Annotated in this window: 53 protein-coding genes and 4 pseudogenes (1 of these 57 running past the window's edge); 10 read left to right on the top strand and 47 right to left on the bottom strand. The window is 35.9% G+C overall.

Annotation, left to right across the window (positions count from 1 at the left end):
- A protein-coding gene (locus AVJ19_RS07950) for an EamA family transporter (RefSeq protein ID WP_111859218.1) crosses the window boundary here: on the top strand, positions 1 to 538 show its 3' portion. 332 nt of this gene lie to the left of the window's left edge; the window shows 538 of its 870 coding nt (coding positions 333-870); the start codon falls outside the window, past its left edge; its stop codon occupies positions 536 to 538.
- 64 nt (positions 539 to 602) lie between these two features.
- Here the strand turns inward: AVJ19_RS07950 and AVJ19_RS07945 are convergent, their stop codons facing one another.
- Together AVJ19_RS07945 and truB are read right to left on the bottom strand one after the other, a co-directional pair.
- Positions 603 to 1,370, bottom strand: coding sequence for a sulfite exporter TauE/SafE family protein (locus tag AVJ19_RS07945; protein ID WP_111859217.1), 768 nt, complete (start codon positions 1,368 to 1,370; stop codon positions 603 to 605).
- A gap of 24 nt (positions 1,371 to 1,394) precedes the next feature.
- A complete protein-coding gene (truB, locus tag AVJ19_RS07940) occupies positions 1,395 to 2,300 on the bottom strand; it encodes a tRNA pseudouridine(55) synthase TruB (protein WP_111859216.1) in 906 nt (301 codons plus the stop codon).
- Positions 2,301 to 2,572: 272 nt separating this feature from the next.
- Here truB and AVJ19_RS07935 point away from each other — a divergent pair, with 272 nt between their 5' ends.
- Positions 2,573 to 3,238, top strand: coding sequence for a hypothetical protein (locus tag AVJ19_RS07935; RefSeq protein ID WP_213067212.1), 666 nt, complete (start codon positions 2,573 to 2,575; stop codon positions 3,236 to 3,238).
- A 78-nt stretch (positions 3,239 to 3,316) separates the two neighbouring features.
- Here AVJ19_RS07935 and rplS read toward each other — a convergent pair whose 3' ends face one another.
- From rplS to ispH, 19 genes and pseudogenes are all read right to left on the bottom strand, one after another.
- On the bottom strand, positions 3,317 to 3,688 hold the full coding sequence (rplS, locus tag AVJ19_RS07930; RefSeq protein WP_111859215.1) for a 50S ribosomal protein L19: 372 nt from the start codon (positions 3,686 to 3,688) through the stop codon (positions 3,317 to 3,319).
- Positions 3,689 to 3,828: 140 nt separating this feature from the next.
- A pseudogene (trmD, locus tag AVJ19_RS07925) lies at positions 3,829 to 4,574 on the bottom strand (tRNA (guanosine(37)-N1)-methyltransferase TrmD).
- A 53-nt stretch (positions 4,575 to 4,627) separates the two neighbouring features.
- Positions 4,628 to 5,176 carry a ribosome maturation factor RimM gene (gene rimM, locus AVJ19_RS07920; RefSeq protein ID WP_111859214.1) on the bottom strand — a complete coding sequence of 183 codons (549 nt, stop codon included), beginning with the start codon at positions 5,174 to 5,176 and terminating at the stop codon, positions 4,628 to 4,630.
- Positions 5,177 to 5,203: 27 nt separating this feature from the next.
- Positions 5,204 to 5,461: a 30S ribosomal protein S16 gene (gene rpsP, locus AVJ19_RS07915; protein ID WP_004826436.1), complete on the bottom strand. Its 258-nt coding sequence runs from the start codon at positions 5,459 to 5,461 to the stop codon at positions 5,204 to 5,206.
- A gap of 145 nt (positions 5,462 to 5,606) precedes the next feature.
- Positions 5,607 to 6,068, bottom strand: a complete 462-nt coding sequence (locus AVJ19_RS07910; protein WP_111859213.1) for a type IV pilin protein — start codon at positions 6,066 to 6,068, stop codon at positions 5,607 to 5,609.
- On the bottom strand, positions 6,062 to 6,517 hold the full coding sequence (locus AVJ19_RS07905) for a type IV pilin protein (RefSeq protein WP_111859212.1): 456 nt from the start codon (positions 6,515 to 6,517) through the stop codon (positions 6,062 to 6,064). Before AVJ19_RS07905 ends, AVJ19_RS07910 begins: the two co-directional genes overlap by 7 nt.
- A gap of 10 nt (positions 6,518 to 6,527) precedes the next feature.
- On the bottom strand, positions 6,528 to 10,046 hold the full coding sequence (locus tag AVJ19_RS07900) for a PilC/PilY family type IV pilus protein (RefSeq protein WP_111859211.1): 3,519 nt from the start codon (positions 10,044 to 10,046) through the stop codon (positions 6,528 to 6,530).
- A gap of 15 nt (positions 10,047 to 10,061) precedes the next feature.
- A complete protein-coding gene (locus AVJ19_RS07895) occupies positions 10,062 to 10,826 on the bottom strand; it encodes a pilus assembly PilX family protein (RefSeq protein WP_171334181.1) in 765 nt (254 codons plus the stop codon).
- Complete coding sequence (locus tag AVJ19_RS07890; protein ID WP_111859210.1) at positions 10,823 to 11,845, bottom strand: PilW family protein; 1,023 nt, start codon at positions 11,843 to 11,845, stop codon at positions 10,823 to 10,825. Before AVJ19_RS07890 ends, AVJ19_RS07895 begins: the two co-directional genes overlap by 4 nt.
- Positions 11,846 to 12,352, bottom strand: coding sequence for a type IV pilus modification protein PilV (gene pilV / locus AVJ19_RS07885; RefSeq protein WP_111859209.1), 507 nt, complete (start codon positions 12,350 to 12,352; stop codon positions 11,846 to 11,848). It abuts the gene before it with no gap.
- A pseudogene (locus AVJ19_RS22505) lies at positions 12,346 to 12,793 on the bottom strand (GspH/FimT family pseudopilin). Before AVJ19_RS22505 ends, pilV (AVJ19_RS07885) begins: the two are co-directional and overlap by 7 nt.
- Positions 12,794 to 13,570: 777 nt before the next feature.
- Complete coding sequence (locus AVJ19_RS07875; protein ID WP_111859208.1) at positions 13,571 to 14,080, bottom strand: type IV pilin protein; 510 nt, start codon at positions 14,078 to 14,080, stop codon at positions 13,571 to 13,573.
- Positions 14,061 to 14,495 carry a type IV pilin protein gene (locus AVJ19_RS07870; protein ID WP_111859207.1) on the bottom strand — a complete coding sequence of 145 codons (435 nt, stop codon included), beginning with the start codon at positions 14,493 to 14,495 and terminating at the stop codon, positions 14,061 to 14,063. The genes AVJ19_RS07875 and AVJ19_RS07870 overlap by 20 nt, the downstream gene beginning before the upstream one ends.
- A gap of 7 nt (positions 14,496 to 14,502) precedes the next feature.
- Positions 14,503 to 18,171 carry a PilC/PilY family type IV pilus protein gene (locus tag AVJ19_RS07865; protein WP_213067210.1) on the bottom strand — a complete coding sequence of 1,223 codons (3,669 nt, stop codon included), beginning with the start codon at positions 18,169 to 18,171 and terminating at the stop codon, positions 14,503 to 14,505.
- A 53-nt stretch (positions 18,172 to 18,224) separates the two neighbouring features.
- Positions 18,225 to 19,034, bottom strand: a complete 810-nt coding sequence (locus AVJ19_RS07860; RefSeq protein ID WP_111859206.1) for a PilX N-terminal domain-containing pilus assembly protein — start codon at positions 19,032 to 19,034, stop codon at positions 18,225 to 18,227.
- Positions 19,031 to 19,996 (bottom strand): PilW family protein, encoded by a 966-nt coding sequence (locus tag AVJ19_RS07855; protein WP_111859205.1) that lies wholly within the window; start codon positions 19,994 to 19,996, stop codon positions 19,031 to 19,033. Before AVJ19_RS07855 ends, AVJ19_RS07860 begins: the two co-directional genes overlap by 4 nt.
- A 1-nt stretch (position 19,997) precedes the next feature.
- Complete coding sequence (gene pilV, locus AVJ19_RS07850; RefSeq protein WP_162626565.1) at positions 19,998 to 20,537, bottom strand: type IV pilus modification protein PilV; 540 nt, start codon at positions 20,535 to 20,537, stop codon at positions 19,998 to 20,000.
- A complete protein-coding gene (locus AVJ19_RS07845; protein ID WP_228203317.1) occupies positions 20,537 to 20,974 on the bottom strand; it encodes a GspH/FimT family pseudopilin in 438 nt (145 codons plus the stop codon). Before AVJ19_RS07845 ends, pilV (AVJ19_RS07850) begins: the two co-directional genes overlap by 1 nt.
- A 136-nt stretch (positions 20,975 to 21,110) precedes the next feature.
- Complete coding sequence (gene ispH / locus AVJ19_RS07840; RefSeq protein WP_111859202.1) at positions 21,111 to 22,061, bottom strand: 4-hydroxy-3-methylbut-2-enyl diphosphate reductase; 951 nt, start codon at positions 22,059 to 22,061, stop codon at positions 21,111 to 21,113.
- Positions 22,062 to 22,194: 133 nt separating this feature from the next.
- On the opposite strand from ispH, the gene gmk reads away from it, so the two are divergent.
- The 6 genes from gmk to bfr all read left to right on the top strand — a co-directional run bounded on the left by gmk (position 22,195) and on the right by bfr (position 27,090).
- Positions 22,195 to 22,818, top strand: coding sequence for a guanylate kinase (gmk, locus tag AVJ19_RS07835; RefSeq protein WP_111859201.1), 624 nt, complete (start codon positions 22,195 to 22,197; stop codon positions 22,816 to 22,818).
- Between the two features lie 84 nt (positions 22,819 to 22,902).
- Entirely contained in the window at positions 22,903 to 23,184 is a 282-nt protein-coding gene (gene rpoZ, locus AVJ19_RS07830; RefSeq protein WP_065993767.1) for a DNA-directed RNA polymerase subunit omega, read from the top strand.
- Between the two features lie 202 nt (positions 23,185 to 23,386).
- A complete protein-coding gene (locus AVJ19_RS07825) occupies positions 23,387 to 25,489 on the top strand; it encodes a RelA/SpoT family protein (protein ID WP_111859200.1) in 2,103 nt (700 codons plus the stop codon).
- 76 nt (positions 25,490 to 25,565) lie between these two features.
- The gene (locus tag AVJ19_RS07820; protein WP_111859199.1) at positions 25,566 to 25,949 is read left to right on the top strand and encodes a RidA family protein; all 384 of its coding nucleotides are present in this window, start codon (positions 25,566 to 25,568) and stop codon (positions 25,947 to 25,949) included.
- A gap of 172 nt (positions 25,950 to 26,121) precedes the next feature.
- Positions 26,122 to 26,316 carry a bacterioferritin-associated ferredoxin gene (locus AVJ19_RS07815; protein ID WP_042088554.1) on the top strand — a complete coding sequence of 65 codons (195 nt, stop codon included), beginning with the start codon at positions 26,122 to 26,124 and terminating at the stop codon, positions 26,314 to 26,316.
- A gap of 309 nt (positions 26,317 to 26,625) precedes the next feature.
- On the top strand, positions 26,626 to 27,090 hold the full coding sequence (bfr, locus tag AVJ19_RS07810) for a heteropolymeric bacterioferritin subunit Bfr (protein WP_111859198.1): 465 nt from the start codon (positions 26,626 to 26,628) through the stop codon (positions 27,088 to 27,090).
- A gap of 62 nt (positions 27,091 to 27,152) precedes the next feature.
- Here the strand turns inward: bfr and AVJ19_RS07805 are convergent, their stop codons facing one another.
- Positions 27,153 to 28,793 carry a PglL family O-oligosaccharyltransferase gene (locus AVJ19_RS07805; protein WP_111859197.1) on the bottom strand — a complete coding sequence of 547 codons (1,641 nt, stop codon included), beginning with the start codon at positions 28,791 to 28,793 and terminating at the stop codon, positions 27,153 to 27,155.
- A gap of 101 nt (positions 28,794 to 28,894) precedes the next feature.
- Here AVJ19_RS07805 and AVJ19_RS07800 point away from each other — a divergent pair, with 101 nt between their 5' ends.
- Together AVJ19_RS07800 and AVJ19_RS07795 are read left to right on the top strand one after the other, a co-directional pair.
- Positions 28,895 to 30,037, top strand: coding sequence for a glycosyltransferase family 4 protein (locus AVJ19_RS07800; protein ID WP_228203316.1), 1,143 nt, complete (start codon positions 28,895 to 28,897; stop codon positions 30,035 to 30,037).
- Between the two features lie 3 nt (positions 30,038 to 30,040).
- A complete protein-coding gene (locus tag AVJ19_RS07795) occupies positions 30,041 to 31,120 on the top strand; it encodes a glycosyltransferase (protein WP_111859195.1) in 1,080 nt (359 codons plus the stop codon).
- A gap of 166 nt (positions 31,121 to 31,286) precedes the next feature.
- Here the strand turns inward: AVJ19_RS07795 and AVJ19_RS07790 are convergent, their stop codons facing one another.
- From AVJ19_RS07790 to rimP, 25 genes and pseudogenes are all read right to left on the bottom strand, one after another.
- Positions 31,287 to 32,009 carry a glycosyltransferase family 2 protein gene (locus AVJ19_RS07790; protein WP_111859194.1) on the bottom strand — a complete coding sequence of 241 codons (723 nt, stop codon included), beginning with the start codon at positions 32,007 to 32,009 and terminating at the stop codon, positions 31,287 to 31,289.
- Positions 32,010 to 32,011: 2 nt separating this feature from the next.
- Positions 32,012 to 33,433, bottom strand: a complete 1,422-nt coding sequence (locus tag AVJ19_RS07785; RefSeq protein ID WP_111859193.1) for a mannose-1-phosphate guanylyltransferase/mannose-6-phosphate isomerase — start codon at positions 33,431 to 33,433, stop codon at positions 32,012 to 32,014.
- Between the two features lie 13 nt (positions 33,434 to 33,446).
- On the bottom strand, positions 33,447 to 34,415 hold the full coding sequence (gene fcl, locus AVJ19_RS07780; RefSeq protein ID WP_111859192.1) for a GDP-L-fucose synthase: 969 nt from the start codon (positions 34,413 to 34,415) through the stop codon (positions 33,447 to 33,449).
- Positions 34,416 to 34,418: 3 nt separating this feature from the next.
- Positions 34,419 to 35,537: a GDP-mannose 4,6-dehydratase gene (gene gmd / locus AVJ19_RS07775; protein ID WP_111859191.1), complete on the bottom strand. Its 1,119-nt coding sequence runs from the start codon at positions 35,535 to 35,537 to the stop codon at positions 34,419 to 34,421.
- Positions 35,534 to 36,724: a glycosyltransferase family 4 protein gene (locus tag AVJ19_RS07770; protein WP_111859190.1), complete on the bottom strand. Its 1,191-nt coding sequence runs from the start codon at positions 36,722 to 36,724 to the stop codon at positions 35,534 to 35,536. The genes gmd and AVJ19_RS07770 overlap by 4 nt, the downstream gene beginning before the upstream one ends.
- Complete coding sequence (locus AVJ19_RS07765; protein WP_111859189.1) at positions 36,700 to 37,464, bottom strand: class I SAM-dependent DNA methyltransferase; 765 nt, start codon at positions 37,462 to 37,464, stop codon at positions 36,700 to 36,702. The genes AVJ19_RS07770 and AVJ19_RS07765 overlap by 25 nt, the downstream gene beginning before the upstream one ends.
- Complete coding sequence (locus tag AVJ19_RS07760) at positions 37,461 to 38,252, bottom strand: methyltransferase, TIGR04325 family (protein WP_111859188.1); 792 nt, start codon at positions 38,250 to 38,252, stop codon at positions 37,461 to 37,463. The genes AVJ19_RS07765 and AVJ19_RS07760 overlap by 4 nt, the downstream gene beginning before the upstream one ends.
- A pseudogene (locus AVJ19_RS07755) lies at positions 38,249 to 39,310 on the bottom strand (DegT/DnrJ/EryC1/StrS family aminotransferase); the annotation flags it as partial. The pseudogene AVJ19_RS07755 and the gene AVJ19_RS07760, both read right to left, overlap by 4 nt.
- 53 nt (positions 39,311 to 39,363) lie before the next feature.
- Complete coding sequence (locus AVJ19_RS07750) at positions 39,364 to 39,792, bottom strand: hypothetical protein (RefSeq protein ID WP_111859187.1); 429 nt, start codon at positions 39,790 to 39,792, stop codon at positions 39,364 to 39,366.
- A 1-nt stretch (position 39,793) separates the two neighbouring features.
- Positions 39,794 to 41,116, bottom strand: coding sequence for a class I SAM-dependent methyltransferase (locus AVJ19_RS07745; RefSeq protein ID WP_111859186.1), 1,323 nt, complete (start codon positions 41,114 to 41,116; stop codon positions 39,794 to 39,796).
- Positions 41,117 to 41,159: 43 nt separating this feature from the next.
- On the bottom strand, positions 41,160 to 42,161 hold the full coding sequence (locus AVJ19_RS07740) for a hypothetical protein (protein WP_162626563.1): 1,002 nt from the start codon (positions 42,159 to 42,161) through the stop codon (positions 41,160 to 41,162).
- A gap of 14 nt (positions 42,162 to 42,175) precedes the next feature.
- A complete protein-coding gene (locus AVJ19_RS07735) occupies positions 42,176 to 43,483 on the bottom strand; it encodes a CDP-glycerol glycerophosphotransferase family protein (protein ID WP_111859184.1) in 1,308 nt (435 codons plus the stop codon).
- Positions 43,484 to 43,513: 30 nt separating this feature from the next.
- Positions 43,514 to 45,238 (bottom strand): ABC transporter ATP-binding protein, encoded by a 1,725-nt coding sequence (locus AVJ19_RS07730; RefSeq protein WP_228203315.1) that lies wholly within the window; start codon positions 45,236 to 45,238, stop codon positions 43,514 to 43,516.
- Positions 45,231 to 46,094, bottom strand: coding sequence for a glycosyltransferase family 2 protein (locus AVJ19_RS07725; RefSeq protein ID WP_111859183.1), 864 nt, complete (start codon positions 46,092 to 46,094; stop codon positions 45,231 to 45,233). The genes AVJ19_RS07730 and AVJ19_RS07725 overlap by 8 nt, the downstream gene beginning before the upstream one ends.
- Positions 46,091 to 46,438 (bottom strand): prepilin-type N-terminal cleavage/methylation domain-containing protein, encoded by a 348-nt coding sequence (locus tag AVJ19_RS22775; RefSeq protein ID WP_416240576.1) that lies wholly within the window; start codon positions 46,436 to 46,438, stop codon positions 46,091 to 46,093. Before AVJ19_RS22775 ends, AVJ19_RS07725 begins: the two co-directional genes overlap by 4 nt.
- A 50-nt stretch (positions 46,439 to 46,488) precedes the next feature.
- Complete coding sequence (locus tag AVJ19_RS07715) at positions 46,489 to 48,327, bottom strand: hypothetical protein (RefSeq protein ID WP_111859181.1); 1,839 nt, start codon at positions 48,325 to 48,327, stop codon at positions 46,489 to 46,491.
- 91 nt (positions 48,328 to 48,418) lie between these two features.
- Positions 48,419 to 48,781, bottom strand: coding sequence for a pilin (locus AVJ19_RS22770; protein WP_111859180.1), 363 nt, complete (start codon positions 48,779 to 48,781; stop codon positions 48,419 to 48,421).
- Between the two features lie 194 nt (positions 48,782 to 48,975).
- On the bottom strand, positions 48,976 to 49,536 hold the full coding sequence (locus tag AVJ19_RS07705) for a TPM domain-containing protein (protein ID WP_111859179.1): 561 nt from the start codon (positions 49,534 to 49,536) through the stop codon (positions 48,976 to 48,978).
- Positions 49,530 to 50,612 carry a TPM domain-containing protein gene (locus AVJ19_RS07700; RefSeq protein WP_416240575.1) on the bottom strand — a complete coding sequence of 361 codons (1,083 nt, stop codon included), beginning with the start codon at positions 50,610 to 50,612 and terminating at the stop codon, positions 49,530 to 49,532. The genes AVJ19_RS07705 and AVJ19_RS07700 overlap by 7 nt, the downstream gene beginning before the upstream one ends.
- Positions 50,613 to 50,644: 32 nt before the next feature.
- Positions 50,645 to 51,232: a LemA family protein gene (locus AVJ19_RS07695; RefSeq protein WP_111859178.1), complete on the bottom strand. Its 588-nt coding sequence runs from the start codon at positions 51,230 to 51,232 to the stop codon at positions 50,645 to 50,647.
- A 121-nt stretch (positions 51,233 to 51,353) separates the two neighbouring features.
- The gene (locus AVJ19_RS07690; RefSeq protein ID WP_228203314.1) at positions 51,354 to 52,091 is read right to left on the bottom strand and encodes a tetratricopeptide repeat protein; all 738 of its coding nucleotides are present in this window, start codon (positions 52,089 to 52,091) and stop codon (positions 51,354 to 51,356) included.
- Between the two features lie 186 nt (positions 52,092 to 52,277).
- Positions 52,278 to 52,682: a ribosome-binding factor A gene (locus AVJ19_RS07685; protein ID WP_111859176.1), complete on the bottom strand. Its 405-nt coding sequence runs from the start codon at positions 52,680 to 52,682 to the stop codon at positions 52,278 to 52,280.
- Positions 52,682 to 55,389: pseudogene (gene infB / locus AVJ19_RS07680) on the bottom strand (translation initiation factor IF-2). Before infB ends, AVJ19_RS07685 begins: the two are co-directional and overlap by 1 nt.
- A 10-nt stretch (positions 55,390 to 55,399) precedes the next feature.
- Positions 55,400 to 56,884 (bottom strand): transcription termination factor NusA, encoded by a 1,485-nt coding sequence (gene nusA / locus AVJ19_RS07675; RefSeq protein WP_111859175.1) that lies wholly within the window; start codon positions 56,882 to 56,884, stop codon positions 55,400 to 55,402.
- Positions 56,885 to 56,924: 40 nt separating this feature from the next.
- Positions 56,925 to 57,449: a ribosome maturation factor RimP gene (gene rimP, locus AVJ19_RS07670; RefSeq protein WP_111859174.1), complete on the bottom strand. Its 525-nt coding sequence runs from the start codon at positions 57,447 to 57,449 to the stop codon at positions 56,925 to 56,927.
- Positions 57,450 to 57,671: the final 222 nt, after the last annotated feature.

Raw genomic sequence — 57,671 nt, 5'->3', positions numbered from 1 at the left:
TTCAATTCAGCGCAAAGTCGATTATATCTGGGTATGTCTTGCTATAGTCGGGATAGCCTTAATGGTGCCTTGGCAAGATGCTAATCAACATAATTTTTCATATTTAGGTGCTGCATGTGCAATTGGTGCAGGCATTTTTTGGGCATCTTATATCTATTTTGGGCAACGAGTTGTTCGCCAAAATATTGGTATGCATGCACTAACCATTGCCATTGCATTATCTGCATTGGTGATGTTACCAATCAGCGCTGTACATAATCCAACTGCATTGATGCAAACACAATATTGGGGACATGCATTGATGATTGCATTATTAGCAACTGCAATCCCCTATGCTTTAGACTTAATGGCACTCAAAACATTAAGCAAACTTAGTTACGGAACTTTATCGAGTTTATCTCCTGCTTTAGCTGCGATCGCAGGTATGGTATTACTCAAAGAACATATTAGCCTTTGGCAAAGCCTTGCTTTGGTATGCATCATGGTTGCATCAATTGGTGTAACTTTTAAACCTAAAAGCCAAGCAATTGAACACTAAGAAAAAAGCGCTGAAATGATCAGCGCTTTTTTTTATTTTGAAATATTGTGGAATAAAAAATGACTCAAACCCAAAACATTTGATACGCCAAACGACAAATCAAGATACTGACCAAAATCAAAAATAAAATTCGAATAAAACCACTGCCATATTTTAATGCCATTTTTACACCAACCAATGAGCCGCAAACATTGGCAACCGCCATCATCAAGCCCAACTGAAACAACACATGCCCTGTCGGAATAAAAAAACTTAATGCTGCAAAATTGGTCATAAAATTACCAATTTTCGATAATGCCGAAGCATGTAAAAAATCAACTTTTAAATAACGAATAAAATAGAAAATAAAAAAACTACCCGTCCCCGGACCAAAAATTCCGTCATAAAAGCCAATCAATAAGCCCCCCACACCTGCCAAAATCAGCACTTTTCGTGTAATTTCTTGCTGTATATGGACTTGACCAAATTGCTTTTTCATCAAGGTATAGACTGCAATCACGATCAACATGAACAGTACAAATGGACGTAAGATCTCTTGTGGAATCAACGAGACACAAGCAGCCCCGCCAAAAGCACTCACAAAAGCAGTCACAGCAATTACTACTAATAATTTCCACTGAATTTTAACTTGGCGTAAATAAGAAAATGCTGCGGATGCTGTACCACAAATCGAAGCCAATTTATTGGTTCCAAAGATTGTTGCAGTAGGTGAGTGCGGCAGTGCTCCCATTAAAGCAGGGATTTGAATCAAACCACCACCACCCACTGCTGCATCAATTGCACCTGCACAAAAAGCAAAGAATACCAAGCTCAGTATCAGTTCAAGTTCCATCAACTTTCCCTTACATCGGATGCATTACAAGTTCAAAACACGTTTTGGCACAAGACGCTTCTTCTCTGTAATTTCAGCCAAACCTAAACATTTTTCACCATCAAAAACCACCACTTGCGCCGTTGCAGCATGATCAATATTACTCTCCATGCCTCGACTAAAATATTCAGCACGTCCATCAGGCACCTGAATTTTTGGAAAATGGTCAATCGGTGCATATACAGGCAATAACAATGCTTCACGCTGTTGTTCAGTTAAACTTTCTAAATATTCAATGGTAAACTCAGGATTTAGTTCAAATGCTCCTGTTTGAATACGATGCAAATACGTTAAATGCCCGTAAGTACCCAAAGCTTTGGCAATATCTTCACCTAAAACACGGATATATGTTCCTTTTGAACAGGTCACATCTAAAGTCAAACTATTTGCAGTAAATGACAATAATTCAATTTGATCAATCGTAATTGGACGTGCTTCACGCTCAATCTCAATACCCTGACGAGCCAACTCATATAAAGGTCGACCTTGTTTTTTAAGTGCCGAATACATTGGGGGAACTTGCAGAATATCCCCTGTAAATTGTGCCAAAACTGCTTGGATTTGCGCTTCAGTCAGTTCAGGTACAGTTTGTTCGAGTAACACCTCACCTTCAACATCACCTGTTGTTGTGCTGTGTCCCAAATGAACTGTGGTCTGATAACGTTTGGTTGAGTCGAGTAAAAAATGCGAAAATTTGGTCGCCTCACCCAAACAAATCGGCAATAACCCCGAAGCTAAAGGGTCTAATGCGCCAGTATGCCCACCTTTGTCTGCACGAAATAACCAACGTACACGTTGCAAAGCTGCATTTGAGCTAATGCCAAGTGGTTTATTCAATAAAAAAACGCCACTAATCGGGCGACGCTGGATTTTAGGTGCAGATGATTTCATAACAAAACTAAGCAATATTCTTAGTCGCCATGTTATCAATCTCAGCGAAAAATTAACAATGATCTATCGGATTATTTGCAAAGGGAATGATAAATTTATACTTATTTTCCTATATAAACGCCCATAAAATAGGTTTAAAAACTACTTTACACATAAAAAAGTACGAACTTGAAAACGTTTAAAGTAACTGATAGCATTTCAAAATATTGAATAAATTCATTAAAATAGAACACTATTTCACAACACTACAAGCATTTTTTTCAGGAATCGCGATGAAACTCTCAAGCTTTATAAAATTAACACTACTCAATATCACATTGATCTCATCTTTCACACTTTATGCAAACCCAGTGAATAGCTATAAAGGTATTCCAAAACAAGATCCTCAATTCGCACAATTCTTACAAAATAATAAAAACAAAGTCGTATTATTGGATTTAACCATTAAAAATCCAAATGAATTTGATGATATTACTTCAGGATATCGAGGTGTTAGCCCAACTTTTTACGTTGCTCCAATGGGAAAACAAGATTTCGAGGTATTTATCGAATGTGACAAAATTGATAATCCAAATGCCGAAGATACCATCGGAAAATGCTCTCCCTATGTCACTTGGAATAAAAAAACAGGTAACTTGAAAGGTAAATTTACCATAAAAGACCAAGGTAAAAATAAAATGGGCAGTAGACTTTTTTATATTGTCGCTGAAAAAAGTAGTCAAATGACTGTGGTTGTCAAAGAACATTTAGGAATGAGTGAATCAGGCGATGGTTATGCATTTACCACGAAAGATGGTCATGAATTTTTTGTTTATAATGCAGGAGGCGCTATATCGCTGAAAGGTGAATCAAACATTATTGAAAATGCCACAATTTGCTTAAAACTGAAACCTCAAGATGGCACAATCAGCTCTATTTCTAAAGGTAAATGCCAATAGATAGTCATGATCTAAAATATAAAAATAAGACATAAAAAATGCGCCAAAAGGCGCATTTTTTCACACGTATAAAACGAATTATTTCGCTTTACGTGCTGGTAATTTTTCACGAATACGTGCAGCTTTACCAGACAATTCACGAAGATAGTAAAGTTTAGCACGACGAACGTCACCACGACGTTTCACTTCGATACCAGCAACGATTGGAGAGTGAGTTTGGAAAACACGCTCAACACCAACACCGCTAGAGATTTTACGAACAGTGAAAGCAGAGTTCAAACCACGATTTTTAATCGCAATTACAACACCTTCAAAAGCCTGAAGACGTTCACGATCGCCCTCTTTTACTTTTACAGAAACGATCACTGTATCACCTGGTGCAAAAGCAGGGATATCAGATTTTAATTGTGCATTTTCAATAACTTGAACTAAAGGATGCTTACCGCTCATGGGGTATCTCCGATATATGTGGGTCAGAAGAGGTCTGAATACCACTGGGGACAGAGGCTATATCGCATATCAACCCGATTATCTTTCTCTTTATTGTTGACCATCTCAACCAATAAAGAGCCTATTAAAGAATACTCAAATTAATTTTGAGTATCAGAATCCCGAAGCCATTTTTTTTGCTGCTTGGTCAACTCTACTTTTTCAACCAATTCAGGTCGACGTTCAAGTGTGCGTTGATAACGCTGCAAAACCGCCATTTTTCAATATTTGCATGATGCCCAGATTTTAATACCTCAGGCACATCCAAACCTTCAAAATGGTCTGGCTTGGTATATTGTGGACAGTCTAAAAGACCATCTACAAATGAATCTTGTACGTGTGATTGTTCATCAGACATTGCATTCGGCAAACGTCGAATAATACTGTCTAATAAAACCATCGCAGGCAATTCACCACCTGACAAGACGTAATCTCCAATTGACCATTCCTGATCAACATATTGTTGGATCAAACGCTCATCAACACCTTCATAACGACCACACAACACAATCAATCCATCATAATCAATAAATTGTTGTACCGCAGATTCATTTAAGGTCTTTCCTTGCGGTGACATATACACCACAGGGACATGAACTGCTCCCGCTTGCACTGCAAGTTCTTTGGCACGATGGATTGCTTTGCTTAGAGGCTCCGCCATCATCACCATACCTGGACCACCACCAAATGGACGTTCATCCACTCTTTTGTAGTTGCCCTCAGCAAACTCACGCGGATTGATACAATGGACTTGAATCAAATCACGTTTTGCTGCGCGTCCGCTAATCCCGTAGGCTGTAATCGCTTCAAACATTTCAGGAAACAGCGTAATGACTGCAAAAAACATCGCAGACTCCTCTATTTTCCTGCTGCGTTCATTCTTTAAAATAAATTTAAGAATTAATAATCCACGCCCCAATTCACGTAGATACGACCAGCTTCAAGATCAACACGTTGTACGATATCTTTATGCCACGGAATCATGCGCTCTTCGCCATCAACGCTGTCGGATGTTGCACGAACAACCATCACATCGTTAGCGCCTGTTTCAAACAGTTCATGGATTTTGCCGAGATTAACTTCTTGCTCTTGATCATCCAAACCTAACACAGTTAAGCCTTTCAAATCAGTCCAATAGTACTCGTCCACACCCGCTTGAGGCAGTTGAGACTTTGAAATCCAGACATTTGCGCCAACAAGATTATCTGCACCGGTGCGATCAACTACACCTTTGAGCGAAACAACCAAGCCTTTGCCATGTGGTTTCCAACGTTTTACATCAACCATTTGCCAACCTGCTTTGGTCTCAATATACCAAGGCAGATAGTTAAAGATATTGCTCATCGGTTCTGTATTGGAATAGACCCAGAGCCACCCATTTAATCCATATGCTGAACGTAACTGTCCAATCTGAATACGATCTTCGGGAACATTCTGTGTTGGTGTCATGGGCAATCTACTACTTAATTGTCAAAATTATGCAGCAGCTGCAGCTTTTTTAGCTTGAGCAGCTAAAGAAGCAACACGTTCAGAAGGTTGCGCACCTTGTGAAACCCAATGAGCAAAACGGTCAGCATCTAAACGAAGTTTTTCTGCTTTACCTTGAGCTGTAGGGTTAAAGAAACCGATACGTTCGATGAAACGACCGTCACGTGCATTACGGCTATCAGTCACAATGATTTGATAGAACGGACGTTTTTTAGCACCACCGCGTGCAAGACGAATAACAACCATGATAGAACCTTATAGTTTTTACGGATTATCCCTGTTTCGACCATCGAAACATTTCAAACCCCTTTCATAGAGGGCAATATTTTACGTTATCTTTACCACGAAAGAAAGTGCAAAATTTATTTATCCACAGTTTTGAATTTAAATTTTAATCCGTCCATGTGGAAGTATTGCTTAAATCTGTAGCTGTACATGTTTGACCTTTTGCCCAAAACTTTTCACCTCGGTGATTTAAACAAATAGACCCATCATTTTTTTGTGAGGTAGTTGCTTCTGGTGTTGCAATCAAAGTCCAAGTATTCGGCTCTACATCTGTCAGCTCAATACGATATCGAGCTGTTCCTTGGGTAGGTATTTTTCCAGAATGCTGTAAATCAGCTAGGGTAACTGGTGTTTCAACATCATTTATAAGTGGTACATAAGAAAAATTTGCAATTTTAAAGCGCTGAATCCGAGCTGCTAATTCGAGCAATTCAGACTGTGCTTCAGCTCTATGTGTTTTCCGTACATATTCTTGATAAGATGGATAAGCAATAGCCGCTAAAATTCCAACTATTGCAACCACAATCATGAGCTCAATCAATGTAAAACCTTTGCTATGCTTTACCATTCTTCACGCCCCGTATCTTTATCACCACATGAAACAGCTGTGGCATCAATCAGATTTTCCGCTTTATTTTTACAACGTATACCTGTGCTCGACATGAGGAAATTATAATTTTTCGTATCTTCAGCAAATGCAGTGATCACCCAAGATTGATTCCCTGCACCTCTAGTCACAGCGAAGTTATACCTGACTGCACTTCCCGTTGCACCTTTGGGTGAAACTTCCATTTCTACAGGTAATGTAAAACCTTGATAATTAAAATTTCTAGATTTATGTCGATCTAATGCAATCGCAATTTGCTGCAAGTGCTCTTGTGCTTGAGTCGCCTGAGCTCTACGTGCATATTCTTGATAAGATGGAATTGCGATTGCGGCAAAAATTGCCACAATCACTACAACAACCATCACTTCAATCAACGTAAAACCATCTTGAAATGAGTTATTTTTTTTCATAATTCACCCATTAAGATGTTGTTTTAGGTGCGAGTTTTTCATACCAACGTTGTGGGATTAGGCACATTTCTGTCGCTTCACCATTACCAAATCCACCTGTTACAGTTAAAGCAATACGACCACTGGTATTAATACAATAGTTTGTTGCACTGGTATCTCCTGTCGCTTTGGGTGGACAGTCTTTCCCTACACATTCCCCACCACTTCCAGTATCACCACCGCCCTCCCCAGTGCCACCACCTTTTTTACCCCCGACAGTAACCGTATGAATACCCACACCAATCACACCACGTGCATGCTCTAATTTTGATGAGCATTGACCAAAAGGCATACAGAAAGCAGTTAACATACTTTCACCTTTCACACCTGCACCACAGTCACCTGAAATGCCTGGTTTACTTGCATCAAAAGTAGAAACATAGAGTTTGTAATTCATTACTAAAGGAGTACCAAAGACTTTTTCACTTTGTTTTTTATATTTATCGCAGTCCGTTTTCTTTCCATCTACACCCACTGTACACGTTTGGAAACGATAAAACCAACCACCTTTCTCTGCAAAAGGTGCAACCAGTGTTGTATCTGCAAAACGGTTACTTTCTGTAATTTCACCTAAATTCAATTTTCCAAGATTTTGTGTATTTAACCCTGCTGTTCTGTTAAATAAGTCACGGCGTGCAACATCTTTATCATAGATATTGTAAATAGCATCATAATCATATGTTGTATCAGAAGAATAGCTATCTAAAGGAGTACTACGATTACCGCTACCCTGTGAAATCACAGCAAATGTTGTACCATTTTGATTATATAAAGAAAAACCTGGCATATCATAGAATCTTGGACTTTTTTCACCTGCATTTAAGGTCAAAAGCTTAACAGGGGCTTTGGGAACAGCTCCTTTTGTATTCTGTTTATTATCCAAGTCTATTCTAAATAATTGCCCACCCAAATCACCAAAATACAAATGATCAATTAAATCATCACCATCACGATCTACAGTACGGATCTCACTGACAACACTATACTTTAAATCTCTACTTTGAGTTGAAATAACACCTGTATTCACCTTTGCATCTGACGTAGCCGTAGCATAATCACTTGCCCACCAAAGTAGATCTCCGTTGTCAGCATCAAACATATATACCCCAGCACCTTTAGATCGGCTTGGATTGTAAGTCGCTTTCTCATACCCCTCATACAATCCTTTCACATTATTTGTATGCGCATCACCATCATCACCACCAGCATCATAGCCACCACCCACAAACATCACACGTTTACGTGCCCCTCCCCAGTTCACCCAACCAATAGATGGTTTAGACCAACTTTGCCCCATATATTGCAGTTCACTAAACGTTGTAGAAGAATCACCGCTATAAACTTTTTGGCTTGCAGGATCAATATGAAATTTAAGCTTTGGACTATCAATATTACTCAGATCAAGCGCATAGTAACTACGCCCCCCCATACGTAATCCACCATAAGCCATTTGCATACCTTGCTGGCTATCTGTACGCCCCTTACCAACAACAAGATTGCCCTTATTATCAACAACATACTGTGTATACAGAGACCAAGCCCCATCTATACCATAATAAAGTTTTTGTAAGCCCCCAGTCGTTACACTAGATAATCTAAATGCATCTTTTTGTTTTTCAATCATTTCATGGGGTACAAAAGCAAATTTTTCTACACCTGTTTCAGCATCAACAACATGCAATAAACCTTGTGTTGTTCCAAACAGCACATAGTCTTCTCGATTGATTGAATCCATAACTTTAGTGGTTTTGTTATATTCTAATTTTCCTTTATTAGTAACTAATAAAGGATAGGAGTGCATTACCGCCCCCATTTGACGTAAATTTGGCTGTGCTTTGAGTTGCTCAACAGTTGTAGGAAGATTAGTAACATCAATGTTATAGCCTAATAATGAAAGCAAATAACCCCGATCTGGATCAGTTTTATAAATTGAATCTGTAAGATCTGTCAATTGCACTTGACGTAATGCACCAGTGCCAACAAAAGAACCATTTACAGCCTTACGATTGGTTAAAAGCTTACGTTCTGCTTTATTTTCTGCATTTACACCCAATAACATTTGCGACCATGCACCACCACGTGCAGCAAACTTTTTACTTCCAACCGTATTTTCATCGCCATTTTCTACAGCAGTATTCAAAGCTTTCGACCAAAAATCATAAACAGCAGATGTGATATTCCCATTTGCATCATAAACAGGCTCTTTAATACTGCCATCTGTTTCAAATACAGTTGCTGCATTTTTAGCTTTTAAAACACCATTTTCACTGACTAAATATTTTTTTAAGTTCCCTAACCAAAGCTGATAACTTGTATTGGGTGTAGGCTGAAAGGTTTGATAATAAGCATTATCTTGCAGCTCAGCAGGATTTAAAGCATCTCGTGGAATCGTCGGAGAGCCTGTCGTTACCGATGGAATATCCTTAGATAAACTACTAATAAAGTCATTTACGCTATCCACTACATCTTGAGAGCTATTACCTGAATACCAACCACCTTCACCCAAAATTCCCCAACGTGCAGCACGCTTAACATCACTATTTATCGTTCCCAGTGCTGCTATATTTTCTGCTTCTGTTTTCGTCTTATCAAATGAGGCAATATTATTAAATGCATTACCAAAACCAACCACTGCTGTTTTAAACTTTAAACCTTTACCATTTAAACTAGGATTAATTAATGCAGCATTTAGTTTGTTCGTGCAATCCCACCCATCACTGCTAGAAGTACATGAAAATCCACTTTTATTTATTGCAATTTCAGCTAATTTATTTACACCACTATTCGAGTTAGGCTCTCCATCTGTAAGTACATAAATACCTTGCCCACTACATTTTTGTATATCCTCACTTTGTGTTAAAGAAGATGGTGATTCATATCTATTATCTTTTTTTGTTGTTGAATGTGAGAAGCTCCATCCACTATCCGCTTGACTATTATCTGTTGATACTCCCATAAAATATGCAATCACTTCTGCATAAGATTTAGCTGTTGGCGTACTTGTTTTCATTGTAATTTTATTGATGCGATCCACCAACAATTCACGTTGTGTTTTTTCCACTTTATTTTCAATAACCTTAGCATCTAAACGACGTGCAGGAACTAACACAGCACCTTTACTGCTACTACTGTTAGAGTTTAAATTACCCTGATTATTAAACGATATTGCACCTAGGGTCGATAGCCCAATAATTTTGTCATCACTAATTTTAGTAATACCTTTACTTGCATTACCATTTAATAAGTCACGCATAGCAACCTGTACACGCTGCCATCGAGATTGTGATTGACCATCTTTTCCATTCATACTGGTTGAAACATCTAGCATAAACATCAACGTAATATCACCAGACTTTGCATCTTGGTAAATATCAATATCACTCGCTTGTGTCACACTGGTACTGACTAACATGGTCGATATTGCTGCAATACTTGCTGCTAAAACTTTATAACGACATGAACTCAGGAAATTTTTGTTTGATGTTTTCATTTCATTACTCCAAATCTATACAAAGTCTTGAACAATCACATATTCAGTGACATATGAGGTGTATGGGACATTTAAATCAGAAAGACACTCTGTCACAGTTCTACGTGCATCAGCACTTAATGCAACCGTAGTACCTTCAGGGACTGTTGCTTCACTCATGTGATTCTTAAAACAATTATTTATGTCCGTTGCTGAGGCACTTGTAAGTGTAGGCATCACAGATACAGCAAAAACTTTTACAGGCTTACTACGATCAAACTTTACTGTTTGATCATCCGTTCCAAATTGCGCTCCGAAAAAAGGATCATTTTCTGAAATACTTGAAAACTTAACAGCAACTTGCGTCATGACTGCTTTACGACCACTAGTAAAAAAGTTTGTCTCACTTTCAGCAGCATCACAGTAGCCATCTGCACCAAATTCGCTATTGGTCGGTGCTTGTTGTCCAGGTTTCCAATAAATTAGACTTGCTCGGCTAATATCAAAAAAACCAGTCTCTTCGCCTCGATAACAAAAGACCATTTCTTTATCTTTGTCTGTTGCACCACTGATATAGCCAAACATGCCACTAGAACTGAGTGCCTGAATAATATTGTCTTCTCGTTCAACATTAAAAAAAGCCGCATCTGCATTTTGCATTAGTAATTGTTGTGCTTGACTATTTGTTGCAATATTTAAACCGACCAAACTTTGCTTCACAGCCAAAGTTCCTAACGCAACAATAGCCAATAGAAGAAATAGGACAACAATTAAAGTTGCTCCACGCTGTTGATTAATCACTGTCCTCTCTCCCCAAAAGCATTACGTAGTGCGATCGTTTGTGTAACCACTTGTCTGGCATATTTTGAAGAATTTGTTGTAGGTACTGTAACTGTTACATCTTGATCCAAAACTCTAAACACCTGATCATCAGCAAACAATCCACTACCTACAGCCTGATTTGAACGTACTAATATGCCTAATTGCACTGCTAAAATTCGAGGTTTTGTTGCCATTGCCATATAGGTCGCTGTATCTACATAACGATGACTTGTACCTGATTGAATTGAATACAACACTCGAAAGTGATCCGCCCGTTTTAAAATAATTTCCCCATCATCACCAAAGTTGGTAATTTCAGTTGGATTCCCCTCTAAAGGATAATGTCCTGCATCACACGCAAGCCCTAAAGGTGTATTTGGCTCATTTTTATTATTATTATCATCAGCTCTTAAAAAATATCGTTGTACAATAACTTGCCGACCTTCCGCACGACTAAATTCTAGTTCCGTCCCCTCGCAATCTACCCCGCCATACCAAACATCATCATTTTCATCTGTTGTGTTTTTATGATCTAGAACATATTGTGGTACAAATTGAATGGTCAATTGATCACTCGATATATCTTTCACATTAGATACACCTGTCCACTGAGGGCTTGTACCTACTCCAAGCCCTTTACTACGTGTGAGTAAGGTCTCATGTGCTGTCGCCCCCACTATGCTCATTGGAATATTGGATCGATCTACTGCACTCACTTCAACTGAATTAGCGGATGAGCGAAAAACAATACCACCATATGCAGTTAAATCATTAATACTAGACTTAACCGTATTCAAATTACCTAAGCGAATATCTTTCACGATATAATTTAGACCAAAATTTGCATTGTCCTGTAAACTCGCCTGCCCTTGCTGCAACGCTTGACTACGAGAACTAGTCAAAAATAGCATCGTTGCTGCTGCAACAATCACCAAACCTAGTGCTAATGCAAGCATTAACTCAATCAATGTAAAACCTGCTTGTTTAATACGGTTCATTTAGTAAACCTCCATAATCAAACACGTTGAGTTTGGCTCATAATTCGTTCCAGTCGTGCAGTTCCCATTATTTGCACCATCCGTTGCCGCAGTATCCCCCCATGCAACGTATATGCATCTACGATTGTCCTCATTGCCCTGACAAGGTAAATAATTTGCAGTCATACCCATTGTCCGTGCTTTCTTCGTAATCAGCTCTACATCAAAATCAGCCAAATCTGTACTTGAACAATTCGCATTAAAACAATTTGTAGAAGAAGTCATTTGTGTATCAGCTCTATTTAACTGAAATGCATAAACTTCTTCTGCACCACGATTGACTCGCATTCTTTCAGCTAAATCACGCGCTAAATTAACCGCTTGAATTCGTGAACCACTTTCAGCCGTTGCCTCTATAGCTCGATACTGCAACGCAATAAACCCCATAACACCGATTGCTAAAATTAACAGTGAAATAAGCACCTCAATCAAGCCAACACCCTGTTGATTCTTATTGATCATTAGCATGTCCCCTCAACGACTTGTTGAATTGTTCCCATTTTAGAAACACTCACTGTTTGGGATTTCCCACCTTGTTCTGAACAGATCACAAATGTCGTATCTGATCCTGCATTGACTACACTACCGTTCAATCCATAAGTAATTTTTTTTTCGCTCGTAGATGTTAAATGCGCTTTTCCATAAGGCATCCAATACATGGTCGTGTCAGTATTTTCAGCTAATGAATCTGTTTCATTTGTGCTCAACTCTACGTCAACACTTCTACGTTCTAGTGCTGCTTTTGCACGTGCTTGATTTAATACACCAATAAGCTCATTTGTACTTTTTTTTTAAATTTTGTTGGGCGAGCATATTCCCAAACGATGGTGCTGCCATCATCACAATAATCGCCAATACAGCGATCGTGACCATCAACTCAATCAGCGTAAATCCCCTGAAAAACTGCATGACATTGTCCAAATTACAATTTTATACACATTTAATACTAATGTTTTATTTTTCAAAAAGAACAATCGAGGGATGAAAGGGGTTATTTACAAGATAATCGGATTAACCAAATGATTTAAAACAAGTTTTTTTAAAAAAAAATAATAAAAATCACTAAAATATTAAATTAAACAACAAACATCACATTTTAATTAACTATTTATAAATTTAAACTAAAATTATAGAAATACCGTGACTTAATCCCATGCAAATAAAAAGCATACTCTATCGCATAAGAATAGACTGTCCTTGATGTAATTTACAAAAAGGATAATGTATGCTGAAAAACGAAGACTTTAACTTGGAAAACTATAGATACTCATTAGAAGTTTGCTATGAGCAAAAAGCAAAACACTTATACAGCAGAATTTAAAGCTGAAGTAATAAAATAAAGACAATGTTTCAGAAACATTAAGACAGCTTGGCATATCCATGCCACACTTTCCAATTGGTACAATAAAACTAAATCAGAAATATTAATTGGAACACAACAATGTTCCTCTAAACTTACTGCTCTACTGAAAGAAAAAACCTGAAATAACAACTCAAAACTGCTGAAATGGAAAAATAATTTCTAAAAAAGCAGCAGCATATTTTGCTAAGGAAAACCACACATTAGAGATTAAATTCAATGAGCACCCATAAAGGGTATAACTAATTTTTATTGATCAAAAATCAAGCTAAGCCATACCCTTTCTGTCTATAAATCAATCTTTACAGATCAATTTACCATTATTCTTATCTATCTTCCCACTTATTACTACAAGTTGTTACTGGAATAGGATTACCATTATCATCAATCTGTGCCGTTACATTTGCGTTATCATTATTTTTATACCAACACTTTACACCTGCTGAGTTTAAATAGATAACTCCTGTTCCCTGTTGTATCCCTGTTGTTACTGGTTTTGCAACCAATAACCATGATTGTAAATTTGCTCGTGCATCAGTAAAAGCAACACCAGATATATCAGTTAAAGTGAGCTGGTAATTTGTTTTATTGAGAGGATATTGACTACCTCCCAATAAAGTTAAATTAACGCCAAAAAAACTATGATTTACTAAACGGTAGGCTTCCAAATCTTGTGCAAGTGTCAAAAGATGACTTTGTACATCAACCCTATTTCCTCGTTTTACATATTCTGAATAATTAGGAATTGCTATAGCAGCTAAAATACTTATTACAGCTATGGTGATCATCAACTCAAGCAATGTAAAACCAAATTGTTTACCAGTTTTCGCTTCCATCCGAACTTACCCCACAATTTATAAATGTTACTTTCGATGCTGTTTTATTCCTACATCTAAGACCTTGACTATTAAATAAATATGTAAAATTCTTTACATCTTGTGGAGTAGCCTTCATCACCCATGCGGAACCATCCGTAGCTAAATTTGTAGATGCTGTTGCTTGAATATTAATTGTATATTTAAGCGGATCCCCAACATTTATTGAAACAGGCGTATACAATCGATAACTAAAATTTCGAGATTTAAACCGTTCTAAATCCTGAGCTATACGTTGCATTTCTGTCTCAGCCAAAGAAGCATTACTTTTGAGTATGTATCGCTGATAATTCGGGTAAGCGATTGCAGCAAGCACTGCAATCACAACAACTACAATCATCAACTCAATAAGTGTAAAACCATTTTTTAAATTCATTTTTCACCTATTTAATATACCAATTCATCGGTTTTGTTTGAGCAATACATTTCCACTCGCCCGTACCTTGAAGATTATCTGCTAACTGCAATCCTCCACAATCTCCATTTGAATCTTTTGGTGCAAATGAACTTCCTAAAATTCCAGCTCCTATAGGTGGATCTGCAGTCTCACCAGTAACCTGATCTGATACTTGCCCTGGGCGGTAACCTGTTTTATTTTCTACAGTAGTATTAATTGTTATATTCGCACCTGTTCCACTCAAACATACACCAAATGGTAAACAATAATATTGACGATAAGTTTCTCCTATTACACGAACCTGGCATGGATCTGGATTTGGATTAATTATTTCACTTTCTGGATCATAAACTGTTGCCACCAAAGTATTCGTAATGGCAATTAATGGTTCAAAAGCCTTAATACCACCTAATTGACGATAAGTATTATTTGCCCTCTCTGTCCCAGCAAAATTACTTGATAAAGAACGATACCAACCATAACGAGTCGTTGGTACAACTGTACCAACATAAGGAATGAGCTGATTTTTTAATGTAGTAAAACCACTATTTCGAACAACAACTTGAGGATTTTGTACAAGACTACCTAAAGTTAAATCCTTAATATCCAATGTATAATTAGCTGCATAATTTGTATTTGAATCTTTTTTCAACACATCTGTGTCCATGATTGCATACAAATTATTCGCTAATTGTCCTGTTAATGCTGTAGGTACTGATGATGGACGTTTTCTCCCCAAAGGCGCAACATCTAATGGTGAACTACGATCTCCAGAGGCTGCTGTCATCAATACAAATCGTTTGCCTTGCTCACGATGCATGGTTAATGTTGGTGCTTCATAAAAACGTGGATTATTCCCATTCGTAATACTTGTACCTGCTGCATTCGTAGCCAAGTTTGCAATTTTAACAACACGTACACCAAAACTTTCGCTGTTTGCTGTTTTATTTTTATTGTTCAAATCAACACGGAAAATTTGTCCTCCAAGATCCCCAAAATATAAATGATCCACTAAACCATCAGCATCAGTATCCAATGTTGAAATGTTACTGACAATACTATGCTTCATATCAGCATTATTTTTATCTGCACCAGTATTACTTACCCAAAATAAGCGGTCTCCTGTTTCAGCATCAACAACATAAACAGCATTACCTTTCGCTGTTCTCTTATTTGAACATGCTGTTTTATATTCAGCACTTTTTGATGTATCCGCTGTATAATCAGTACCTAATTTAAAACGTGGATCCTCATAGCAAGTATCATAACCACCACTAATAAACAGTACCCGCTTAATCGCACCATTGATTCGAATATTACCTAACACTGGTTTAGACCAAGATTGCCCCATACTGCTATAATTCGTTTGATCTGAGCTAATTCTAAATAAAAATTTTGGTGAAGTTTTTGTTGTAATATCCAAGCCATAATAGCTACTCCCCCCCATACGCAAGCCACCATACGCATACATTTTTTCAGCAGCAATTCTGGTTACTGCTGTATCTCCTGAACCTACCTTTTCATACTTATATGTTGGATCAACCTCCCAAGCTGCATCTGTTCCTACAGCCACACCTGTGATAGAGCTTTCATCCTTTTTCAAAGCTGAAGATTGTAATGGATCAGACAAAATATCTGACGGAATAAATGCAAACTGCTCTACTCCAGTACTTGCATCGACTAAATGCAACCCCCCTTCCATTGTTCCAAACAAAATAGATTGACTACGTGCAGATTGTAATTCACCATCACTATTCAACTCACCAGCATAAGTTACTTGCACAGGGAGCGAATGAGAAATTCCTCCTAAGCTATTCCATTCTTTTCCTCGTTCTTGCAAAGGTACAGTTGTTAAGTCTGTTGGTAAGGCAGTATTATTTAAATCAATTTTAAAGCCTAAATAGTTAAGTATTTTACGTTTTAATAAATTAGTGAATTTTGAGGTTACTGCATTTTCATTTAAACTTGTTATCGTCGTTGCTAAAGTCGAGTTTGCCACTTCTGGTAAACGTAATAGACTTGCTCCACTAGATAATTGAGTTGTTAAATTATTACTATCATCTAACTTAAAGTTAGTATAAAGATTTCGTACTTTATTTGGTTCGTTAACAGTAGGCATTGGAATATTTTTATATGCACCACCTTTATACACACTTCCCCCTTCATCAGCACTTGCAGTCCCCCACAAATCATTAATTCCTGTATTAAACTTTCCTCTGCTATTTAATACCAATGGTGAAGTTGTAGATGTCCCCTCAGCCAAAGCACCATTCACAATATCATATTTTTTTAAATTTCCTGCCCATAATACATCAGTACTTCCCGGTCTTGGCTGAAATGCTCGAACATAACCAAACGGCATAACTCCTGTTGGATTTAGATCATCAATAGGTACAGACCAAGCACCTGTAGTGAGTGGTTCAATTGTTCCTGTATCTAAATTATTTAAAGCTGCCAATACACTATTTGTAACATCTACTGCTTCTTTTGCTTGGAAAAATCCACCATTACCAAAACCAATAGTGCTATTCCGAAAAATCGTATTCGGCTTTTCGGTTTTATCAGTATTATAATACGAACAATCATCTCCCTCTTTTGCTGACCCAAGCTGACATGCATTACGTGTATCAGTAGTCAATGAAGTTGCCATAACTCCTTCAAACTCTTTACCAAAACCAACAAAAGCAGTCTGTATAGGCCGTTGTTTTGGATTACTCACTGCATATAAACTACGTGCAAAAGCTCCCATGCACTTCCAACCACTACTAGAATTACTATTTGCAATCCCATTTGAAACATCACATGAAAAAGAACTTTGATTTAGCGCTTTTGCCATAATATTGGCAGATTGAGTATCAGTCGTGTTATTGGGTTGACCATCAGATAAAATATACACTCCCTGTCCATCACAAGTTGCTGCTGTTGCTGGCAAGGGGCTACTATAAGCCGTTTTCCCTGAATTTTTTGCTGTATCAATAGATTTAGAAAAACCACTATTACCACCAACGTTCGTACTTACTGTTGTTGTACCCAATAAATACGCAGCCGCTTCAGCATAGGCGTGTGAAGTCGGTGTTGACCATCCTGCATATAATTCAGCAATCGCTTTTTTCAAATCCTTACGATGCGCTGAATTCACTCCCCCTAAAGCTTTTGCTGGGACTTTAATGATGCCAGATACACTATCTTCTGCTGAATAATACCCTAATCCAATAAATGCTGCTTCTAGTTTTGGATCTGTACTATTTAATAGCGCAAACATACCATCTTTCAAACGACTTAAACGGTCATAATAAGGTTTTGGGTTATTCCTCTGTTTACAAAAAGTACGTGTGTACGAAATATCTGTAAACACACTATCTGTTACTGTTTCTGTACTATATTTTGTTCTCCCAGTAACACCTGAACTACAGGTTTGATAAGTAAAAATGTCAGGATAATCCGCAACAATCGAATGGTTTGCTGAATTATCCGCAAGAACGCCCATACTCCCTGAGCGGTCTAGCATCATGATTAATGTTTTTTGACCTGCTGTACCTGGGCCCGCATATATCTGTAAGTCTGATGCTTGTACCTGCAATAACGATGGTGCTGCAAATAAAAAACCACTACCCATCATTACTTTTAATAGGTGGCTTAGATATGTTCTTTTCATTCTCATTCTCCATCTTACGGTTATTGAGAAAATAAATTTAGTTAAAATAAGTCTTATTCAGGTTTAGAAACTTCGATAAGTGTATTCGCCAATGTAAACTCTTGTGTTTGCGATACCACAGGAATTCCATAACCTGATATACAATCTTTTAAAGTTTTTAATGTAGGATGTTCAGTATTATCATTAAGCCTAGGCTGAGATGTGCTTAAACATTGACTTTGGACGGTACTTATAGATGCTGTTGAATATGCAGGTAGCATCGAAGTTGTAGTTACCCTTATCCGTTGACTACCAGTAATCTTTGCACCTAAGTGAGCTGCTCCACTTGAATCTGTCCCTTCAGGTAAATATTCACCTTTTTCAACTTCACCAACACTTTCCGTAATTAATGAAACAGCCACCTGAGTTACTACGCCTGTTCTTGCACTTCCGAAATCAGAATTTAAATCACATAAGCTACTACTAGCACCAGAAATCAAGCGCATAGTATCGGTAGTAATCGCTGCCCCAGTCGTGCTATACGGTGAAATTTGCACAACCTTATCAATAGGTGCAAAATTTTTCTGTGTTTGGGGTCGATAACAAAACACATATTCTCGATCTGGTAAATTACTATTAATTACCAAGCCAACCACATTATCTAAGCGTCGCAATACAACAGGTGATTTATTACGAATGATATATAAAGGCAAATCTGCAGATTGAATAAGTAATTGACGTACTTGACTATTACTTGCTATTCGTAAACTAGTTATAGAATACTTCACAGCTAATGCCCCAATTCCTGTAACTAAAAGCAAAATGATTAAAATTGTAATTAGTGTCATACCCTTTTGTGGTACCAATGATTGGGTAATTCTCATAATTTGTCTCCCAATGCATTACGTAAAGCAATCGTCGTGACATATACATTACGTACAAATTTATTTGTTACACCAGTCGTAGCAGGTGTATTTAAAGTGACTGTTCTTCCTAAAATTTCATATGTAGACAGTGTAATCGGGGCTGTTCTAACTTCATTTTGTGACCTAATTAGCACCGCCATTTTAATCATCTCAATTGAAGGAACTTCCTGAGCTGGAGTAGCATTTCGAGCCGCTGTTGCCACTGCTGTATATTCGGCTACTGTATAATAACGATAGTTATTACCAGTACGTGCACCTAATAAAAAGCCAAAATAATCAACATTAGGAATAATAATTTCACCAGTGTTATCAACTCCAAACCCAGTTAAAAATGTAGGGGTTGCATTCGGAGTATTTAATGGTGTATTTGCTACACAGGCTAAACCCATGCTTGTAATATTTGTATCATGATCCGCTTTATTATTCTCTTGACGTAGGAAGTATCTCTGTACAACTCGATCACCTTTGCGAACATTTTCACCTACGCAATTTTGCATATCGTTTGGTGCAACAAATTGTATAGTTAACTGATCACTCGCAAGGCTTACATTACTTAGACCACTAGTAGATCTTGTGACAATTGTATTTTCAAAAGCAGTCGTAGCATTTGCATTTCCCATAGCCAAATTAATATTGCTCTGCGTAGGCAATCCTGTTGTGAAAACAACCCCTCCTCTAGAGGTTTGATCATTTAAAGTCCGATTTTCAACATTACCATAATTAGCCAACCTCACTTGATTCGCGATATATTCAAGACCAAAAATCCCCCCATCTTGAATTTGAGATACCCCTTCTTGTAAGCGAGAGTTTTTCAAACTACTTAAGAAAATAGCCAAACCAGCTGCCACAATTAACAATCCCAATCCAATTGACACCATTAATTCAATCAGCGTAAAACCTTTTTGCTTTATTTTTATCATTTTAATAGCTCTCCATCATCAAACAGTTTGAAGAAGCAACATACACACCATTATTATTCATACAATTTGTGACATTTAAACTTGCTGCTGTCCCTGTTAATGTCGTATTGTTCCAAACACTAAAAATACATAACCGTCTATCATCTGCTGCTGTAGTGGTAGCAATTCCTGGACACGTTGCCACACCTAGACTCAAGCCTTGTATTGCCGCTTGCCTTGCAATTGCATAGGATTCAAACATTGAAAGTTGTGCTGGTGTACAAACTGTAGTGTTACAATTTACTGTTGCTGTTGGCTTTGAAGATGCTAAGAGGTAAGTATTTACATTTGTTACATAATTTGCTTTAGCTCTATTATTTACACGAATATTTTCTGATAAAGATTGCATAAAATGTACAGCTTGTGTTTTAAAGACTGCGTCTTGAGAAGCCTCAATGGCTCTAACTTGCAATGCCACAAAACCTAAAACTGCAATAACTAAAATAACCAAAGCAACTATTACTTCTGTTAATCCTACCCCTTTTTGTATTTGTAGACTCATCAGCATACCCCCTCAGCAAGTGTAGTAATAGTCCCCATACGAGTAAGTTGTAAGCGTTTAGAAACGCCTAAATCTGAGTGACAAATAGAAAAAGTCATCGTGGCGGTATTAAAATCTTTTATACTTCCTGTAGGCTCAAAAACAATGCTCGTTGCGCTCCCATTTTCTAAAGTAACTTTTGTTATCTTTGATCTCCAACTTAGTACAGTTTCTGTATTAGCATCAGTAGAATTAAGTTTTAACTCAACATTTTGTCGTATATTTACAGCCTGACTTCTTGCTTCCATTATAGAGAGAGCTAGTTCTTTAAAAGTTGCATCTAGTCGTCGCTGATTAAGTATATTCGTAAAGGATGGTGCAGCCATCATGGCAACTATCCCCAATATAGCAATCGTCACAATGAGTTCTATCAAGGTGAATCCCCTATTTTTTTGCATTATTCTTTTCACCTACAACGCTTTATTATTTTTATATTTTATTAACAAATTTCACAAAACCAATACATAGCGGATAAGAGGCACAAAAAAACCGATAACTGCTTAACAATTATCGGTTGTAAAAGTGAATTAATATCTACGCTTGCGTAACTTGAATCCTTAACTCTTTAGGTAAACTAAAGGTTATATTTTCTTCACGCCCATCAAGTTCTTGTGGTGGTGTTGCCCCCCAGTCCTGCAAGCGTTGAATAACTTGTTTAATTAAAATTTCAGGTGCTGATGCTCCCGCAGTTACCCCGATTTGATCGGTTGGCTTAAACCATTCTTTTTGTAGTTCATCTGCATTATCGACCAAATATGCATGTTTACCCATGCGTTCTGCTAACTCACGTAAACGATTTGAGTTGGATGAGTTTGGTGAGCCAACAACAAGTACAACATCACATTGCTGTGCTAAGTCTCTAACTGCATCTTGGCGATTTTGTGTGGCATAGCAAATATCATCTTTGCGTGGACCTTGAATATGTGGAAACTTACCACGCAAAGCATCAATCACTTTAGCAGTATCATCAATCGATAAAGTTGTTTGTGTTACAAATGCAACTTTTTCAGGATTTTGTACTTGTAAAGATTCAACATCTTGTTCATCTTCAACCAGATAAATATGTCCACCATTTTTCGTGTCATATTGTCCCATTGTGCCTTCAACTTCAGGATGCCCTTCATGACCAATCAAGATCGCCTCTGTCCCTTCACGGGCATATTTGGTCACTTCAATATGTACTTTTGTCACCAATGGGCAGGTTGCATCAAATACCTTTAAGCCACGGCGTTCAGCTTCTTGTTGCACTTGTTTAGAAACACCATGCGCACTAAAAATCACAATATTATCATCAGGCACTTCATCAAGTTCGTCGACAAAGATTGCACCACGCTGACGAAGATCATCCACCACAAATTTGTTATGTACCACTTCATGGCGTACATAAATTGGGGGATTAAAACATTCAAGTGCACGATTGACGATTGCAATTGCTCGGTCGACGCCTGCACAGAAACCACGTGGATTGGCCAATACAATTTTCATAACACCCTCAAGGCTCACTCAAAGTTTCAATAAAATTTATAGAATAATGACAAACAATCTGCAAAAGCTATTTTGTTTGTGTGCACTCTACTCTAAAATAGAGAAGATATTTTATCATATCAGGAAAAATATCATGTCGGGTCTATTGTTTGTCGTTTCTGCTGCATCAGGAACAGGCAAAACATCTCTCGTGAAAGCCCTACTTGAGCGTGTCAGCAATTTACACGTTTCTGTCTCGCATACCACACGTGGTCAACGTGTAGGTGAACTTGAAGGCGTTCATTACCATTTCACCAGTAAAGAAATTTTCCTTGAGCAGGTGAATCAAGGCGGTTTCATTGAATATGCTGAAGTTTTTGGTAATTACTATGGGACATCTCAAGCGACTGTAAGAGAACAACTTGCCAAAGGACATGATGTTTTACTCGAAATTGATTGGCAAGGTGCTGAACAAGTTCGTAAACTTTTTCCTGAATCAAAACAAATTTTTATCCTGCCCCCTACTCAGTTTGATTTACGCCAACGCTTGTCAAATCGCGGCACAGACTCAGTAGAAGTCATTGAACATCGCTTGAGCTGTGCTGTTGAAGACATGCAACAATATGTTAATTTTGACTATCTCATTATCAATGATGATTTTAATAAAGCACTACACGATCTTGAATCTGTAATTAATGCAAATCGTCTCAAACTCTGTCAGCAAGCAAATCGCCACCAAGCTTTAATTACAAAATTAATTACCCCTGAAAGTAAATGAGTACGTGATTAAACTTGAGTATAAAGTTAAAGCATTTTATACTTGACAGTCTATTTAAAAATTTATATTCATACGAGAACTCTTATGGCACGCGTAACCGTTGAAGATTGTTTAGACCATGTAGACAACCGCTTTGAGCTTGTACTAGTGGCAAGCAAACGCGCGCGTCAATTGGCACGTCAAGGCATTGAACCAACTTTAGAGTGGGACAATGACAAACCAACTGTTGTTGCTTTACGTGAAATTGCAGCAGGACATGTAACCAAAGACATTTTGAAACAACGTGATCAAGACTATCAAACTTCAAGTCTTGATCTTGCACTTTCAGTGAATAACTTGAACTTAGAAGGCTTTTCTTTCCAATAAGTTGAGTTTTCCAAAAAAGCCTAGTATTTACTAGGCTTTTTTATTGCAATTTCTTTAGATAAGTAATCGACAAAATTAAAAATATTTGTTAAAAAAAATAGAGGTTTTTTATTTTTAAAAAATTGACAATTCATTCAATATGCTTTTCATTAGAGCATTGACGAAATACCCTTAGATTTTGTAATACGGAAATAGGTGTTCTATGCCAGGCCAAGTGGTCAGCCAAGCCAAGCAACAGCTCAATATTATTATCGACGCTTACTTAAAACCAAGCGAAGTCGAGCAGGTGCTTGCGGCATGCGATTATGCAGACATCGCACATGATGGTGTGACTCGCAAAAGTGGTGAACCCTATATTCTTCATCCAATTGCGGTCAGTTGTATTTTAGCCCACATGCGAATGGATGCTGAAACCCTCATGGCAGCACTGTTACATGATGTGATTGAAGACACTGACTTCAATAAAGAAGACATTACCGAAAAATTTGGTCGTGTTGTGGCTGAACTGGTCGATGGTGTAACAAAACTTAGCCATTCTAGTGATAAAGAATACAATAAAGCAGCTTCATTCCGAAAAATCTTGCAAGCCACCTTACAAGATCCACGTGTCATTATTATTAAATTAGCAGATCGTTATCATAATATGACCACATTAGGGTCATTACGCCCTGATAAACGTGCACGTATTGCACAAGAAACCTTTGATGTGTTCGTACCCATGGCTCGTCTTGTGGGTATGAATGAAATGGCAGATAACTTAGAACATCTGTGTTATCAGAATCTTGACCTCGATATGTATAACGATGTGCAAGAATCATTACGCAGTACCAAACCAGAACGATGTAAATATCAAACCGTTTGGGAACAAAACCTTGCTGACTTACTCCATACCTACAGCATTCAAGGTCGTATTAAAAAGAAAAATAATAATATCGAATTACTCCGTCACTTTGTTAAAAATGAAATTGATCTACAAGAACTGACCCACAGTCATGCCTTTGAAATTATTTTACAAAGCATTGCAGATTGTGATCGCTTAGTTGAAGCATTACGGGAAAATTTCCAAGTGCTACATTATGAAGATCATATTCGTTACCCGCTTCCTGGTGGTAATCAATCCTTAATGCTGCGTTTGAAAGGTGAAAAAACCACATTATCACTGACAATTCAAACTGAGTTAATGCGTAAAGCTGCACGCTTTGGTGTGGTACTTGGTGAAAATGCGCCACAAGCATGTCGCTCTGCGATCCAAGCCTCGATGAAAAATTTAAATATTTTGGTGGATGGTGACTGTGCAAAAACGACTTTTAGCGACTTACTAGACTATTTACACCAAGAGAAAATTTGGGTCTATACACCACATGGACAATTACATGAATTGCCACAAGGTGCAACAGCCGTTGATTTTGCCTATTCAGCGAGCCTGTTTTTAGGTAACCATGCAGTAGGTGCAAAAATCAATGGTGAAATTAAACCGCTTTCTACACCTTTGCAAAGTGGTCAAGTGATTGAAGTCATTACTGATGTTTTAGCCACACCAAATCCAGATTGGCTCAGCTTTATCAATACACAAAAAGCACGCCGAGCAATTCAACATATTTTGAAAGATCAAGATATTGAGGAACAACGTTTGGTTGGACAGCAAGCGCTGAATCGTGCTCTAAAATTATTTAATCTATCCGTCAAGGATCTATCTGAGTCAGACTGGGTTGATTTATTGCAGTGGCGGCATGTCAGTAGTAAAGAAGCACTTTACGAACAAATCGCTGTAGGTGATTTACTACCACAATTGGTCGCAAACCATCTCTTTGCTCAAGACCAAGAAGATAATGCAACCTCTGAGCGTCTGATTCAAGGTACTGAAGGCGTTGATGTTAAATATGCCCATTGCTGCAACCCTGTGTTGGGTGACCCGATTCAGGGGCATATTTCACGCCGTGGTTTGATTGTACATCGTTCACGTTGTCACAACTTATTGCATGAGCAACATTTACATCCTGAAAATATCATGCCTTTGCAATGGAACTCTGAAACTGAAGATGATATTAACTTTAGTGCATATTTAAGTATTGATCTGGTCTTAAATGATGAACAAGTATCAGAACTGATTTATTTATGTCGTAAACTCAAAACTGGAGTTGAATCAGTACAAAGTCGTGACGAAAAAACATTTGTAAATATTGTGGTCAAAGACCGTAAGCAAATCGCACAGATTATTCGTGAACTGCGTATGCTGTTTGGCTTCCCACGTGTCACACGTTTAGCTATGCCCATCGCAAGCCCACAAGTGTCCAAAGCGTGTTAATCAGATAAACCGATATGCCTTTCGAGAATACCATTCATCCGATATGATGAATTGAATTGAAAAATAGGAGAAATTGATGTCCCGCCAAGTGATTCATACTGAAAATGCCCCTGCTGCGATCGGTACTTATTCTCAAGCCATTTTAGTTGGGAATACACTTTATCTGTCAGGTCAAATTGGCTTAGACCCATACAGTATGGAGCTGGTAGAAGGCATTGAAGCTCAAATTCGCCGTGTCTTTGATAATTTAAAAGCAGTCTGTGAAGCTGCAGGTGGCTCTCTTGCCGATATCGCAAAACTCAACATTTTCTTGACCGATTTGTCTCACTTCCAACTTGTGAATCAAATCATGGGGGAATATTTTGCACAACCTTATCCAGCACGTGCTGCATTGGGTGTTGCAAGCCTACCTAAAAATGCCTTAGTTGAAATGGATGGTATTGTGATTATTGAAAAATAATTCATATAAATATCATACAATTAAGTTTAAATTAAAATACCACCGATCAAGTGGTATTTTTTTATCCAAAAAGCCAATCAACAAAAAACAGATATTTAAATGAATTTCATTGACAAACGATAATAATTATCAATAATATCAATTATCGCATTTAAACCTGTGGTTGATTCTCATGTACGTTTGCTTATGTCGTGGTATTACAGATCAAGATATTAAAGATGCCATGGCGAATGGAGCTGAAAGCTATCGTGACGTTCGTGAACTATTGGACTTAGGGACATGCTGTGGTCGTTGTGCACCTGAAGCAAAAAGCATTATCAATGAAGAATTATCTTTAATTGCTGCACGGATTTCTGTTGCTGCCTAGCTGTATTTTTGATTTTTTTAAATAATGATAATAATCCCTCTATGATCAGTGATGATCATCCTCCTCCCCCGCTTCGACTCAAAGCGGGTTTCTTTTTAAAAGCTTTACCATTTTATTTTTAAATACAAATCAAGTACTTTTTATCATAAAAGATCACTCAAAATGAATCAGCTCCTCTCATGATTTTGATTGCGATTTTCATTTGCTGTTCTATAAAATGCTCGAAACTCTATGCAAATTTGATTATGATTCAATAATGGATTGCCTTAAAAATACTTTGAGGCACAGATTTTAAATGGAGCATTCACCATGAAAGGCAATCGTGACGTTATTAACCAACTCAACCAAGTGCTTTACCACCATTTAACAGCGATTAACCAATATTTTTTACATTCACGCATGTTTAATGATTGGGGTATCGAGCAACTTGGCTCAGCAGAATACAAAGAGTCGATCCGCCAAATGAAACATGCGGACAAAGTGATTGAACGTATTTTATTTTTGGAAGGTTTACCGAATTTGCAGCATTTAGGTAAATTATATATCGGGCAACATACGCTAGAAGTGCTCAATTGCGACATTCGTAAAGTCAAAGAAAATATTGAAGCACTACAAAAAACGGTTGCACTGGCTGAACAACATCTTGACTATGTAACCCGTGATTTAGTGCAAGAAATTCTTGAAAAAGAAGAAGAATATTGGGATTGGCTCACTACACAAATTGACCTGACTGATAGTGTTGGTATCGAAAATTATATTCAAAGCCAAATGTAATTTTTTCTTCTGCAAAAAATCCCTTTGTTACTGGAAAGCGTTAGCAAAGGGATTTTTTATGGCTATTTTTCAGCTTTCGGCAAAATATCCTGATAATTACGCTTGTCGCGATGCAACTCAGATAAAATCCAAAGTTGATGTTCTGCTTCTGCTTTTTTACCATTGAATGCAAGCACTTGTGCATATTTTAATAAATCATATTTAGAGGCTAAATTTGCCACCATACGATCTAAATGCTGCAACTCTACATCCGTCATTTTGGTTGCTGGGTCTAAACCAATCCACCACACCCGCTCATCAAACTGGGACAATAGCCAAATCGGTTGGTCCATCACCGCTTGCTGTGTTGCTGTCAGTGGCTTTTTGATACTTACAAATACACTTTGTTGACGATATAGCTGATAATCTCGATACACCACTACACATAGCGTAATACCAATGAATACCAAACTCAGCGTAAACGCAGGCTTTAAATTTTTACTTGGTAAATATGGATATTGCGCTTGAATAATCCCCAACAAAAAGCCCATTGGTAGTAAAAAATAAGCATAATGAATCGGATATTCTAATAAGGCATGGATTAAGATCGCACAAACCATCAAGCTTGCGGTCAAAGAAATCGGCTCTCGAATCCCCTTATTTAACCAATACAACCAACCGACCACATATAAAATAATCAATATAGCAAGTGGGATTCCATTCCAAACCAACAAGTCTAAAATGACATTATGTGCGGTCTTATACCACTCCCAATTTGGACGTAAATCAAATGCAGCAATCTGTGCCATACCTGTTTGATTCCAACCATAACCCCACCAAGGTTGTTGTTGAATCGCTACCCAAGTTTGTGACCACATATCTAAACGCTTATAACCAGATGATGCTCGCTCGACAACACTAGCGGTATCAACAACCTCTTGTTGTGACACTGTACTAATCAAAGCATTAAAATAAGGCAACAAAGCAATTGCAGCAATAAATGCACCAACCCATAACAATAACTTAGCAAAACCAAAACGTTTTGGTTGATTAAATTGTTTAATTGCTAAATAAATCAGCACAAATAAGCACACCACCCAAGAAGTACGGGACTGTGTGAGCGCAATAGTAAAGATGAGGATCAATGCGGAGGGAATCAGGACAATATTTGAAAGTAGTCTTTTTTCATAGAAATATAGACAGGCAAATACTGCCATTGTTAAAAATGTTGCAAGATTATTCGGCTGGGCAAAGTTGGCATAAGGACGATTGCCTTTAAGGAAATTCATCAATGGTGCAAAGTATGTATTCAGCCCTAACCATTGCAAGATCGCAATCACACTTGAAAGTAGTGCCACGATCAAAATCACTATACTGATACTGGTAAATGCTTTTTCTCGTTTCACTTTATCAAGTGACAGGTTATAGCCCACAATGACCATCAACCAAAACATGAGTAGATATGCACTACACAGTAAGGCATTACTAAAATAAACGATTTGTCCAAAGCCGTATTGGATCAATGGAATCAACAATATTGGCAAGACAAGCAGTTGTGGTTTCGGAATTTTAAGATCTTTTTTCAGAAACATACACAGTAGTGTAATCGCTGATAGAAAAGCCAAAACCTCACTACCAAAGGTTGTCCATGGCAGTTTATGAAAAGGCAAGAGGTATGCTAGTGCTAGTAATAGCGCTGAGAAGATGGGGAGGATTAGATGCATGACTAAAATTGCATAGAATTTTTTTTATTATAACACTTTATTCATACAGAGAATTTGATAGACTTCACCAATTAACAACAGCCTTATTAGGTAATTTTGAATTGTCAAAAAAAAATATAAAGATTTTAATAGTAACAAGAAACCTTCCACCGCTAATAGGTGGCATGGAACGCCTAAACTGGCATATTGCAGATGAATTAAGTAAAGATCATGAAGTTCTATTATTAAGTCATCATGACGCAAAAAAAGTTGCACCTATTAATTGTAAATTTTATGGTGTAAAACTTAATCCTTTACCTATATTTCTAATTTTAGCTTTTTTTAAAACCTTATGGATCTGTTTAACACAACGTCCTAATATCTTATTTTCGGGTAGCGGTCTGACAGCACCTATTACAGTTTTTTGGGCAAAAATATTTAGAAAAAAAAGTATTATTTATATACATGGATTAGATATTGCTACTAATCACCCTATATACAGTTTAATTTGGATACCAGCTATTAGAATGGCTGATAAGATAATAGCTAACAGCACTCCAACATTTGAAATATGTCTGCAAAAGAAAATTAAAAAAGATAAATTAAAAATAATCCATCCTGGAGTTAATTTTCCTCCGCCTAGAAAAAATCAGCAACTTATAAATACATTAAAAATGCAATATCATCTAAATAATAAAAAAATTCTTATTTCAGTAGGGCGCTTAACTGCTCGTAAGGCAATACGTGAATTTGTAGATCATAGTCTCCCATCTATTATTCAAGCCAGCCCAAATACCATTCTTGTTGTGATTGGTGATACTCCTTCACAATCTTTGAATAAAAATTTACAAAGTAAGAAGTCTATTATTGCTGTAGCAAATAAATATAATATTCAAGACCATATCTTATTTATTGGTAATATTTCAAATGACGAACTACTATCTGCATGGTATTATTTAGCTGATATTCATATCTTCCCTGTTAAGCATATTCCTGATGATCCTGAGGGTTTTGGCATGGTTGCTATTGAAGCTGCTGCGCATGGAACACCGACTGTTGCTTTTTCTACAGGTGGAATTATTGATGCTGTTCGACATGAAAAAACTGGATTTCTTATAAAAAATCATGATTATCAAAGTATGACTGATACCATTATTAATATTTTAGAAAATAAAAACTTAATCTCAAATCAAGAATGTATAGAATATACTGAAAGATTTGCTTGGTGTAATTTAACTAAAAAATTTAATGACATTTTTGAGTAAAACATGGAAATATTATTTATTGGAAAAAGATTTTATACTAATCGTGATGCTTATCATGAAAAATTTGGTCGAATTTATCAACTACCATATCAATGGTCACAATTACATAATACTCACCTTTGGTTAATTGATTATCACTCCAAAGAAAAAGTTAAAACCTCAAATAATCACCTAAAAATCACATCTACTCCCATTTTTAGCTTCAATTTTCTAATTTTTATTTTAAAAATAATTTTCTCCAGACCTAAAATTATTGTAGCTAGTGGTGACTGCTATATAGGGCTTCTTGGCTATATTTTAGCAAAAGTTACTTTTAGAAAATTTGTGTTTGATGTTTATGACAAGTATGATGTCTTTACTGGATATAAAAATTTAGGATTTAGTAATTTATTTCATTTTTTAATAAAAAAATCAAATCTTGTTTTTTTTGCAAGTAAATTATTAGAAAAAGATATTAATCAAAATAAAAATTATCATATCATTCCAAATGGAGTAGATTATTCTAAATTTAAAACCATTAATAAAGAAAATGCTCGAAAAAATTACAATTTATCGCAAAAACAGCTAATTATTGGTTATATTGGTAGTATTGAGTATACTAGAGGAATTGAAGATCTTATTAATGCTGTTGATAAGCTTAGAAAAAATAGAATAGATATAAAAATATTAATAGCAGGTAAAAATACTGATAATATAAATTTAAACTACAATTTCATTCACTATTTAGGAAATCTAGATTTCAACCTAGTTCCTATTGCTATTTCCGCATGTGATCTACTTGCAATTCCATATCGCAGATCCAACCAAATTAATTATGGAACATCCTGCAAAATAGCAGAATATATCGCTATTGGTAAGCCTATAATTGCAACAGAAAGCGCTAACATTCTTGAGGATTTTCCTGAATATATTAATGTATTACCAAAAGATTATTTAGCACAATGCTATAATAGCGATGATTTAGCAAAAGTTATTGAAAAACAACTAAATGATCCTATTATTTTACAAAAATTAGATACTATGACATGGGAGAGTATAGCAATGAAAGCTTATCTAAAAATAAAAGATTTAAACTCATTATAAAACATTCAAACTCTAGACTAGCAGAATATATATTAATCTAGAGTTTTAATTTTATTACTTCGACCTTGAATTCTACTATATAAAACTTTGGTTTTTTGCATATTTCAATCCCCCTAATAAATATCTATAGTTTAGAAAGTGAAAGTCGCCTTTTTATCAACACACCTCACACCAACCTCTTACATAACTTTAGCAGAAATAAAATGACCTGAAGCCATTTATTACGCTCTGTTAATAACTGTACTCTAAAAAATTCAGTGCATGTCCCTATTTGATCCTCTGAGCTCACACCCGACATACCAAATTCACCAACTAAATTATTAATATATTTAATATTAACACCGTTTTGACAACATTTTTTAATAAATAATTGGTCAGCGGCAATAGGGAAATTTTTTGAATAATATCCAAATTGATCATGTAATTTTTTTTTAATTAACAATCCCAAAGCATGCGATGTTACCCAATGAAATTGACCAACCAACCAAGATGGCTTCTTATCTACTTTTGATATTTTTCCATTCATCTTAATATTAGCCGTAACCATATCAGTATCTATTTCAATTGCTCTCTTATAATCTTTTACCGCATTCTCAAAAAAAACATCATCAGCTCCCGCAACTAAATAATATTCCCCAGAGCAAGCTTTAATACCCTTATTTAAGGCATCGTAAATTCCAAAATCAGGTTCTGAAATAATTTTTATATTTAAATCCTTTACTTCATTTAGGATCTCTAAAGTCTTATCTGTTGAAGCACCATCAACAACTACCCATTCAAAATCTTTATCATGTTGAGTCCTTAAGCTTTCTATCAAATTTTGAATACATGATTCAGCATTATAAGCAGCAGTAATGATACTAATTTTATACTTATTGTTTTTTAACATTATTAAATACGTCCATATAAGTCTTCGAAACGTTGAATATCCTCTTCACTTAAATATGAGCCAGTCTGTATTTCAATTAATTCCAACGGAATACATCCAGGGTTTTCTAAAGAGTGTATTTCTCCAATAGAAATATAAGTTGATTCATTTTCACTTAATAAAAAGCTATTCTCACCTTTTCGTACCTTTGCTGTACCGTTTACAACAATCCAATGCTCGGCGCGATGATGATGTAACTGTAAAGATAATTTTTCACCTTTATTCACAGTAATCCGCTTCACTTGATAACGTGATCCCACATCTATACACTCATATTTTCCCCAAGGTCGAAAAGCCTCACGATGTATTGATACTTCTGATCGCTGATTATTTTTTAAAATTTGGACAATATCCTTTACATGCTGCATATGTGTTTTATTCGCAATCAATAAAGCATCTTTCGTTTCAACGATAATCAAGTTTTCTACCCCAAGGAGACTGACTAATTTATCTTGTGCATAGACCAAATTATTTTGACTCAGTAATTGAATAACATCCCCCTGAATAACATTCTGATTTTCATCTTTTTCTTGAATATCCCAAAGTGCTGACCAAGATCCAATATCGCTCCAACCAGCATCTAGTTGCACCATAAGTAAATCATCCACCTTTTCAATTAATGCGTAGTCGATCGAAATATCAGGACATAGTTTAAAATCATCTATACCAATACGTATAAAGTCTAAATCTGATTTTGCTTTTTCATAGGCATTTAAGCATGACTTTTTTACCTCATTAGCAAATTGATCTATTAGTTTCAAAAATGCAAAAAGATCAAACATGAACATACCGCTATTCCACGCATACTGGTCCGTTCTCAAGTATTCTTCTGCTGTTTTTAAATCAGGTTTTTCTACAAAATCTTCAACATGATAAATAGTATCAGAATTTATAGACTCACTATATTTGATATAACCATAACCTATTTCAGGGTAGGTTGGTTTAATCCCAAAAATTACAACAGGTGAAATATTCAAATGTTCATAGGCTTGTTCAATACTTGATTTAAATGCACCATGATTTTGTATTTCATGGTCTGCCGAAAGAACAAACAATCGTATATCATTTTGTTGATATTTTTTTTGTGCATGCAATGCAGCAAGTGTAATCGCAGGCGCCGTATTTCTTGCTATCGGCTCTAGAATAATATCTGCTTCATGAATATCAATTTCTCTCAATTGTTCGGCAACAATAAAGCGGTGCTCTTCTCCACAAATAATAATCGGCGCGACAATAGGTAAATCTAAGTTCTTTAGTCTTAAAATTGTATTTTGCAATAAAGAATATTGGTTTAATAATCTTAAGAATTGTTTTGGATAACTACTACGAGATAATGGCCATAATCGTGTACCAGAACCTCCTGCCAAAATCACAGGAACAATCATCCGCTTTCCCCAATCAGACTTGTCTTAATTGATTTTCATTTTCTATAAACCAATCATACGTGATTTTAATACCTTGTTTTAGTCCGATTTTAGATTTCCACCCCAATTTATTTAATTTTTGACTATTTAACAACTTACGTGGAGCCCCATCTGGCTGTGTTGAATCAAAGATTAACTGTCCTTTAAATCCAGCAACGTCTTTGATGACATTTGCAAGCTGTAAGATCGAGACTTCTTCATTAGTTCCAATATTGATATGAGACAACATTGGAGTGATATGATGCTGATAAGTGCTCAACTCTAAGTTTTGAATATGCACACAAGCTTCAGCCATATCATCAACATATAAAAACTCACGTAATGGTTGCCCTGTACCCCATATCTCAACACAATCTATATTGGCTTTTTTTGCTTCATGAATACGACGTATCAGTGCTGGAACAACATGACTATTCTGAGGATGAAAATTATCATGGATACCATATAAATTTGTTGGCATCACACTTCTATAATCACGCTTATATTGGCGATTATAACTTTCACACATTTTGATTCCTGCAATCTTTGCAATTGCATAAGGTTCATTCGTAGGCTCTAAATATCCAGTAAGTAGCTCAGTTTCAGCAATAGGTTGTTGAGCAAATTTAGGGTAAATACATGAAGACCCTAAAAATAGTAATTTTTGCACATCATTATAATGTGCAGCATTGATCACATTATTCTGTATCATTAGATTTTGATAAATAAAATCAGCTGGATATTGTGAGTTTGCCCCAATTCCCCCAACTTTTGCTGCTGCTAAGTATATTTGATCTACTTTATTTCTCTTAAAAAAAGTATTTACAGAAGCTTGATCACACAAATCTAGCTCCTGTCTTGAGGCTATTATAATTTCACAAGTTTGATCTTGCTCAAGTTGTCGGATGATCGCTGAACCCACCATTCCTCTAGAGCCTGCCACAAAAATACGTTGTGAATTCATAACTTACTTTTCCAAAGAAACATCAATTGTAAAACCATGCTGTTTTAATAAAGAATTTTTTTGCGCTGTCTTTAGATCATGTTGAACCATTTCAGCGCATAACTCTTTGACACTAATTTGGGCTTTCCAACCTAATTCTTGCTCTGCTTTTGTCGCATCACCAAGTAGTGTTTCAACCTCTGCTGGTCTAAAATATCGAGGGTCGACTCTCACGATAATTTGTCCTACTTTTAATGATGAACATTGTTCTGAGTGAATTGATTCAATTATACCCACCTCGTCGATACCTTCACCTTCAAAGCGTAGCTGTATACCCAGTTCATTTGCTGACCATTCTACAAACTGACGAACGCTATATTGCTCTCCTGTGGCGATAACATAGTCTTGTGGTCGATCTTGTTGCAACATCATCCACTGCATTTGTACATAGTCTTTTGCATGCCCCCAGTCTCGAAGTGCATCCATATTTCCGAGATATAGACATTCTTCTAAACCTACAGCCATATTGGCAAATGATCGAGTAATTTTGCGTGTAACGAAGGTTTCTCCACGTCGTGGAGATTCATGATTAAATAAAATTCCATTACAGGCAAACATTCCATAGGCTTCACGGTAGTTCACTGTGATCCAATATGCATATAATTTAGCTACAGCATATGGAGAGCGTGGATAAAATGGTGTCGTTTCTTTTTGTGGCGTTTCTTGTACTAAACCATAAAGCTCAGAAGTAGAAGCCTGATAAAACTTGGTTTTTTTCTCTAATCCTAAAAAACGAATGGCTTCCAATAAACGTAATGTACCCAATGCATCTACATCCGCAGTATATTCAGGAGATTCAAAACTAACTGCCACGTGAGATTGAGCTGCTAAGTTGTAGATTTCATCTGGCTGGACTTCATTAATAATACGAGTTAAGTTTGATGAATCAGTCAAATCACCGTAGTGAAGTACTAAACGTTGATGATCTACATGCGGATCTTGATAGATATGGTCAATACGCTGTGTATTAAAGTTTGAAGCACGTCGTTTTATGCCATGTACTTCATAGCCTTTTTCTAATAAGAACTCAGCTAGATATGAACCATCTTGACCTGTTATTCCTGTGATAAGTGCTTTTTTCATAGAAACTTCCAACATTTTACTTTAACAGAATAATCATCAAAAATTTTTATCAGTGTTTGATCAATTGAAGACTTCTGTAACTCTTCTAATCTCTTATAACCCAACTCAATAAGCTCTATTCTTTTCTCTGAACTATTAATTAATAGTTCCAAATGCTCCACTAGATGACTACTATTTTTCAAATCACACAAAAGTGCAGCACCTTCCACCTGCTCACGTAATCCATCTAGATCTGAATAAATAACAGGTGTTCCAATAACAAAAGCCTCTAAAGGTGGAATATTTGTTGGTCCAAAATAACTTGGCATTACCAATGCAAGTGATTGTTTGTATAAATAATAAATTTCTTCATTTGGTGCAAAACCGATATAATGAATCAAATGTTCAACATCTAATTTTTTTGCATAACCCAAAATATATTCTAAATTTCCTTTATCAGAACCACTAAAAACTGCAGCTAATAAAATTCCTTTATTCTTCAACTTAACTATTGCATCTATAATATATACATGATTTTTATGAGCCCAAAACTGAGCTGGATAATATATATAATTACTTTCAATATTATATTTTTCTTTAATATTAATAAAATTAGATTCTTTAGCATTAATAGAAGGAGCAAAAGAAATATTAAAAATACGTTCTGAATCAACCCCATACCTTCTAATTAAATTATCCTTACCCAACTTTGAATCAGTTAAAATAGCCACAGCCTTTTTAGATACTAAAGTATACAAATTCTCTCTCAATTCAAATTCACGGTAATAATTAACCTCAGGAAATTCTGGCATATCTCTATGACATAAATCCCAAACAGTATAAATATAATTATGATCTATCAAATAAAGTGCCAAACTTGATGGAGATAAAAAATAGACTAAATCTATAGAATGATTATCTAAAGATTTTTCAAACGTAGTTTTCCATTTAAACCTTAAAATTTGAAACCAAATTTGCAAGCTAAAAATTTTTAATATTTTATCAAAAATACTAGTTTTAAGACAAACTACATTTAAGCCATGCTTAATTAGCAACTCTTTATTTTTATTTGAAAATGTAAATGCTGTTATTTTATACTTATCATTTTTAGATAATTTCAAAATTGTTGATAATTGAGTCTGAAACCCTCCACCACTTTCTATATCACCTTCAAATACACAGGCTATATTGAGTTTTTGAGTATCCATACTACATTCCAGCTATTAAAATTTGGAGTATTTTGACTCATCCACTCATATTTATTTAAAATATCAAAGCCAACCTCATTACAAATTAACTCTAATTCAGTATCAAATAAATACCGCATAGAATGTAATTCTCGTTTCTCTGCAAAGTTTTGGGTCTCTTTATCTTTAAGAAAAATATTATAATATACATCAACAATATTTTTCTGCACATATAAAACAGGCTCAGCCAACCTAGTCACTTTAATCTGATCATTCTCAAGTCGTTTAATTCTTGTTGTTGGTAAGTCAGTCAGTACTGCTGGACCATACCAAAAATCAAAAATAAAAATTCCGTCATCAACCAAATGTTCTTTCGCCACTCTAAAAGCTTGAGCCAATTCTTGATTTGAATTTTGATAGCTCATGACATGAAATAATGAAGTTACTACATCAAATTTTTTATTCAATTTTAAGTTTTGAATATTTGCATGGCTAAAACTCAATTGACTTTCTTTACCAATTCTACGCTTTTCAGCAACATCCAACATATCCTCACTTAAATCAACACCATGAACGATGAAGCCTTTTTCACAAAATAATTCAGCATGTTTTCCTGTCCCACATCCTAAATCTAAAATCGTTTGGGCTTCAGATGAACTTTGTTGAATCAAAGATGTAACATAATTTACTTCCGCTTGATAATCTTTATCTTGATAAAGCAAATCATAATATTGTGAATATAAATCGCCAAATTGTGTCATACATCATCTCTTAATCTAAAATACAATCCTGTATATGAAGATACACTTTTTTCCCTATGAAATGGGATAACACAACTATCTGAAAAATCATTCCATTCACTGACTAACTCGTAGTTAATATCATTCATTTCTTGTATAAAATCCTTTTTATTAAAAACATACTGCGGAATAAATGCAATTTTTTGATTTTGTAATGTTACATATTTTTTTACTTGGGTTTGCATAGGAAGCCGCGCAAGTAAAATATACTTTGGTTTATTTGGAAATGTCATCAAGGTATTTGATAAAGATAAACTATCAACATACTGAATTGCCCCAGAAGATAAAAATATATCACTACCATTAATATCTTCAAAAGAAAAAGTAAATTTTAATTGCTCATTCTCAAATTTTCTTTGTCCCATAATAGCCATTTTCTCGACCTCACATACTAACCAAAAAAAATTATAATCTCTTGCAAAAGGTAGAAATTTAAAAAAATGCCCTCCAAATCTTCCTCCAAAATCAAAAACTCTAATCTCTTTATCATTTTTTATTTCTGAAAAAATTTGCCTTAGCCAGAAAAAAATAGGATATTCATATTCCATTATTTTTTTATCATTATCACTAAATATATCTAAACATGAATCAACTACCTCATCTTCATTATATGTTTTTAAAATCCTTACTTCTTTTGTAGCCTCATCAAATGAAGAATATATACCTTTAAATTTACCATGATTATAATTAAAACTAAGGTATCTTTTAATATCCACTAATAACACTAAGAACCAATTAATAAATTTCATACTAGTATCTCATGTAATACTTTAGAAACTTCAAAAATCTGCGATTTCGTCAACCCTAATCCACTTGGGATATAAAACCCATTTTCATAAAGTTTTTCTGCATTTGGATAGCTTTCATTTTGAAATAAATCCATTTTTTTAAAAACTGGTTGCTGATGCATCGGGTAAAAAAATGGACGTGTACCAATCCCCTTAGCTCCTAACTCTTTCATCACTTGTTGGGCAGTTTTAGAATGCTCATCTTTTAAGGTAATAGCAAATACCCAATAAATATTTTCAGAAAATTGCTTTGATTTAATGGGTAAATTAATTCCTTCTATATCTTTGAGTAATTCTTGATATAAATTCCCAATCCAACGCTTTTTCTCAACAAATTCTTCTATCCGTTCTAACTGAGCAACACCAAGTGCTGCTTGTAAATTAGTCATTCTGAGGTTCCAACCCAGCTCTTCATGAATAAATCTCTTACTTGAGTCAGATGAAAATCCAAGATTACGTAATGATTTACAGCGATTATAAATATTCTCATCGTCTGTAAGTATCATCCCCCCCTCACCTGTAGTTATGTGCTTATTTGGATAAAAACTAAATATACCAATGTCACCAAAACTGCCACATTTTTTATTTTTATAAGTCTGTCCATGCATTTCAGCTGCATCTTCAATCACTCTTAGATCATACTTTTTCGCCAACTTTAGAATAGGGTCTATATCTACAGGCAAACCATAAATATGTACGATCATGATTGCTTTTGTCTTTTTTGTAATCTTAGCTTCAATCTGCTCTACACACATATTAAAGCTATCATATTCACTATCAACAAGAACAGGGATCGCTCCTGCTTTTACGACTGCTTGTGCACATGAAATGATTGTAAAGCTAGGTATAATCACTTCATCCCCTGCTTTAATATCTAATGCTACTATCGCCATTTCCAATGCTGCTGTACCATTTGTTACAGCAACTGCATATTTACGCCCAACATAAGCTGACATCTCATGTTCAAAACGTGTGATAAATGAACCTTCTGAACTGATCCATCCAGTATCTATACATTCATTTAGATATTTTTTTCATTTCCATTTAACAAAGGTTCATTTACAGGAATCATCTATTTCACTACCAGTTGATCACTTGGAACAGGCTCAAATCGAGTTTTATCTAAATCCCCTGCATAGGGACCTTGTTTAACTTCAATAATTTCAGATTCTTCTAACATTTCAAAACCATGACCTCCAAATGCTAAAAGTATTACATCACCAGCATCCAGAATAGTACTTTCTAAATAATTTTGTTGATCATCATAAAAATCTACTCTTATTTTACCACTTTTTAAATACAAAACTTCCTTCGTAAACTGTACTTCACGAGGGACAGGGTTATGTACATGTGGCGCAATGACATAGTCCTTAGGACGTTTCATGTATGCAAGTTGTTGAGAGAAATCATCAGGTGTAAAAAACTCAATTCCTTCTTTGTCGAAAGTATATCTAATAATAATAGAGAGCAACTTACCATCACATACAACTTTTTGAATCATATTAATTTTTCCGCCATAAAGTAGTTCTAATATTTCGATAAATAGGCATGTCTATTATAAAACTGCTTTCTGTAACTGCAGAAAACCCATAACGCTCAAACACAGATTTATAATATTTTTCATTCCGAATAACACCACCAAAACTCATATATATTTTTTTCTCTTCTTCTGTAAGACCATCTCTTGTGATTAAAAAGCTACCTGATAACATCAAACTAGAAATCTTCTCTATAATACTTTCAAATTTTTTATCATTAGATATACAAATAAGAACACCAAGACATAAAACAATATCAAATTTACAATCCACTTGATAATCTTCAATATTTCCACATTCAAAAATAGTTTTTATATGTTCCTGCCCAGTATATAAAGATTTTGCATGATTTAAACTATCTAAAGAAATATCCTGTAACGTTATACGAGAATGACGTGGTAAAAAATGATTTGCTAAAGTAATAGAATGCCCAGAAGAACTACCTCCTATGTCAAGAATAGTAATTTCTTCTGAATGAATTTCAGGTAAATGATTAATAATTTGATAAAAATGTTGCGTTTTACTATCAATTTGAGGAGAGTCTGATCCAGATAAGTATTTATATCTAAAATAGGTTCTTGCGTCAGAAACCTCATCCAAAAAAGAGCTTACATATTTTCTCCCATGTAATCGAATAATCTCATCTCCAGCTATCTCAATAATATCAACAATATCAAATTCTTGAATGCCAAAATCCATAAGATATTGTTTACATATATGTAAGTCTGTACATGCTAAAAAAAACTTTGAAATACCATTCTCTAGGTATAATTTTAAAATTTTTTCTAATATTTTTTTAGGATGTCCTGCATAACCATCCCCCATTCGAGCATAACCGCGTTTTACAGTGGTGATTAAATCGCCTATGAGTTCTTGATGATTTTCTAATAGTATAAATCTATGATCATTTACGGGTAAACTTTCTTTTGTACCAAGAAATGCTATTTTTTCATAATTATCCAATTTCTGAAAAGCCAAATCGACTAGATTAACACAGCTAAGTTGAGTATCTAATTGTGGAATGAGTTGATGTGCAGTAAAACATAACAACATATAAGCATTATATCTAGTTTGAACACTTTGTAGCTGTTGACTTATCATCGAGATCAAATTATCTGTCTGCTTTTCTCGAATACTCTTAGAAACAGAGGGGAGTTGTGTTAAAAAGTCTAGAGTATATTCCGGCAAATCTTCATCCCATAAAATACCATTCTCTTGACATTTTTTTACAATATAATTTACCAAGTCTGCACCAGCTACACTTCCCTTACCAGATAAAACATACATATTATTCACTGCTCCTGCTGCATATTTATACCAAATCTCCGAATTAGAGTTTTTTCATTTTCTCAATTTGAAATTTAAGATAATTTTTTACTTCTTCTTGTTCAATGATATAAGCCTGTAAAATATCTAACTCTTCATTAATTTCAGCAATATAATTCATATCCTGTAAAATTTCTTCTTCAATAGAAATCTCTTGTAACAAGTAAGAAATATCTCGCATTTCACCTTTTGAAAGATCTGTTAGAGTTGCAATATGTTCGGTTTTTCTAAATGGAAAAAAATGCCTTACTGTCCGAGCATCAAATAAATTTTCATTCACAGCTCGTGAAATCACCTCGGATTTTGAAATAATATATTTCTCATCTCTCAAGAAGCGATGGCGTAAATGATTACCAACAAAAATTGATTCATCATCATAATGAATGCGAATCACAGGAGCATATTTAAACCCATATCTCATCAAAAAAGCATAACGATATGAACCATCAAGCACAATATTATACTTACTATCTACAATAATTGGTTTTTTAATCATGCCATCTTTTAGTATTAATTCTTCAATATTTTTAAGATGGTGAGGCAAAACTCGTTCCAATGGTTTTAACTCACTTATTTTCATTAATTGAAATTGATATAACTGTTTTTTATCCTCTAATGCAATAGTATTTTGACTTTGTGATAACTCCCGTATTTCGCTACCACTATATCCTAGACCTTCTGTTCTAGACCAAAATCTAGTTTTATAACCCTGTTTCTTTAATACATCTAATACCTTATGATTACCAGAAACCACAATATCAAATGAAAAATTTGATAAAGAAGCTGTTCCAGCTTCAACCATGCCATCAATTAAAACAACTTCTATATTATTACATGTTGATAAAACCTCTGATAAAATGGAATAAACTTCACCATAGTCGATTATTTTTGGTGTACCTTTGGTAATACCAATAATAAGCTGTTCATAATCCTTTGCTACATTCAAAATCGTACGGACATGTCCTAAATGTGGCGGTTGGAATTTTCCTAAAAAAATTGCTTTCATCTCTATCGCTCTGATCATGAATGACCAATATTTTGTTTTATTTCCTGAATAATTTTACTTGATGGAGAATTTCCATGATACAAAGGAATAAACTCTTGATGATAGAATAGAGTATGCTCATCCTTTATTTTGGCTGTTCCAACAATTAAATGAAAAATAAATTGCTCTATTTCATCTTGATTACTTGCCTGAGTACATGCTTCTAATGCTTTCATTGCTAAAGGACTTAAAGTATTTTTAGTTTTTTTGGAAATAAGATATAAAACAGGTTTTTTTTGCATTAGATATTCAACTAAGAAAGTGCCACTATCGTGAATCATTGCATCAGACTCTAAAAATAAATTGGTGTACTCCCCTTCATTGAGTTGGGTATTTTCTTGGATTTCCCAAAACCTATAATAACAATTTGTTCTTTCAACGCCCCAATCTGAATGTTGATAAAGTTTTACCTTTAATTCAGGATGTGGCTTAAAAGACCACACTACATCTTTTTTATATTTTACGGAAAGCTCTTTAAAAAATTCAGCATATTCTAAAAAATTTGACAACTTAAACCCATGAATATTTTCAATCGTATGATGTGGGGCAAAAATTATTTTTTTTCGTTTATCCTGTGCTTTCCACACTAATTTTTTTTCCGGATTATTAATTAAATATTCAAGCGCAGGATAACCTGTCAGAATTGTATTACGACCTTTAATCGTAGAATATTTTTTAAAACCATTATAAGCATACTCATCAGTTACAAAATTCCTCCACAATGCATTATGCAATAGTTGGTCAAAATTTGGCACTTTATTCCCCATCTCACTGATAATATATCCATAACCACAAAAACAGCTTAGATAATTTAAATAAGCATCTTCATAATATTCTCTTCTTGTCATATTATGTGGAATGCTAAAAAATACAATATCAGGTTTTATTTCTTGCAGATTAATCCATCTTTCTTCTGCTTCAACATATGCTGAAATCACAGGATAATTTTTATTTTTAAAAAAAGTATAGGTTTCCTGCATACCTTTCCACATTGCATCATCACTATACGATATACATGGACAAATTAAAATAATGGGTTCAAATTTTGGATCCTCAAGCATTTTCCTAAAAATTGGGTCAAGTTTCCACATACCTTTAAAAAGTTCCAAAAAAACAACTTTTATTGTTTCTTTGTCCTTTATATCAACTAATAATTGCTGATGCAGCATATACATTTTTTTAATAAGTATCTTTTTTCTTATTGGATCAAAAAAAGAACGTATTAAAAGACGCAACCCATTTTTTATAGGCTGTGGAATTAGTTTTCTTACTCCTTGCAACATATTATTCTCTTTATACAATAAGTTATAAAATTATAATTTTAAAATATGATCACACTTTGCCACAGCACTTTCTCTATGCGCAATAATAACCATTGTCATTTTTCCACTTAGACTCTGAATTGCTTCATTCACTGCTTTCTCAGTTTCAGTATCTAAAGCACTCGTTGCTTCATCCATAAAAATAACTTGTGGTTGCTTATATAGAGCACGAGCGATCCCCAAACGCTGCCGTTGTCCACCAGACAACAAAATACCACGCTCCCCAATCATCGTATTATAACCATCTTTCAAATTTTGAGTAATAAATTCATCTATTTGGGCAAGTTTTGCAGCATTTTTTACCATTTGAAAATTTATTTGATCTTTAGCAATACCAAAAGCAATATTTTCAGCAATAGTCATATCTGCCAAATAAATAAACTGTGGAACATAGCTAATCAAACCTTGCCAACTTTGTACATTACTATCATTGATTACTTGACCATCAATTTTTAAAACACCCGATACGGGTTGTAAAAGCCCTAACATAATGTCCATCAATGTACTTTTACCAGAACCACTCTTACCTATAATACCTAAACTACTATTTTTATCTATTTTAATATTAATACCTTCTAAGATTTTATATTCAGGTCTATTAGGATAAGCAAAGCTCACATTCTCTAACTCAATCTTATGATTAAACTTAATCATCTCCTTACTCGTATTTTGCTTAATTTGATTTGCATCTAACTCAAACTCACGACTTACACCACTTAAAATATACTCTGAAAACTTATATGTTGTGATCGCTCGATAAATATTTTGAGCTGCTGGTAACATTCGATATGCAGCTACACCATATAAGCCTATAACAGGCAAAATTGTTCCAACACTGTGATTTTGTAAAACCAAAAATATAGTTAAAAGAATTAAACATCCATAACCGATCGTCTCAATAATATGTAAAGGAATTTGTCCCAAGGATTCTTGTGCAGCGAAATGCCTAGCATAAATTCTAGAATTTTTATCAAATCTTTCAAAGTAATAATCATGTGCATGATTAAGCATTACATCTTTAATACCGCCAAAAACCTCCTGACAACTTTGATATCTTTCTAGATTTGCTTTTGAATATTCTTGGCTTATTTTAGTCATAATTTTTTTTACAGCTAAAAACATTAGACTATAAAATATAATAATTACTCCTGCTATTGTAATCGCCATCAAAGGATTATAAAAAACAAGTAAAATAACCATAGCTATTACAATCAATCCATAAGATAAAATTGTCAACAATGGTTTCAAAATACCTATTACAACCTGATCTACATCATTTAATAAAATTTTTATTAAATCTGCACTATTTCTTTGAGTAAAAAAATTATAATTTTGTTTTAAATAAATATTAAGTAAACGACTAGAAAAATAATGACGTTGTAAACTGGAAAATCTATTTAAACTATATTGAGTAATAATTTTAAGAATAGCTGAAAAAACAACAACTAAGAGTGAAATACTTCCTAAATAAATAATAAATTGATTAGTACTGCTTACATCTAACAATATATATATTTTTTTTAATAAAAAATTTTGTTGAACACTTTCAGGATTTGCTAATACAGCCAAAAAAGGCATAATTGAAACAACACCTATAGACTCAATAACAGTCATAAAAATAACTAAAATAGAGACAATTCCAAGTTTTCGCTTATCAAGAGGTGTTAGTATCTTCCAAATATTTAACAATGAACTTTTCAACTCAAGATTACTCATCTTTCTTATACATTAAAGTAGTAATTTGCTCTGAAATTAAACCCATGAGAAAAATCATAATACTACCCGTATATAATAATGCACTCATATTTGTAAAACGTTGATACTCATATAAAGTATAACCATACCAACCCGTTGCCAATAAAAATAATAGTACTGAAAAAGGTAAAAACATTTTTAAAGGTGAATATAAAGTTGCTATTTTAAATATAATTAAAAAAAATCGTACACTATCTTTGACAGGATGAATATGGCTTTTACCAATCCTCTTTGCAGCATGAATTGGAACATAAGTAACAGAATATCCCGCACGAAAAAAAGCCATCGTACTTGTTGTTGGATACGAAAATCCATTTGGAAGTAAATAAATAAATTCTCTAAATTTATCTGCCCTTACAACCCTAAAGCCCGATGTTAAATCTTCAACTTTATGATCAGACATATATGTTGCTAAATTATTATAAAGTTTATTAGCAATACCTCGCCCAACACTTGCTTGAGACCCTTTTTGCCTAGCACCAACAACTAAATCATATCCCTCATTAATTTTAGCTAAAAGCCTTGGAATATCCTGAGGGTCATGTTGCCCATCTGCATCCATAAAAATAATGATATCACCTGTCGCATGCCTTGCACCCGTTTTAATTGCCGCACCATTACCTTTTGAGTAAGGATGAGAAATAACTTGAGCACCTGCTTGTTCTGCAACATGCTGAGTTTGATCAGTAGAACCGTCATTTACAACAATAATTTCATTAACCAAACTGAGTTGTTGAATTTTTTTAATCGTTTCACCTATTGCACCTGCTTCATTTTTTGCTGGTAGTACAACTGATATATTTATACTAATATTCATGGAATTAGCTGACAATCTCCAGTACCCACATTACATTGTGTATTTTTCTTGAGTGTCGGATTTCCTCTTGTCTCAGAAATAAAAGTAACACCCCCCCTCTGCTGATAAACTGCTATTGTTGGCTTCTCACCACTTCTACATGCTGAAGCAATAAAATCAGGCGCTGTGGTATTTTCCGCAAAATTTGCCACAGCTGAGTTAATATAAGTCTTTGCTTCAGCTAAGCAAGCATTATTTGCACTATGTTGCATATAATCCCGATAAGCAGGTAATGCTATTGCAGCAAGAATACCAATAATCGCAACAACAATCATAAGCTCAATTAAAGTAAAACCTTTTTGCATATCCAATATCTCTCAATATTTTAAAATTTTAAGTATCGAAAGAAACATGCTTATTTTGCAGACTTTTCCTCCTCAACCTTCTTTAATATTTGCGACCACTCAACATAACGCCCCTTCTCTAACCCTTCAATTAATCCTACAATTATTGGATCATTTTTAGGATATACTTCAACAACTTTTTTAAAAAAAACAATAGTATTGATTCGTTGCTTACTATTATAGACCTGGTTCGCTACATTCAAATAATCTTGATCACTCATATTGCCTTGATGTTCTAACACAGTCATCGCAGCAATTAACTGATCTTCATCTATATCAAAACCTTTCACATAATTATCAACCAATATATTCATCGTCTGCTTATTTAATCGAGCATCAGTGGAATGGGATAAACTACGATTATAATTCCCCCAATCTTGAGTACTCGCAGTACCTAAGATAGATTTATAAATAATAATATTTGCGGCTATAGATGGCGTTCCTATTTTCTGAAATGCATCTTCAGAAATAGAAATAGCTTTCTTTAAACTCTCAGGATTCTTTGTAACATTATAATCATCAAAATATGTTGCAGCATACTGATTCCAAGCGCGAATAGAATAAGGGGATAATTTTGTCAGTTTTTGCCCAAGCCGAGCACCATTTCCCCATAAATAGCTTTGATATGCTGTATTAACAGCGAAAAAAATGATCAATGCCAAAAATATACTGCTAACAATTGTATAATTAACTTTAAATCGTTGACAGCCCCACAGGATTAAATCCGACAATGCTAAAACTGCGCCAATCAAAGGAAGATGATTACGATGTTCAAATACCAACTCCAAAGCAATAATATTACTAGAAATTAAATGCCCTGCAAAAAATAGTAAAATACCGAATGCAAATAAAGGACGAATATTTCGCCAACACCAAGCCCATATAATTAAACCACTGAGCAACAAAAAGGACGGGATTGTTGTCCATGGCTGCCAAATCGAACGAGAAACAGGATAATCCTCATAAATAAAAGGCAGTCGATCTGATAAAGGCAAAAGGATTTGGCTGAGGTACATTACAAGGACACGCCCCTGAGTAAGCAAGCGCTCCCAACTATTAAAATCTCGTCTTGGACATATATCCCAACAACCATATTTAGGGACAACTACAAAAATATACCCCAATGTCGCCAAGCCAACAAATAACCCATAGCTTTGCTTCAATCCACGTGTAACAACAGCTTGCCCTGCTTTAAAACGCAATACTGTAAGTTCTAACAATAAGGTATATACAGGTAATAAAACCGTATCCTCCTTACAAGTTAAAGCAAGTAGCCAAAATAAAATAACACCCACACCTTGTAAACGCCCCCGACCACCATTCATCTGATCTTGACGCATCAGTAAATATGACCACAAAGCAAGCACAATAAACAGCGTTGCCATTGTTTGCATACGTTGCACAATATATAAAACAGATGAAATCTGTAAAGGATGAACCGCCCAAAGCAAAGTTAAAACTAAAGCCCCAAGAGCAGCTTGTCGAGCATTCCATTTAGCAAGTAATAATAATTGTCTAAAGAATAAAGCCAGAAAAAAAGTAGTAATCGCATGAATAATAATATTTGTAACTTTAAATGTACTGGCATCCATGCTTCCTGCACGCCAATAATCTAGCGCAAAAGTCAACATCGGTAAAGCACGAGAGCCATTACCATCATGAAAACTCAATGCCGCATAAATCAAATCATCAATATTTAATTTTTCTATATAAAGTACATAGTTGGAAGTAATATTAATTCCATCATCTAATATAAATCCGCCATTTACGCCTAATAAAAATAGTATACATACAAGCAATACAACCAAAAGCACCTTAAAAGGAAAAGGCATCTTAAAAGGAAAAGGCATCTTTAAACTTCCAAATCATCATTCTATTTTTAATAATACATAAGCAATAAAAAAAGCACTCGAAAGTGCTTTTTATTAAATTAACAAAAACTTATGGCGCTAATGCACAAGAACCCGTACCACCATTACAAATTGTATCTTTTTTAAGTGCTGTATTACCACGAGATTGCGGTGTAAATGTAATAGGACTATTGCCTATATATGCATTTCTAGCAGTAGTACCTGTAACAACGGCAGTACAAGCAGAAGGTTTTGAGTCACTTGGTGTACGTAAGTCAGCAGAGTCAGCTACTGCTGTACCCATATATGCTTTTGCTTCACCTAAACATGCACTGTTTGCAGAACGTTGCATATAATCACGGTAAGCAGGAAGCGCAATCGCAGCAAGAATACCGATAATCGCAACAACGATCATTAATTCAATTAAGGTAAAACCTTTTTGAACTGATTTCATAACATTTCTCCAATATTTTAATTATTTATAAAAACAATTTTTAGTTTACGCCCTAACCCCAAAGTTATAAAACGCCAACCATTTAACACTTTGCTATTCTTATCTAATTTGTTGCTTTTTACAACAACAATTTTTCAGTATACTTTTTTAGCGTGTATTTATGTAAAAAAGTGACACTTTGTGTCACTCAGTCTTTAGTTTAAAATGATTGGCTTATTTGGAAGCTCATTTATATTTTCCAAATCTACTCGTTTATAATATAGATTCAATATCTTACCTATACTTTTAACACCCTCAATCACTGCATTTCTATGGCGTTTTGCTTTTAATTCAGTGATCATTTGGTCACAAATTATTTGCCAAACATTTTGCTCTGTCGCATTTTTGATACCTCGATCAACCACGATCTCCACTTTTTGCTCACACAAGTTCAAGTAAAGCAAAATCCCACTGTTCTTTTCAGTATCCCACACACCAAGTTCAGCAAAGAGTTGCTGTGCACGTAAACGTGTATCCTGATGATAAGCTTGATGACTTGGAATATGCCCTTCGATCACGACTTGTATTTCGCCAACATGCCCTTGTTCTGCTTGTTTTACTGCTTCTGCAATGGCGAGTTGGTCAGGCTTTGAGAAATAACGTTTTGATGCAGGTATATAAAGAAAATGCTTTAACCAACGTGCAAAACTTGGTACTACAGACTGCTGTAGTTTGGGTTCTGTAACAATTTCTGTTGTATCTGTTTTACTTACCATGAGCCTGAAGCACCTCCCCCACCAAAGCCGCCACCGCCGCCACTATATCCACCACCGCCACCAAAGCCGCCGCCCCCTCCACCTCGTCCTCCACCAGACAGGAACATTTGGAAAATAAGCTGCGCTAAAGAAGTAATGAGTAAAAAGAAGATTCCAAAACCTAAAACAAGGCTCATCAGAATCCCTGAACCATAAATTATGCCTGCTGCAAATGCCGTCACACCTGCAACCGAAGCACTCAAACGATTACCAATAATAAAGGATGCAAAGATACCAATAATTAAAATGATCATCGCTGTAGTCATGGTACGATCTTTGGCTTCTTGTTCTTGAATGGCTTGATCTTGGCGGGCTTTGAGTTCATCAGCAGCTTGTTTGGCAATCTCTGGATCTAGGTTTAAAATCCGTTCAATTTCGGTCACACCTGCCTGTATCCCTTGCCCATATTGCCCTTGTTTAAAATAAGGCGTGATTTGGTTTCGGATAATTCGACTGACAATAATATCAGGCAGCACTCCTTCCAAGCCATAGCCTGTGGCAATATGGATTTTTCGATCATTCACAGCAACCGCAATCAGTAAGCCATTGTCTTGTTTAGCAGAACCCAGTTTCCACTGTTCCGCCACACGCATGGCAAAATCAAAAATACCTTCATTACCTGTGGTTGGTACAATAATCACACCGATTTGTGCTTTGCCTTGGTTGTGAAGATTGCGAATTTGAGTTTCTAAATTTTGCTTTTCACTACCAGACAATACATTCGCTTGATCAAGGACAGGTTGGTTGAGTGTAGGAAGTTGCCGAGCACTTTGCCCCTCACTCATGTCATTGGCAACAGTAGGTACAGTATTTTGATTGTGTGTATTTGCCGCGTGCTGACTTGACTGTGGTGTATTTGATGATGTGGCATTTTGGTTTTGAATGACTTTACCGATCACCACAGCATCTTCAACACTGTCTGTTGCAGTCGCCACTTCCGCCCAAGTCAATGATTGAAAGGCAAATAGCAACGTACAGACCAACAGCATCAAGACTGCTTTCATTTTACGATGAATCAATTTGCACATTTCAATCATATTTCTCTCACTGCATTTTCCAATTTATAGCATTAAAAATTTACAGTTGGTGCTTTAGCAGCACCTGCTTCTGCACTAAAGTTTGGTTTGGTTTTCATACCGATTACTTTAGCAGTCATCGCTTGTGGGAACTGGCGTACATAGGTGTTGTAATCTTGCACGGTTTCTACGTAGCGTGTACGTGCAGTGCTAATACGGTTTTCAGTTCCTTCAAGTTGCACTTGTAAATCACGAAATTGTTCATTGGCTTTCAGCTCTGGGTAATTTTCAGTAACTACCAATAAACGTGACAAGGCGCTGGTCATCTGTGATTGTGCTTCTTGATATTTCTTAAATAGTTCTGGATTTTCCAAAACTTCTTTATCCACTTTTAAGCCTGCAACATTGGCACGTGCTTGGGTCACTTCGGTTAATACTTGTTCTTCATGTTTGGCATAGCCTTTCACAACATTGACAAGATTTGGCACGAGATCAGCACGACGCTGGTATTGGTTTTCCACTTCTGACCAAGCAGCAGTAACTGACTCATCTTTGGCTTGTAAAGTATTATATCCACAGCCTGAGAATGCTAATGTGCTTGCTAATGTTAATGCTAATACAGCCTTTTTCATTGGATTCATCGCATGTACCCTCAAGTATTTATTTGTATTTGTTGAAATAAACTTAGTTTATACACATTTTAAAGCGAGAATTGTTTAATTTCTTTACGACACATTATTTTATTTTGAGCAAAATATAAATCTAAGTGCTGAAAAAATAGCTGTTCACAAAATTACGAAATGAAAAGAACCATTGTTGAAAATGAAACCATTTTGATTTTTCCACATAAGCAATACGCTGATCTATTAGTTTTTGATCAATAAATTGTAGATGTTTTGCTGACGAATACAGAAAAATTGGCACTTCGGCATCACGTTTGATTTGTACAACTTCGATATTACCCAAATTAAACATGATTTGTGCAGTGATAGGATCTTGTTTAACAAATGCTAAGCGCTGTTTCATCTGGATTTCACCATGTGTAAAAATTTGATCTAAATCATAAAATTTCGTCCCATGAGGTGTAGAGATATGAACCATTTCAATCTGTGCTTTTGGCTTTTTTTGTGTCCCAAAATTAAGCCCTAATACATCATTTGTCTTGATCCAATTGATATTTTTTTGTTGTTGCATTTGTGCATCTAATATTTTGACATGAATCCACTCACTTCCCTCATGAATTTGTGGATCCCTTAATATCCCTTGATTAATCCAGTATTTTGCATGTTCTAATTGTCCCATCAACTCATAAGCTGTTCCTAAATTTGCAGCTGTTTTTGCGAGACCTGGATGTTGTTTTTCAATACTCTTAAATACAGTGATCGCTTCAGAAAAACGTCGTGCATAAATAAGCATCACACCATAATCATTTAACTCTTCCAATGTTTCAGGCTTTGTATTGTAATTTTTAAGGTGATATTCAGCATCACTTTGACTCATTATCCCTTGAGAAAAAGTAAAATCATAAGTATTAATACAGGCATAAATTGTTGTAGAACAAAAATATATAATACAAAAAATGAGGGAATACTTTATTTTCATTGTTTATTTATTATTCAAAATATTTTTTATTATAGCGTGTCAATACAAAAAAGCCACCCGAAGGTGGCTTCTGATTACGCAATATTATTCATCATCTTTTTTTGTTTCAGCTTCAGGTAAATCCTTCACAGCTTCCGCAATCAAACCAAACATATAGTTACCATATGCATTGGTTTTGTCATAATGAAAACGTAAACGTGGCGTAATACGTGTTTTGATTTGACGACTTAACTCGTGACGCAAGAAACCAGAGGCTTTATTTAGCACCTCTAAAGTTTCTTTATTGGCAGCTTCACTTTGCTCATCACCAAGTTCACGCCCCATCACAGTGACATAAACTTCAGCATAACCTAAGTCTGGGCTGACTTTCACTGCAGAGATGGTCACAAGACCACCTAAGCGTGGATCTTTCAACTCTTGGCGAATCAGTTCAGACAACTCGCGCTGAACTGTATCTGCCATACGTTTAAGACGTTGACTACCCGCCATTAAAGACTCCGTTTGATCAACTGAACATCATACACTTCAATCTTATCAAGTGCTTTGATGTCTTTATAGCCTTTCACCGCAAGACCACATTCCATACCTGCACGAACTTCTTCAACCACGTCTTTGAAACGACGAAGTGATTCAAGTTCACCTTGGAATACCACCACATCATCACGTAATACGCGGATTGGTTTATTACGGTGTAATACGCCTTCAAGTACCATACAACCAGCAGCTGCACCAAATTTACTTGAGTGGAATACTTCACGTACTTGTGCCACACCAAGAATCGTTTCACGATGTTCAGGTGCAAGTTTACCGCTCATTGCTGCTTTCACGTCATCAATCAATTGATAGATCACGCTGTAGTAACGAATGTCGATGTCATCAGTATCTGCTTTTTGACGAGCAGCGTTATCCGCACGTACGTTAAAGCCAAGTAAGAATGCTTCTGAAGATTCAGCAAGAATCACATCAGACTCAGTGATCGCACCAACACCTGAACTGATCACACGAACTTTAACTTCGTCAGTTGATAATTCAGAAAGTGCAACAATCAATGCTTCTAAAGTACCACGTACATCTGTTTTCAATACAACATTAACAATCGGCACATCTTTTTTGCCCATTGAAGCCATAAGGTTTTCAAGACGCATTGCAGATTGACGCTCAAGACGTTTTTGACGTTCACGATCCAAACGAGCTTCAGCAACTTCACGTGCTTTCTTCTCATCATCAACCACAAGAACTTCATCACCTGCCATAGGCGCTTCAGGAAGACCTAGAATCTCTACTGGAATTGAAGGACCTGCTGATTTGATACGTTGGCCATTTTCATCCGTCATTGCACGAACACGACCATAAGACGCACCCGCAAGAACCAAATCACCAACATTCAATGTACCGTTTTGTACAAGAATAGATGTTACTGCACCACGACCTTTGTCTACACGTGCTTCAATCACCACACCTTGTGCAGCACCTTCTTCAGATGCTTTCAATTCTAACAATTCAGCTTGAATTGAAATGAGATCAAGAAGCTCATCAATCCCTTGACCAGAATGTGCTGAAACCATTGCAACTGGTACATCACCGCCCCATTGCTCAGGCACGATTTCTTTCGTTGTCAATTCATTCAATACGCGATCTGGATCAGCAGATTCTTTATCCATCTTGTTGATTGCAACAATGATTGGCGTACCCGCAGCACGTGCATGATCAATTGCTTCTGCAGTTTGTGGCATTACACCATCATCTGCTGCTACAACAAGTACCACGATATCAGTCGCTTTCGCACCACGTGAACGCATTGCTGTAAATGCAGCATGTCCTGGAGTATCTAAGAAAGTAATAATGCCTTTCTCAGTTTTAACGTGATAAGCACCAATATGTTGAGTAATACCACCAGCTTCGCCTTGTGCAACTTTGCACGACGAATACGATCAAGAAGCGATGTTTTACCATGGTCAACATGACCCATAATCGTTACTACAGGAGGGCGAGTAGTTTGTGCACCACGTGCTTCTTCTGCTGCTTCAAGTAAGTTGTCTTCTGCTTGTGTATCCGAAATTAATACAGGGTTATGACCCATTTCTTCAACAACAAGCGCTGCAATTTCTTGATCAATCGCTTGGTTTTGTGTAACCAATTCACCCATTTTCATGAGTGATTTAATCACTTCACGCACTTTAACTGCCATTTTTGCAGCTAAATCAGCAACAACAATGGTTTCACCAATTTCAACATCATAAACTTGTTTTTTAACTGGTTTTTCAAAGCCATGCTTATTTGCTTGGCTAGTTTTTAAACCACGTTTATGTGGGTTATGGCTGAAAGATTGCTCTTCTTGACCACGACGACCACCTTTTTTCTGACCACGTGGATTATTCGTGTTTGTACCACGTTTAATTTCACGGTCTTCTTTGGCAAATGAATCTTCGTAAGCTTGACCTACAAGACCCGCAGCTAATGGTGAGTCATCTACTACACGAATCGTTGCTGTACTGTCTTCAGACGCATACTTAGATGCCATTTGACGCATTTGCTCAAGTGTACGCTGTTGACCTTCTTCAGCTGCTTTACGACGTGCTGCTTCTTCAGCGGCTTTCAATTGTGCTGCTTGAGCTTCACGTGCACGCTTTTGCTCAGGTGTTTCAATTGTTTTCACTGTCGCTTTAGTAATTGGCTTATTCGTAGATTTACGTTTCACCACAACTGCAGCTTTTGGTGTTTCTTTTGCAGCAGTTTGCTGTTTAGCAGCCGCACGCATTTTTTCCAAGTTTGCTTTTGCAGAACTTTCAGACTTATCTTGCTCTTGGCGTGACGTATCTGCTTTTGCTTTCTGTTCAACTTGAACTTTTACATCTGCTTGTGCTTTTGCAAGAGCTTCAGCTTTAATCTGTTCTGGATCTGGCTTTGTAAAAGTATGCTTTTTACGTACTTCTACATTAATGGTTTTCGCCTTACCCGATGTACTCGCTACTTTAGCAGTACTAGTCGTTTTACGTTTCAACGTGATTTTTCCTGCGTTACCCGCATCTTGACCATGTGATTTTTTCAAATGATCAACAAGGGTACTTTGCTGTTCTGTGGTAATCTTGTCTTCAGCTTTCTTTTGTGGCAATCCAGCTTCACGCACCTGATCAAGGAGCTTTTCAACAGGGAGTCCTACACTGACCGCTAACTCTTTAATTGACTTATCCGTCATGTATTACCTCCTAGTTAAACCATGATTCACGCGCTTTCATAATGAATTGACCTGCTTGTTCAGCACCTAAACCTTCAATATCTGCGATATCGTCAGTTGCCTGATCAGCCAAATCATCGACTGTAATAACACCACGAGCTGCTAAAGCATATGCAACTTCTGAAGTCATGCCTTCCATTTCGAGAAGTTCTTGACTTGGCTCTTGAATATTTTCTTGCTGTTTCAACGCATCTGCCAATGCTGCTTCTTTGGCACGACCTTGCAACATTTCCACAAGTTCAGCATCAAGCTCGATCTCATCAAATGTTTCTGCAGGAACATAAGCAATTTCTTCCAGTGAAGTAAAGCCCATTTCCACCAACGCAATCGCAAGATCTTCTTCAATATCAAGACGTGTAACAAACATATCTAAATATTGTTGCGCTTCATTTTGTTGACGAGCACGGTACTCATCCTCAAGCATCATGTTCAGCTTATACCCCGTTAACTCTGAAGCTAAACGAACATTTTGCCCTTGAGAACCAATTGCACGTGCTAACTGATCGCTTGTTGCAAAAATGATATCTGCTGTACGCTCTTCTTCATCAATCACAATACCCGATACATCAGCAGGCTCTAAAGCACTAGCGATATATTGAGCTGGATCATCAGACCATACCACAACATCAATACGCTCACCATTCAACTCAGATTGTACTGCTTGGATACGTGTACCACGCATACCAATACAAGCACCAACTGGATCAATACGATGATCGTTGGTTTTCACTGCAATTTTAGCACGAACACCTGGCTGACGTGCAGCCGCTTTAATTTCAATGATTTCTTCAGAAATTTCTGGAATTTCTTTTTTCATCAACGCAATTAACATTTCAGGTTTAGCACGTGACAATAATAATTGTGCACCACGACCTTCTTTGTTCACGCTATATAAAATGGCATTCATACGCTGTTTAGGACGCAGAATTTCTTTGTGAATCATTTCTTCACGTGCCAAGTACGCTTCTGCATTATCACCTAAGTCAATGATAAAGCCATCTTTGGTTTGTTTTTTCACTTCACCATAGATGAGCTCACCCACTTTAGACTCGTATGCTTCTGCAACTAAAGCACGCTCTGCTTCACGGATTTTTTGCACAATCACTTGCTTTGCAATTTGTGCAGCAATACGACCAAACTCGATAGAAGGAACTTCGAGCTCACGAATATCACCGATCGACCATTTTGCAGGATCTAAATCAGAAATGGCATCTTGGCATGCAGGCATTTCATGATCTTCATCAGCGACAACTTCCCATTGGCGGAAAGTACTGTATTCGCCTGTTTTACGGTCGATTTCCACACGTAACTGTGCTTCTTCAGAATTTGTGCCTTCGTAGAATTTTTTCTTTGTTGCAGCTACAAGTGCTTGCTCAAGTGCTTCAAAGATCGCTTCACGACTAACACCTTTTTCATTACTAACCGTCTCTGCAACGGTAAGAATTTCACGGCCCATAAGTCACCTACTATTCAAATTCTTATTCGTTAAAATTAATTTAGTCTTGATAGATTAAATTGGCTTTATCAATATTGTTACTATCAATTTCCAAAACTTGCTGCTTTTCAACTTCGACTTGAATCATTTCATTTTCAAGATCAACAGATACAAGCTTCGCTTGGAATTTTCGACGATTTTCAACAGCTGCGATTAAACGTAACGCAACTTGCTGACCAACGTATTGAGACATTTGTTTCAGTTCAAAAAAAGGACGATCCCAACCTGGAGACGACACTTCTAATGCATATTCACCAGAAATCGGATCATGTACGTCAAGAATTGCACCTACTTGCTGAGTCACACGTACACAGTCTTGTACGCCAACACCTTGACCCAACTCAACCTCACCATCTTCATTGATGACAGGTTCAGCACTTTGATCTACTTCTTTATCAATATAGATACGTAGTAATGAACGTTTCCCTTGAGGTAAAAATTCAATTCCCCACAATTCTACATCACAAGCTTGCACCGCAGGAGCGATTAAATCTTGAAGTGCTTGAGTTTTATTTGATAGCTTCATTTACTCTCGTCATTTTGTGCGATTTATGGTCGAAATGACCACCACAGACCCATACACACTATAGTAGTAGTGAAACATGACACTTTAACTTTGCCTATACGGCTCATATCGACACTACACGATAGCCAATAAAAAAGGGCGAAATTCGCCCCTATTATCGCACAATAAGCCTTGGCCCATTATGCAAAAAGACCCACCTATCTGTGAGCCCTTTTTAGAAAC

This window comes from Acinetobacter sp. CFCC 10889 (genome assembly GCF_003268395.1).
Lineage (GTDB): Bacteria > Pseudomonadota > Gammaproteobacteria > Pseudomonadales > Moraxellaceae > Acinetobacter.
This window is presented reverse-complemented; position numbering and strand designations above follow the sequence as displayed.

What these genes read in the sequence shown, in the direction of transcription:
- AVJ19_RS07945 (WP_111859217.1), bottom strand. Translation starts at nt 1,370, where the DNA reads ATGGAACTTGAACTGATACTGAGCTTGGTATTCTTTGCTTTTTGTGCA.
- truB (WP_111859216.1), bottom strand. Translation starts at nt 2,300, where the DNA reads ATGAAATCATCTGCACCTAAAATCCAGCGTCGCCCGATTAGTGGCGTT.
- AVJ19_RS07935 (WP_213067212.1), top strand. Translation starts at nt 2,573, where the DNA reads ATGAAACTCTCAAGCTTTATAAAATTAACACTACTCAATATCACATTG.
- rplS (WP_111859215.1), bottom strand. Translation starts at nt 3,688, where the DNA reads ATGAGCGGTAAGCATCCTTTAGTTCAAGTTATTGAAAATGCACAATTA.
- rimM (WP_111859214.1), bottom strand. Translation starts at nt 5,176, where the DNA reads ATGACACCAACACAGAATGTTCCCGAAGATCGTATTCAGATTGGACAG.
- rpsP (WP_004826436.1), bottom strand. Translation starts at nt 5,461, where the DNA reads ATGGTTGTTATTCGTCTTGCACGCGGTGGTGCTAAAAAACGTCCGTTC.
- AVJ19_RS07910 (WP_111859213.1), bottom strand. Translation starts at nt 6,068, where the DNA reads ATGGTAAAGCATAGCAAAGGTTTTACATTGATTGAGCTCATGATTGTG.
- AVJ19_RS07905 (WP_111859212.1), bottom strand. Translation starts at nt 6,517, where the DNA reads ATGAAAAAAAATAACTCATTTCAAGATGGTTTTACGTTGATTGAAGTG.
- AVJ19_RS07900 (WP_111859211.1), bottom strand. Translation starts at nt 10,046, where the DNA reads ATGAAAACATCAAACAAAAATTTCCTGAGTTCATGTCGTTATAAAGTT.
- AVJ19_RS07890 (WP_111859210.1), bottom strand. Translation starts at nt 11,845, where the DNA reads ATGAACCGTATTAAACAAGCAGGTTTTACATTGATTGAGTTAATGCTT.
- pilV (WP_111859209.1), bottom strand. Translation starts at nt 12,352, where the DNA reads ATGCTAATGATCAATAAGAATCAACAGGGTGTTGGCTTGATTGAGGTG.
- AVJ19_RS07875 (WP_111859208.1), bottom strand. Translation starts at nt 14,080, where the DNA reads ATGGAAGCGAAAACTGGTAAACAATTTGGTTTTACATTGCTTGAGTTG.
- AVJ19_RS07870 (WP_111859207.1), bottom strand. Translation starts at nt 14,495, where the DNA reads ATGAATTTAAAAAATGGTTTTACACTTATTGAGTTGATGATTGTAGTT.
- AVJ19_RS07865 (WP_213067210.1), bottom strand. Translation starts at nt 18,171, where the DNA reads ATGAAAAGAACATATCTAAGCCACCTATTAAAAGTAATGATGGGTAGT.
- AVJ19_RS07860 (WP_111859206.1), bottom strand. Translation starts at nt 19,034, where the DNA reads ATGAGAATTACCCAATCATTGGTACCACAAAAGGGTATGACACTAATT.
- AVJ19_RS07855 (WP_111859205.1), bottom strand. Translation starts at nt 19,996, where the DNA reads ATGATAAAAATAAAGCAAAAAGGTTTTACGCTGATTGAATTAATGGTG.
- pilV (WP_162626565.1), bottom strand. Translation starts at nt 20,537, where the DNA reads ATGAGTCTACAAATACAAAAAGGGGTAGGATTAACAGAAGTAATAGTT.
- AVJ19_RS07845 (WP_228203317.1), bottom strand. Translation starts at nt 20,974, where the DNA reads ATGCAAAAAAATAGGGGATTCACCTTGATAGAACTCATTGTGACGATT.
- ispH (WP_111859202.1), bottom strand. Translation starts at nt 22,061, where the DNA reads ATGAAAATTGTATTGGCCAATCCACGTGGTTTCTGTGCAGGCGTCGAC.
- gmk (WP_111859201.1), top strand. Translation starts at nt 22,195, where the DNA reads ATGTCGGGTCTATTGTTTGTCGTTTCTGCTGCATCAGGAACAGGCAAA.
- rpoZ (WP_065993767.1), top strand. Translation starts at nt 22,903, where the DNA reads ATGGCACGCGTAACCGTTGAAGATTGTTTAGACCATGTAGACAACCGC.
- AVJ19_RS07825 (WP_111859200.1), top strand. Translation starts at nt 23,387, where the DNA reads ATGCCAGGCCAAGTGGTCAGCCAAGCCAAGCAACAGCTCAATATTATT.
- AVJ19_RS07820 (WP_111859199.1), top strand. Translation starts at nt 25,566, where the DNA reads ATGTCCCGCCAAGTGATTCATACTGAAAATGCCCCTGCTGCGATCGGT.
- AVJ19_RS07815 (WP_042088554.1), top strand. Translation starts at nt 26,122, where the DNA reads ATGTACGTTTGCTTATGTCGTGGTATTACAGATCAAGATATTAAAGAT.
- bfr (WP_111859198.1), top strand. Translation starts at nt 26,626, where the DNA reads ATGAAAGGCAATCGTGACGTTATTAACCAACTCAACCAAGTGCTTTAC.
- AVJ19_RS07805 (WP_111859197.1), bottom strand. Translation starts at nt 28,793, where the DNA reads ATGCATCTAATCCTCCCCATCTTCTCAGCGCTATTACTAGCACTAGCA.
- AVJ19_RS07795 (WP_111859195.1), top strand. Translation starts at nt 30,041, where the DNA reads ATGGAAATATTATTTATTGGAAAAAGATTTTATACTAATCGTGATGCT.
- AVJ19_RS07790 (WP_111859194.1), bottom strand. Translation starts at nt 32,009, where the DNA reads ATGTTAAAAAACAATAAGTATAAAATTAGTATCATTACTGCTGCTTAT.
- AVJ19_RS07785 (WP_111859193.1), bottom strand. Translation starts at nt 33,433, where the DNA reads ATGATTGTTCCTGTGATTTTGGCAGGAGGTTCTGGTACACGATTATGG.
- fcl (WP_111859192.1), bottom strand. Translation starts at nt 34,415, where the DNA reads ATGAATTCACAACGTATTTTTGTGGCAGGCTCTAGAGGAATGGTGGGT.
- gmd (WP_111859191.1), bottom strand. Translation starts at nt 35,537, where the DNA reads ATGAAAAAAGCACTTATCACAGGAATAACAGGTCAAGATGGTTCATAT.
- AVJ19_RS07770 (WP_111859190.1), bottom strand. Translation starts at nt 36,724, where the DNA reads ATGGATACTCAAAAACTCAATATAGCCTGTGTATTTGAAGGTGATATA.
- AVJ19_RS07765 (WP_111859189.1), bottom strand. Translation starts at nt 37,464, where the DNA reads ATGACACAATTTGGCGATTTATATTCACAATATTATGATTTGCTTTAT.
- AVJ19_RS07760 (WP_111859188.1), bottom strand. Translation starts at nt 38,252, where the DNA reads ATGAAATTTATTAATTGGTTCTTAGTGTTATTAGTGGATATTAAAAGA.
- AVJ19_RS07750 (WP_111859187.1), bottom strand. Translation starts at nt 39,792, where the DNA reads ATGATTCAAAAAGTTGTATGTGATGGTAAGTTGCTCTCTATTATTATT.
- AVJ19_RS07745 (WP_111859186.1), bottom strand. Translation starts at nt 41,116, where the DNA reads ATGTATGTTTTATCTGGTAAGGGAAGTGTAGCTGGTGCAGACTTGGTA.
- AVJ19_RS07740 (WP_162626563.1), bottom strand. Translation starts at nt 42,161, where the DNA reads ATGAAAGCAATTTTTTTAGGAAAATTCCAACCGCCACATTTAGGACAT.
- AVJ19_RS07735 (WP_111859184.1), bottom strand. Translation starts at nt 43,483, where the DNA reads ATGTTGCAAGGAGTAAGAAAACTAATTCCACAGCCTATAAAAAATGGG.
- AVJ19_RS07730 (WP_228203315.1), bottom strand. Translation starts at nt 45,238, where the DNA reads ATGAGTAATCTTGAGTTGAAAAGTTCATTGTTAAATATTTGGAAGATA.
- AVJ19_RS07725 (WP_111859183.1), bottom strand. Translation starts at nt 46,094, where the DNA reads ATGAATATTAGTATAAATATATCAGTTGTACTACCAGCAAAAAATGAA.
- AVJ19_RS22775 (WP_416240576.1), bottom strand. Translation starts at nt 46,438, where the DNA reads ATGCAAAAAGGTTTTACTTTAATTGAGCTTATGATTGTTGTTGCGATT.
- AVJ19_RS07715 (WP_111859181.1), bottom strand. Translation starts at nt 48,327, where the DNA reads ATGCCTTTTCCTTTTAAGATGCCTTTTCCTTTTAAGGTGCTTTTGGTT.
- AVJ19_RS22770 (WP_111859180.1), bottom strand. Translation starts at nt 48,781, where the DNA reads ATGAAATCAGTTCAAAAAGGTTTTACCTTAATTGAATTAATGATCGTT.
- AVJ19_RS07705 (WP_111859179.1), bottom strand. Translation starts at nt 49,536, where the DNA reads ATGGTAAGTAAAACAGATACAACAGAAATTGTTACAGAACCCAAACTA.
- AVJ19_RS07700 (WP_416240575.1), bottom strand. Translation starts at nt 50,612, where the DNA reads ATGATTGAAATGTGCAAATTGATTCATCGTAAAATGAAAGCAGTCTTG.
- AVJ19_RS07695 (WP_111859178.1), bottom strand. Translation starts at nt 51,232, where the DNA reads ATGAATCCAATGAAAAAGGCTGTATTAGCATTAACATTAGCAAGCACA.
- AVJ19_RS07690 (WP_228203314.1), bottom strand. Translation starts at nt 52,091, where the DNA reads ATGAGTCAAAGTGATGCTGAATATCACCTTAAAAATTACAATACAAAG.
- AVJ19_RS07685 (WP_111859176.1), bottom strand. Translation starts at nt 52,682, where the DNA reads ATGGCGGGTAGTCAACGTCTTAAACGTATGGCAGATACAGTTCAGCGC.
- nusA (WP_111859175.1), bottom strand. Translation starts at nt 56,884, where the DNA reads ATGGGCCGTGAAATTCTTACCGTTGCAGAGACGGTTAGTAATGAAAAA.
- rimP (WP_111859174.1), bottom strand. Translation starts at nt 57,449, where the DNA reads ATGAAGCTATCAAATAAAACTCAAGCACTTCAAGATTTAATCGCTCCT.